44 protein-coding genes, 1 other RNA gene and 1 pseudogene (1 of these 46 running past the window's edge) are annotated in these 57,295 nt (G+C 47.7%); 19 read left to right on the forward strand and 27 right to left on the reverse strand.

Annotated features, from left to right (window positions below; translation table 11 throughout):
• Both prmC and JIE71_RS06565 read right to left on the reverse strand, forming a co-directional pair.
• On the reverse strand, positions 1-794 hold the 5' portion of the coding sequence (gene prmC, locus JIE71_RS06560) for a peptide chain release factor N(5)-glutamine methyltransferase (protein ID WP_199507937.1). It extends 79 nt beyond the left edge of the window; only the first 794 of its 873 coding nucleotides appear in the window; the start codon lies at positions 792-794; its stop codon lies beyond the left edge, outside the window.
• 59 nt (positions 795-853) lie between these two features.
• Entirely contained in the window at positions 854-2,464 is a 1,611-nt protein-coding gene (locus JIE71_RS06565) for an AmpG family muropeptide MFS transporter (RefSeq protein ID WP_199507938.1), read from the reverse strand.
• A 613-nt stretch (positions 2,465-3,077) separates the two neighbouring features.
• On the opposite strand from JIE71_RS06565, the pseudogene JIE71_RS06570 reads away from it, so the two are divergent.
• The 5 genes and pseudogenes from JIE71_RS06570 to JIE71_RS06590 form a co-directional block, all read left to right on the forward strand.
• Positions 3,078-4,157, forward strand: a pseudogene (locus JIE71_RS06570) (peroxidase family protein); the annotation flags it as partial.
• A gap of 494 nt (positions 4,158-4,651) precedes the next feature.
• Positions 4,652-5,581 carry a LysR substrate-binding domain-containing protein gene (locus JIE71_RS06575; RefSeq protein ID WP_199507939.1) on the forward strand — a complete coding sequence of 310 codons (930 nt, stop codon included), beginning with the start codon at positions 4,652-4,654 and terminating at the stop codon, positions 5,579-5,581.
• A gap of 309 nt (positions 5,582-5,890) precedes the next feature.
• On the forward strand, positions 5,891-8,437 hold the full coding sequence (locus tag JIE71_RS06580; protein ID WP_199507940.1) for a membrane-bound PQQ-dependent dehydrogenase, glucose/quinate/shikimate family: 2,547 nt from the start codon (positions 5,891-5,893) through the stop codon (positions 8,435-8,437).
• A 224-nt stretch (positions 8,438-8,661) separates the two neighbouring features.
• Positions 8,662-9,663, forward strand: coding sequence for an LLM class flavin-dependent oxidoreductase (locus tag JIE71_RS06585; RefSeq protein ID WP_199507941.1), 1,002 nt, complete (start codon positions 8,662-8,664; stop codon positions 9,661-9,663).
• 48 nt (positions 9,664-9,711) lie between these two features.
• Positions 9,712-9,852 carry a hypothetical protein gene (locus tag JIE71_RS06590; RefSeq protein WP_199507942.1) on the forward strand — a complete coding sequence of 47 codons (141 nt, stop codon included), beginning with the start codon at positions 9,712-9,714 and terminating at the stop codon, positions 9,850-9,852.
• 87 nt (positions 9,853-9,939) lie between these two features.
• Here JIE71_RS06590 and JIE71_RS06595 read toward each other — a convergent pair whose 3' ends face one another.
• The 6 genes from JIE71_RS06595 to ispF form a co-directional block, all read right to left on the reverse strand.
• Complete coding sequence (locus JIE71_RS06595) at positions 9,940-10,953, reverse strand: ornithine cyclodeaminase family protein (RefSeq protein WP_199507943.1); 1,014 nt, start codon at positions 10,951-10,953, stop codon at positions 9,940-9,942.
• Between the two features lie 160 nt (positions 10,954-11,113).
• Positions 11,114-12,073 carry an AEC family transporter gene (locus tag JIE71_RS06600; RefSeq protein ID WP_199507944.1) on the reverse strand — a complete coding sequence of 320 codons (960 nt, stop codon included), beginning with the start codon at positions 12,071-12,073 and terminating at the stop codon, positions 11,114-11,116.
• A gap of 374 nt (positions 12,074-12,447) precedes the next feature.
• Positions 12,448-14,346 carry a tRNA uridine-5-carboxymethylaminomethyl(34) synthesis enzyme MnmG gene (gene mnmG, locus JIE71_RS06605; RefSeq protein ID WP_199507945.1) on the reverse strand — a complete coding sequence of 633 codons (1,899 nt, stop codon included), beginning with the start codon at positions 14,344-14,346 and terminating at the stop codon, positions 12,448-12,450.
• Between the two features lie 378 nt (positions 14,347-14,724).
• The gene (locus JIE71_RS06610) at positions 14,725-15,261 is read right to left on the reverse strand and encodes a hypothetical protein (RefSeq protein WP_228284571.1); all 537 of its coding nucleotides are present in this window, start codon (positions 15,259-15,261) and stop codon (positions 14,725-14,727) included.
• A gap of 197 nt (positions 15,262-15,458) precedes the next feature.
• Complete coding sequence (gene grxD / locus JIE71_RS06615) at positions 15,459-15,800, reverse strand: Grx4 family monothiol glutaredoxin (protein ID WP_199507946.1); 342 nt, start codon at positions 15,798-15,800, stop codon at positions 15,459-15,461.
• A gap of 216 nt (positions 15,801-16,016) precedes the next feature.
• Positions 16,017-16,511 (reverse strand): 2-C-methyl-D-erythritol 2,4-cyclodiphosphate synthase, encoded by a 495-nt coding sequence (gene ispF / locus JIE71_RS06620; protein WP_199507947.1) that lies wholly within the window; start codon positions 16,509-16,511, stop codon positions 16,017-16,019.
• 133 nt (positions 16,512-16,644) lie between these two features.
• Between ispF and mnmA the strand changes: the two genes are divergently transcribed.
• Both mnmA and purB read left to right on the forward strand, forming a co-directional pair.
• Positions 16,645-17,859 carry a tRNA 2-thiouridine(34) synthase MnmA gene (mnmA, locus tag JIE71_RS06625; protein ID WP_199507948.1) on the forward strand — a complete coding sequence of 405 codons (1,215 nt, stop codon included), beginning with the start codon at positions 16,645-16,647 and terminating at the stop codon, positions 17,857-17,859.
• Positions 17,860-18,147: 288 nt separating this feature from the next.
• The gene (gene purB, locus JIE71_RS06630; RefSeq protein WP_199507949.1) at positions 18,148-19,545 is read left to right on the forward strand and encodes an adenylosuccinate lyase; all 1,398 of its coding nucleotides are present in this window, start codon (positions 18,148-18,150) and stop codon (positions 19,543-19,545) included.
• A 333-nt stretch (positions 19,546-19,878) separates the two neighbouring features.
• On the opposite strand, the gene JIE71_RS06635 is transcribed toward purB, so the two are convergent.
• A complete protein-coding gene (locus tag JIE71_RS06635) occupies positions 19,879-20,064 on the reverse strand; it encodes an NF038104 family lipoprotein (protein WP_199507950.1) in 186 nt (61 codons plus the stop codon).
• 177 nt (positions 20,065-20,241) lie between these two features.
• On the opposite strand from JIE71_RS06635, the gene JIE71_RS06640 reads away from it, so the two are divergent.
• On the forward strand, positions 20,242-21,408 hold the full coding sequence (locus tag JIE71_RS06640; RefSeq protein ID WP_199507951.1) for a cupin domain-containing protein: 1,167 nt from the start codon (positions 20,242-20,244) through the stop codon (positions 21,406-21,408).
• Positions 21,409-21,504: 96 nt separating this feature from the next.
• On the opposite strand, the gene JIE71_RS06645 is transcribed toward JIE71_RS06640, so the two are convergent.
• Entirely contained in the window at positions 21,505-22,926 is a 1,422-nt protein-coding gene (locus JIE71_RS06645; protein ID WP_199507952.1) for an SLC13 family permease, read from the reverse strand.
• A 423-nt stretch (positions 22,927-23,349) separates the two neighbouring features.
• Here JIE71_RS06645 and JIE71_RS06650 point away from each other — a divergent pair, with 423 nt between their 5' ends.
• Entirely contained in the window at positions 23,350-23,532 is a 183-nt protein-coding gene (locus JIE71_RS06650) for a hypothetical protein (RefSeq protein WP_199507953.1), read from the forward strand.
• 146 nt (positions 23,533-23,678) lie between these two features.
• Here the strand turns inward: JIE71_RS06650 and JIE71_RS06655 are convergent, their stop codons facing one another.
• On the reverse strand, positions 23,679-24,365 hold the full coding sequence (locus tag JIE71_RS06655) for a YoaK family protein (RefSeq protein WP_199507954.1): 687 nt from the start codon (positions 24,363-24,365) through the stop codon (positions 23,679-23,681).
• A gap of 168 nt (positions 24,366-24,533) precedes the next feature.
• Positions 24,534-25,352: an enoyl-ACP reductase FabI gene (locus tag JIE71_RS06660; protein ID WP_199507955.1), complete on the reverse strand. Its 819-nt coding sequence runs from the start codon at positions 25,350-25,352 to the stop codon at positions 24,534-24,536.
• Between the two features lie 360 nt (positions 25,353-25,712).
• On the opposite strand from JIE71_RS06660, the gene folE reads away from it, so the two are divergent.
• Positions 25,713-26,309, forward strand: a complete 597-nt coding sequence (folE, locus tag JIE71_RS06665) for a GTP cyclohydrolase I FolE (protein ID WP_199507956.1) — start codon at positions 25,713-25,715, stop codon at positions 26,307-26,309.
• 83 nt (positions 26,310-26,392) lie between these two features.
• Here folE and JIE71_RS06670 read toward each other — a convergent pair whose 3' ends face one another.
• The 12 genes from JIE71_RS06670 to ffs form a co-directional block, all read right to left on the reverse strand.
• Positions 26,393-28,036 carry a dipeptide ABC transporter ATP-binding protein gene (locus tag JIE71_RS06670; protein WP_416232018.1) on the reverse strand — a complete coding sequence of 548 codons (1,644 nt, stop codon included), beginning with the start codon at positions 28,034-28,036 and terminating at the stop codon, positions 26,393-26,395.
• Positions 28,036-29,052, reverse strand: coding sequence for an ABC transporter permease (locus JIE71_RS06675; RefSeq protein WP_199507958.1), 1,017 nt, complete (start codon positions 29,050-29,052; stop codon positions 28,036-28,038). The genes JIE71_RS06670 and JIE71_RS06675 overlap by 1 nt, the downstream gene beginning before the upstream one ends.
• Positions 29,052-30,107 (reverse strand): microcin C ABC transporter permease YejB, encoded by a 1,056-nt coding sequence (locus tag JIE71_RS06680; protein ID WP_199507959.1) that lies wholly within the window; start codon positions 30,105-30,107, stop codon positions 29,052-29,054. Before JIE71_RS06680 ends, JIE71_RS06675 begins: the two co-directional genes overlap by 1 nt.
• A 79-nt stretch (positions 30,108-30,186) precedes the next feature.
• Positions 30,187-30,966, reverse strand: a complete 780-nt coding sequence (gloB, locus tag JIE71_RS06685; protein ID WP_199507960.1) for a hydroxyacylglutathione hydrolase — start codon at positions 30,964-30,966, stop codon at positions 30,187-30,189.
• A gap of 80 nt (positions 30,967-31,046) precedes the next feature.
• Positions 31,047-32,879 carry an extracellular solute-binding protein gene (locus tag JIE71_RS06690; RefSeq protein ID WP_199507961.1) on the reverse strand — a complete coding sequence of 611 codons (1,833 nt, stop codon included), beginning with the start codon at positions 32,877-32,879 and terminating at the stop codon, positions 31,047-31,049.
• 318 nt (positions 32,880-33,197) lie between these two features.
• A complete protein-coding gene (locus JIE71_RS06695; RefSeq protein ID WP_199507962.1) occupies positions 33,198-33,692 on the reverse strand; it encodes a LysM peptidoglycan-binding domain-containing protein in 495 nt (164 codons plus the stop codon).
• 531 nt (positions 33,693-34,223) lie between these two features.
• Positions 34,224-34,988, reverse strand: coding sequence for a LysM peptidoglycan-binding domain-containing protein (locus JIE71_RS06700; protein WP_199507963.1), 765 nt, complete (start codon positions 34,986-34,988; stop codon positions 34,224-34,226).
• 478 nt (positions 34,989-35,466) lie between these two features.
• Positions 35,467-36,576, reverse strand: coding sequence for a 3-phosphoserine/phosphohydroxythreonine transaminase (gene serC, locus JIE71_RS06705; protein WP_199507964.1), 1,110 nt, complete (start codon positions 36,574-36,576; stop codon positions 35,467-35,469).
• 452 nt (positions 36,577-37,028) lie between these two features.
• Positions 37,029-37,907, reverse strand: coding sequence for a DNA polymerase III subunit psi (locus tag JIE71_RS06710; protein WP_199507965.1), 879 nt, complete (start codon positions 37,905-37,907; stop codon positions 37,029-37,031).
• A 69-nt stretch (positions 37,908-37,976) separates the two neighbouring features.
• Positions 37,977-40,544 (reverse strand): M48 family metalloprotease, encoded by a 2,568-nt coding sequence (locus JIE71_RS06715; protein WP_199507966.1) that lies wholly within the window; start codon positions 40,542-40,544, stop codon positions 37,977-37,979.
• 11 nt (positions 40,545-40,555) lie between these two features.
• Entirely contained in the window at positions 40,556-41,164 is a 609-nt protein-coding gene (locus tag JIE71_RS06720) for a LemA family protein (protein ID WP_199507967.1), read from the reverse strand.
• Positions 41,165-41,488: 324 nt separating this feature from the next.
• An RNA gene (gene ffs / locus JIE71_RS06725) (signal recognition particle sRNA small type) lies at positions 41,489-41,585 on the reverse strand.
• Positions 41,586-41,951: 366 nt separating this feature from the next.
• Between ffs and JIE71_RS06730 the strand changes: the two genes are divergently transcribed.
• Positions 41,952-42,686 (forward strand): SIMPL domain-containing protein, encoded by a 735-nt coding sequence (locus tag JIE71_RS06730; RefSeq protein WP_228284572.1) that lies wholly within the window; start codon positions 41,952-41,954, stop codon positions 42,684-42,686.
• 72 nt (positions 42,687-42,758) lie between these two features.
• On the opposite strand, the gene JIE71_RS06735 is transcribed toward JIE71_RS06730, so the two are convergent.
• A complete protein-coding gene (locus tag JIE71_RS06735; protein ID WP_199507968.1) occupies positions 42,759-43,385 on the reverse strand; it encodes a DUF4124 domain-containing protein in 627 nt (208 codons plus the stop codon).
• Between the two features lie 346 nt (positions 43,386-43,731).
• Positions 43,732-45,141: a type I glutamate--ammonia ligase gene (glnA, locus tag JIE71_RS06740; RefSeq protein ID WP_199507969.1), complete on the reverse strand. Its 1,410-nt coding sequence runs from the start codon at positions 45,139-45,141 to the stop codon at positions 43,732-43,734.
• Positions 45,142-45,739: 598 nt separating this feature from the next.
• On the opposite strand from glnA, the gene JIE71_RS06745 reads away from it, so the two are divergent.
• From JIE71_RS06745 to JIE71_RS06760, 4 genes are all read left to right on the forward strand, one after another.
• Positions 45,740-46,363 carry an anthranilate synthase component II gene (locus JIE71_RS06745; protein ID WP_199507983.1) on the forward strand — a complete coding sequence of 208 codons (624 nt, stop codon included), beginning with the start codon at positions 45,740-45,742 and terminating at the stop codon, positions 46,361-46,363.
• Positions 46,364-46,412: 49 nt separating this feature from the next.
• Positions 46,413-47,522 carry an anthranilate phosphoribosyltransferase gene (gene trpD, locus JIE71_RS06750; protein WP_199507970.1) on the forward strand — a complete coding sequence of 370 codons (1,110 nt, stop codon included), beginning with the start codon at positions 46,413-46,415 and terminating at the stop codon, positions 47,520-47,522.
• Between the two features lie 76 nt (positions 47,523-47,598).
• Positions 47,599-48,471: an indole-3-glycerol phosphate synthase TrpC gene (gene trpC / locus JIE71_RS06755; RefSeq protein WP_199507971.1), complete on the forward strand. Its 873-nt coding sequence runs from the start codon at positions 47,599-47,601 to the stop codon at positions 48,469-48,471.
• 89 nt (positions 48,472-48,560) lie between these two features.
• A complete protein-coding gene (locus JIE71_RS06760) occupies positions 48,561-49,295 on the forward strand; it encodes a Smr/MutS family protein (RefSeq protein ID WP_199507972.1) in 735 nt (244 codons plus the stop codon).
• Positions 49,296-49,403: 108 nt separating this feature from the next.
• Here JIE71_RS06760 and JIE71_RS06765 read toward each other — a convergent pair whose 3' ends face one another.
• Positions 49,404-51,293: a mechanosensitive ion channel family protein gene (locus JIE71_RS06765; protein ID WP_228284573.1), complete on the reverse strand. Its 1,890-nt coding sequence runs from the start codon at positions 51,291-51,293 to the stop codon at positions 49,404-49,406.
• Positions 51,294-51,635: 342 nt separating this feature from the next.
• Here JIE71_RS06765 and JIE71_RS06770 point away from each other — a divergent pair, with 342 nt between their 5' ends.
• The 4 genes from JIE71_RS06770 (at position 51,636) to JIE71_RS06785 (ending at position 57,134) form a co-directional block, all read left to right on the forward strand.
• Positions 51,636-53,495: a TonB-dependent receptor gene (locus tag JIE71_RS06770; RefSeq protein ID WP_228284574.1), complete on the forward strand. Its 1,860-nt coding sequence runs from the start codon at positions 51,636-51,638 to the stop codon at positions 53,493-53,495.
• Positions 53,496-53,759: 264 nt separating this feature from the next.
• Positions 53,760-55,184, forward strand: a complete 1,425-nt coding sequence (gene ahcY, locus JIE71_RS06775) for an adenosylhomocysteinase (protein ID WP_199507974.1) — start codon at positions 53,760-53,762, stop codon at positions 55,182-55,184.
• Positions 55,185-55,210: 26 nt separating this feature from the next.
• Positions 55,211-56,062, forward strand: coding sequence for a methylenetetrahydrofolate reductase [NAD(P)H] (gene metF, locus JIE71_RS06780; RefSeq protein WP_416232019.1), 852 nt, complete (start codon positions 55,211-55,213; stop codon positions 56,060-56,062).
• Between the two features lie 220 nt (positions 56,063-56,282).
• Positions 56,283-57,134 (forward strand): 16S rRNA (uracil(1498)-N(3))-methyltransferase, encoded by an 852-nt coding sequence (locus JIE71_RS06785; RefSeq protein WP_199507976.1) that lies wholly within the window; start codon positions 56,283-56,285, stop codon positions 57,132-57,134.
• The last annotated feature ends 161 nt before the right edge of the window (positions 57,135-57,295 follow it).

Genomic DNA, 57,295 nt, shown 5'->3' on the forward strand with positions numbered 1-57,295 from the left:
CGCGCACGCATCAAGTCAGCGACCGCTGCCCCTTGGTCATAGCCGTGCTCAATCGCCAGCAGGCCGCCTGCTCTCAGATGCTGTGGCGCATGAGCAACAATATGCTCGATATCTGCCAAACCATGATTGGGCGCACTCAGCGCGCTGATAGGCTCAGCAATCAACTGCGCCAAATGCTCGTCCGCCTCGTCGATATAAGGCGGATTGGAGACAATCGCCTCAAAGCGCGCCTCAAAATCACCCAGCGCGCTATACCAGCTGCCTTGTGCAAAAGTCACATTAGTGACTTGATTTAATGCGGCGTTTTGCTTAGCGACCGCGAGCGCGCCTTCTGACATATCAACCGCTGTGACTTGCCAGCGGTTGCCTTGCGCTTGCTGTAATTCATAGGCAAGGCTGATGGCGATACAGCCTGAACCTGTACCCAAATCTAACAGACGCGGCGCAGCATTTGCCGTGGGGTGCGCCGCCATCCACGCCAGTACTTGCTCAACCAGCACTTCGGTATCAGGGCGCGGAATCAATGTGTGCTCATTGACCTGAAAATCGAGCGACCAAAACGCCTGCGTGCCCGTCAAATACGCAAGCGGCGTGCCTGCCTGCATCTGTGCCACGCCCTTATCAAAGCACGCTTGCTCATCATTATTTAGCACATAGTCATCATTGGTAATCAAAAACAGCGGTGCTTGTCCTAAGATGTGGAGCAGCCAATCGGTCATCCAAAAGCTTGGGACATGATACGTCTCTGCCCATGCTTTACTTTGGTGTTTAATGTCTTTGACGCTGCTGCTCATGTTTGGTTTCAATCCTTATCAAAAAATTTAGCGCGCTGATCTTTATTGTCCATCGTCACTTACTCACCAGCGCGCGGCGGCTCATCGGTACTGCGCATATTGGGATTATTTGCAATCTCCGCTCCGTCATCATTTTCACCAATGACGATATGTTTATCGACCAAGTAAATTAACAAAAGAATAGGAATGCCGATTGCGAAAGTAAAGATAAAGAAGAACGGATAGCCCATATTGTCCACGATTGAGCCTGAATACCCGCCCAAGACTTTAGGGAATAAAGTCATTAGTGAGGAAAAAATGGCATATTGCACCGCAGTAAAGCGAATCGACGTCAATGCCGATAAAAACGCGATAAAGACCGCACTCGCAAGCCCTGCGGCAAGGTTGTCAAACACCACAGCGATATACATATAGAGCAGACTGCCTGGATGGTAGGTCAGTAGTACGAACAGCAAATTGGTAATACAAGCAAGCACGGCACCAACCATCATTGCCTGCATGATACGTAACCGCTGCGCCAGCAACCCGCCCAAAAAGCCGCCGCCAATCACCATAACAACCCCGAACAGCTTAACAGCATTGGCGATGTCAGTTTTGCTAAAGCCCATATCTTGATAGAAAACATTCGAAATTACGCCTGCCACAATGTCTGAAATACGATACAAACCAATCAGCGCAAGCAGCAATAAGGCTTTTTTGCCATAACGGCGAAAAAAATCTGCAATCGGTGCAACCCACGTCGTAACAGCGACGTCTTTTTTTACCACGCCGACCATGACGGCAGCGTAACCCACCGCAATACCGATCGCCAAACTTACAAACAAGTGAACGACTTCAAGACCAAAAGCAAGCAGAACACCGTCCGTTTCAGGCAGTATGGCACCAAATGCTCTGAAGGTAAGAACAAACGCCGTTACGGCGAGTGCAAACACCGCGACCAAGCGCGCATAATCGCTGGAACTGCGCTCAATACGTACTTGTGTGCTGATTGGCTCACGAATGCACAGGGTCGTCACCACGCCTGCGCCCATAATTGCTGCCATAATATAATAGGTATTGCGCCATGCTTCGTAGCTATAGCTGGCTTCAGTCGAGCCAAAGCCCGCCGCCAAATAAAGCGCCCCTGCCCCCGCGACAATCATACCAATACGATAGCCTGCGCTATAGACGGCGGACAGTACGGTTTGTAATTCAGTTGGGGCAAGCTCGATACGGTAGGCATCAATGACGATATCTTGGGTGGCGGACGAAAAGCCGAGCAATACCGCACCTGCTGCCATATAGGTCAGCGCATCGGCATTGATGGGATTGATACTCGCCATAATGACGATGGCTGCCATAATCAGCAGCTGTGCGACCAGCAGCCACGCACGGCGACGTCCCAGCAGACGCGTCAAAATAGGCACAGGCACGGCGTCAATTAAAGGCGCCCAAATAAATTTAAAAGAATAACCGAGCGCTGCCCAGCTAAATAGGGTGACGACGCTGCGCTCAATTCCCGCCTCGCGCAGCCACAGTGATAAGCTAGAAAAAATCAGCAAGATTGGAATGCCTGCAAAGAATCCCAGCAAGAGCATGATAATAGAACGGCGATCGGCATACGCCGCGAACGCTTCACCCCATGATTTTTTTGGGGTGTCTTTAGATAAAGTGGGCGGGGTGGCAGACATAGCAACTCACTCAATTTTAAACAACAAACAGCCGCGCACCTTGATTACGATAATGAGTCAATACTGCCAATCAGAGCTAGCAATACCTTAATATCGGTAGGCGGCAAAATGCAATTATGGTACTTGAGAACCTTTGCTGTGACCAGTAATTATCGGATTATTTTTTCTTGCTTAGGCTAAATATTGCATCAAACTCATTTAACTACTTTCTAACGTAACATTAAGTATCTAGAGCTTACAGATTGGTTTAATTGTCTGTTATCACTGATAATTACCGGTAATTAGCAAGAGACGTTATTCTTATAATGATTAGTAATTTAAAACCTACTGTCCTTATAAATTGATTATTTAAATGCAAGGAACTGCGCTATTCTCAATCTATAGCATACATTAAGGCGTTCGCTGGTTTTGACCGTCCAGCACCCTCTCTTTCATCAATAAACTATGACCAGCCAAAAGCAAGGAGTAACTCATGTCACACGATGAAAATAAACAAGCACCGACCAAATGCCCACATGCCGCACAAGGTGAGCCACCAGAAACCAACACTGCCTATGACAAAGGCGATGGACACGGCCCAACGATTCATAGTGAAAATGAAGACCACTCACACATACCTGAGCGTCCAAGCATAGGTCGCTGTCCTGTCATCCATCAAGCCCACACCACGCACGCCTCAAGCAGTACCGACTGGTGGGAAAATGCTTTAAACCTCGATATCTTGCACCAGCAGGATAAAAAGACCAATCCGATGGGCGCAGACTTTGATTATGCCGAAGCCTTTAAGTCTTTAGATTTGGAGGCCGTAAAAACAGATTTAAAAGCGCTTATGAAAGACTCACAATCGTGGTGGCCTGCCGATTGGGGACATTACGGTGGCTTGATGATTCGTATGGCGTGGCACTCGGCGGGCACGTATCGCCGTGCTGATGGACGCGGCGGCGCAAATACGGGCAACCAGCGCTTTGCACCGCTTAACAGTTGGCCTGATAACGTCAACCTTGATAAAGCGCGTCGTCTGCTGTGGCCGAAATAGAAGACGAGCCAGAAGGCGCGGACGTCGCGCAGCAAGGCTTCGGCTGGCACAATCCAAAAGGTGCAGGCCGCGCGGGCGATACGGTATCCAGTGGTATCGAAGGCGCATGGACGACCAATCCTGCGCAGTGGGATCACGATTACTTCAAACTGCTGTTCACCTATGATTGGGAATTGACCAAAAGTCCAGCGGGTGCATGGCAATGGGAACCTGTCAATATCCGCGAGGAAGACCGTCCTGTAGATGCACATGATCCGAATGTACGCCGCAACCCTATCATGACTGACGCGGATATGGCGCTCAAAAAAGACCCCACCTATCGCGAAATCGCTGAGAAGTTCCATGCCAATCCTGAATACTTTGAAGAAGTCTTATCGTGGCTCGGACTATCGCGGCGGCGCAAACGGTGCTCGTATTCGCCTTGCCCCGCAAAAAGACTGGATCGGCAACGAGCCTGAGCAGTTGCAGCGTGTATTGAACGCTTTAACACAAATTCAAAGTGACTTTAAGGGCAGCAACGATAAAGACGTGAGCCTAGCGGACTTGATTGTGCTGGCAGGTAATACCGCGATTGAGGCGGCAGCAGAAGCAGCTGGCGTGCCAATAAGCGCACCCTTTACCAGCGGACGCGGGGATGCGACAGCAGACATGACCGATGCTGAGGCCTTATGCGCAAGATGACAATCAAGAGAAATTCGTGCAAGACTTCATTGCGGCATGGACAAAGATGATGAATGCGGATCGATTCGATATTGCTCATAAGGCTTAATATCTTCGTATGAGAACCGCTAGCACGCGCTAACGTTTATTCTATAGACATGACACGCCATTGTCGCCGCTGCGATGGTGGCGTTTTTTGTTTCTTATAATATTGCAAAAACGCTATTAATTACTGATGGTTAGTTGATATTGCAATATGTTCAGTCAAAAAAAGTATAAATAAATCGTTATTTAGTATATACAAGAATAAAAGCGCTATTTTACACTGTGCGCTTACAACGCTCGTTAGCAAATCTATCATAATCGAGCCGTTTCTTTTGAATGAATGCTTTATTCATTTATTAAGCGACTTATCTTTGATAATTTTACGTAACGTGGTCATACAGCGCAGACGCTTTTCGCATCGCGGTTTTTTTAGATTAGGAAGCATTATGGCAATTGATGTGGTCGTCAATCAAAGACACCTACAAATCCAGCTCAAGCAATTAGAGACCGTCTGGCATACGGTGGTCAATGGCTATAACCTTAGCCAAGCTGCAACCGTACTGCACACCAGCCAGTCAAGCTTATCTAAACACATTGCTGCATTGGAAAATCAGCTCAAAACTGAAGTTTTTGTGCGTCAAGGCAAACGCCTGACTGGCCTAACCCCGATGGGCACTGCGCTAATGCCGCATATCGAGTCTATCTTTGCTGAGATTCGCACGATTGAAAATCTTAGCCTTGATTTTAATAACCCCAATACAGGCACGCTGACCATCGCCACCACGCACACTCAAGCGCGTTATGTGCTGCCACAGGTGGTTAAGGCGTTTAAGGCGCGCTTTCCTAAAGTCAATTTGATTTTGCAGCAGGCCGATCCTGAAACCATCGCGCAGATGGTCATTCGCGGACAGGCAGATATCGGTATCGCTACCGAGTCACTGCTCCATAACAGTTATTTGCGCTGCTACCGCTATTACGATTGGGCGCACCGTATTATTGTACCCAACGATCATGAGCTTGCGGGTATGGATAGTATTGATTTGCCGACGCTTGCCAGCTACCCTATCGTGACCTATCACGGCGGCTATACAGGGCGCGGTGCGATTGACAAAACCTTTACGGCGGCAGGTCTAGAGCCTGATATTGTCTTAGCTGCGCTCGATGCAGATGTGATTAGCACCTATGTTGGTTTGGGTCTTGGGATTGGCATTATCGCTGAAATGGCCTTTGAGCCAAGCCATTACCAAAACCTGACTGCCATTCCTGTTGACCACTTTGGTCGCTTTACCAGCTGGATGGCAGTACGTGATGATGCCGAGATTCGTCAATACGGACGTGCATTTATGGAATTATGCCAGCAACAATTTACAAATTAATTGTTACTAACGACTCTTAGTCCTTATCGACATATAAGTCGTTGTTAATGCACAAAAAAATATGACGTGAATACGTTCAAAGCAAGATACCTTAGGCGATTATGAGGCTTAGGATTGTATAGTTCGCGTAGAGTTTCCTGTGCTCGCCCTTGCACGAGTGATAGAATACCTACAGGAACCTTATACAATCCTAACTCTATATATACTTTGTGTGAGTACGAAGACGGTGTTAGACGTCTGATATAGGCTTGTGGTCTGTTCAGTTTTTGCCTACCACCCCGTGCTCTTAGCCATAAGTGGTATCTTCATATGGAAAAATTCGTCGCCATTATTATGGCAATATTCGCAGCCCCCTTATTGTTAGGTGGGGCTTATCTGCTATCGCTCGGTGGCAGTCCTTATTATGTCGTGGCAGGCATCATGATGCTTGGCACGGCTTTTTTGTTATTCAAACGCCATTGGAGCGCGTATGGGCTGTACGCGCTGTTCTTGGTGATTACCGTAGCATGGGCGCTATGGGAATCAGGCTTTTATTGGTGGGCGCTCGCGACTCGCGTTGGCTTCCCCATGATCTTTGGTCTACTGATGCTGTTGCCTTGGGTATTTCGCAAGATGCACGGTGGCGCCGTATCAACCAATGCGCAAACACCAGCGACCCATGCAGGCAAAACCCCGCTATATTATTGGGGCTTATTGGTGACTATTGTGGTCGGTGGTTTATTGTCTTTTGGCAGTATTGCAAACAATGCAACAGACAAGCTTGGGCAGCTTGACTTGAATGCTGACAATGCCGCTAACGACGATGCACTCAATCTCGGCGATCCACTATCTACAGGTGAGCAAACGCCAGATGGTGAATGGAGCGCTTACGGCCGCACCGATTATGGTCAGCGCTACTCGCCACTTGACCAAATCAATACCGAAAACGTCAAAGACCTTGAAGTTGCTTGGCAAATTCAGACAGGCGATGTCAAAGGCCCTAACGATGTGGGTGAAACCACGTATCAGGCAACGCCACTTAAAATTGGTAACGCCTTATTTATGTGTACGCCGCACAACTGGGCATTGGCGCTTGACGCGGATAGCGGTGAACAGCTGTGGAAGTTTAACCCTAAAGTGGGCGAAAACTTGCAGCGCCAGCATCAAACATGCCGTGGCGTCTCTTACTACGCAGGTCAAGGCAATGCGCCTGCGACCGACATCACGCGTGTCAGTGCGACAGCAAATGATACCCAAGCAGCTGCTAACGCTAATACCAGCCCTGCCAGTAACAACACCGCAGGCACCAATCTGGTTGTAGAAAAAATCGAAGGCAACACCTTTGAAGGTGAAAGCACACAATGTGATGCTAAGATTTTTATTCCGTCATCAGATGCCAAGCTCTATGCCCTTGATCCTAAGACGGGCAAACGCTGCCAAGGCTTTGGTGATGATGGCGAGCTGGACCTCATGCACAACATGCCGTTCAAGCAGGCGGGTTACTATTACTCTACGTCACCACCTATCGTGGCAGGCGGCGTGATCATTGTCGCAGGCGCGGTCAATGATAACTACGATATCAACTCGCCCTCAGGTGTCATCCGTGCTTATGATGTCAATACTGGTGAGCTTAAGTGGAACTGGGATTCAGGTGCGCCTGAAGACACCACCCCACTTGATGTCAATGACCCAACCCAAACCTATCGCACCAGCTCGCCCAATTCATGGTCGACGGCCAGTGCCGATGAAGAATTGGGACTTGCATATTTCCCAATGGGCAACCGCGTACCTGATCAATTGGGCAGCTACCGTACCCCAGAAGAAGAAAAATACGCCACCTCTGTCGTCGCACTGGACTTAAAAACAGGTCAAGCGCGCTGGGTACAGCAGTTCGTGCATCATGACCTTTGGGACATGGACACGCCAGCACAGCCAACACTACTGGATCTTGACACCAAAGATGGCAAACAGCCTGCACTGGTTGTACCGACCAAACAAGGCGATGTATATGTGCTTAACCGCGCGACTGGTGAGCCTATCTTGCCGATTAAAGAGCGCCCTGCACCCCAAGGTTACTTGGTCGCAGGTGAACACGCAGCACCAACGCAGCCTTATTCAGCGCTCAGCTTTTCTCCAGATGACTTGACGGAAAAAGACATGTGGGGCGCAAGCTTGATTGACCAAATGATGTGCCGCATTGAGTTTAATAAACTCAACTACGATGGTCGCTACACGCCACCATCAACCAATGGCACGCTGGTTTATCCAGGTAACTTTGGTACCTTTAACTGGGGTAGCCTCGCGGTCGATCCTGAAAATGGCGTCATGTTCGGTATGCCAACATACCTAGCGTTCACTTCGAAGCTGATTCCCAAAGAAAATCTTGGTGATGCTGAGACCAATAAAGGCGAGCATGGCGTAAACGCCAATGAAGGCGCTGATTATGCTGTAGAAATGGGCCCCTTCTTATCGCCACTTGGCGTGCCTTGTCAGCAGCCACCTTGGGGTACAATTGCAGCGGCTGACCTTGCTACTGGCGAGATTGCTTATCAGCGTAAGAATGGTACGGTACAAGACTTATCGCCCATTCCACTCAAGTTCGAATTGGGTGTGCCAGGCATCGGCGGTCCAATCATCACTAAAGGCGGCGTGGCATTCTTGTCGGCAGCGACCGAAAACAACTTCCGCGCTTATGATCTAAAAAATGGTGATGTGCTGTGGAATGTACGTATTCCTGCAGGCGGACAGGCCACGCCAATGACCTACCTCAACTCAAAAGGTGAGCAGATGGTCGTCTTGGTCGCGGGTGGTCACGGTTCAGTCGGTACGAAGATCGGCGATTATGTCATCGCGTACAAGCTAAAAAACCAGCAGTAAAAAATACCAAACGTGTTTCTTCTATAGCGCGCGTTTGGACAGATTGTTAATAAATGATAAGAGCAGATGCCCCGCGCTTCTGCTCTTTTTTATACTTGTTATTTTTTCATTTTACTTAGCCGTGTACGTGACACATGAGATTACTGACCAGTCATTTATCTTGAAAGTACCACGATAAACAATCATATCTATAGCCAAGAAACATACAAACCATTGGATCATTTATGACAACGACTATTCCTTTATCCTTTTTAGACCTTGCTCCTGTTCCTGAAGGCAGCAGCACAGCTGACGGTATTGCACAAACAGTCGATATGGCAAAACAAGCAGAAGCTATCGGCCTCAACCGCTATTGGCTCGCTGAGCATCACAATATGCCAGGTATTGCCAGTGCTGCGACCGCCGTTTTGCTGTCACATATTGGCGCACAGACCGAACGTATCCGTATTGGTTCAGGCGGCGTGATGCTGCCCAATCATGCGCCTTTAGTAGTGGCAGAGCAATTTGGTACATTGCAGGCGCTTTACGGCGACCGTATCGACTTAGGTTTGGGACGCGCTCCTGGTACTGATGGCGCCACCTTTCAGGCATTGCGCCGCCAGCACAAGGACGCCGAGCGTTTTCCGCAAGATGTGCAAGAGCTGCTTCATTATTTGAACGATGATGGCACACACGGACACGTACATGCTTATCCAGGTACTGATTCTAAGATTCCATTATGGATACTGGGTTCATCATTATTCGGTGCGACACTAGCGGCGCATCTGGGCTTACCGTATGCCTTTGCCTCACACTTTGCGCCTGATATGTTGACGCATGCGGTACAGACGTATCGTGAGCAGTTCCAGCCGTCTGCTTATTTGGATAAGCCCTACGTGATGATTGCAGCCAATCTACTGTTGGCTGACGATGAGGAAACAGCGCGCTATCATTTTACCTCCGCACAGCAGAGCTTTGTACATTTACGCCGTGGCGAGACAGGGCAAATCCCGCGTCCAACCAAAGATATGGGCGGTATTTGGAGTGATGCGGAGCGCATGATGGTTGAGCGCGCGTTGTCGGTTTCATTTATTGGTACACCTGAAACAGTACGTCCAAAACTAGAAGCCTTTATCAATACCCACCAACCTGATGAACTGATTGTGACTGCCAACGTACATGACCAAGCCGCTCGTCTGCACTCATTGTCACTCGTACCTCAGTTAAATTTGTTTACTTTACAATAGTCTGGGCGGCTTGCATAATAATAAAAAAACAACGATAGGATAATAATTATGGAAGCCTCCCCTTTTATTGGTTCGACCATCTTTTTTTATATTTTGGCAATCCTCGTCGTGATGATTATCGGCGGTTACTTTACTTATAGAAGTGGCAAACGCAAAAAAATAGAGCAAGACAAAAGAGATGGCTTGTAATTAAAAAGCCCATTTATTCGATAAATATGATCTGAAAAAAAAGCCCGCGCTTTATTAAAGGCACGGGCTTTTTTCTACGCCTTTATTTTATTGAACGCGAGTACCGATATTATTTTTTAATGCCATTTGCGCCACATCGAGCGCTACTGCCGCATCAAAGCGCGCCGCGCCAACAGACTTAAACAGCGTCATGTTTGTTTGCGCTGGCGCAATAGCGCCCGTCACTAATCCTTGCAAGTCGCCTACGATATCCGACCATATCCACGGACAATCCTCTGCCGCATCTGCCTGAATTAAATCACCTGCTTCGTGACGACTGCCTTCGCGGTCATCGACAATCACGTTGCTTTGGGCAATCACCTCATTACTGATTTCTTTCATTGAAGGTTGATACGCGCCGACTGCATTGATATGGACATCAGATTTAATAGACTCGGCATCGAACAGACCTTCGGTTGCGCGGGTGGCGACATTAATAATGTCTGCCTCTTGAATCGCGTCTTCAATCTGCTCGCAAATCTGCATAGAGACGTTCCACTGCGGATAGTCTTTGGCAAATTGCGCCTGAAAGCGCGTCGCACCCTCGGCACTACGATTCCACACATAGACCGTGTCGATATCAGGACGCACGGTCAAGACAGCGTTGAGCTGCTCGTATGCCATACCGCCGCAGCCAACGACCGCCACACTTTTGGCATCTGTTTTTGCTAAGTACTTGGTAGCGACACCTGACAGCGCGGCTGTACGCACTTGTGTGATACAAACGCCATCCATCACCGCCAGCACTTCACCGGTATCATTATTAGAAACCGTAATTATGGCTGTAGTGGTTGGCAGATTGCGGCTGGGATTGTCAGGGCAAATGGTCACAAGCTTGACCACAGCATATTCATTGTCGCCATCGTACAGCGTGGCAGGCATGGACAAATGAGAGCCTGAGCTGTGCGTATCATCGGCGCTAAAGGTAGGAATCACTAAGCGCTCAGGCGATTTGACCCAATCTGGATGTTCCACTTGCTGCTTGAGCAAGCGCTCTATTGCTTCAATTGCTGCTGGCATTGTCAGATGCTCTGTAACTACCGCTTGATTCAGCCACTGCATGTTTGCTTCCTTTGTTATTCGATGTATTGTCCGTTTTTCACCACACTGACTGCCAATGTCTTAGCAAAGCAACAAGGCACGCATCAGCTATCATGCCGTGCTCATGGTGAGATGGCAATGCCAAAGAATGAATTTTGTCGATTTTTATAATTTTTTTGATTTATATCCAGCCCAGTGAGCGTAAAACTGCTGCCCCAATCGCCATACCAAACAGCGAAAACACAGTGGTAAATGCTAAGATATTCGCCGCCAAGATGTCATTACCGCCCATCGCTTTTGCCATAACATAGCTGGCCGCCGCCGCAGGTGACGCGACCATTAAGAACAGCACTGCCAAATGCACGCCACTTAACCCAAACAATAAGCCAACCACCACCGCCACAATAGGCGCGACCACAATGCGACCAATGCTCGATTGCATGGACACGCCAGATAAGTGCAGCATGGACTTGATATTGATACTCGCACCCGCGCAAATCAGCGCTAAAGGTAGCGCCACCCCTGCCAGCAAGTCACCTGTGGTATGAATCACGCCACTGATTGGCGGTAGTGGCAATGCTTTATAAACAAAGGCTGATACCAATGCGATAATCAGCGGATTGGTAAAGATTTTTTTGATGACCATCATGCTGCGACTGACCCACGTATCCTCCGAGCTTTTGGAGATGCGGCTTAAGGTGATTACCGCCAAAATATTAAACAGTATCGTTACCACGCCCATATAGACCGCACCGATACTGAGCCCCGTCGCGCCGTAGGCATTGTCTACCGTTGCCAGACCAATAATCGCCATATTGCTACGGAACACCCCCTGAACGAACACCCCTTGGTCAGCAGGCTCACGCACAAAATATTTGGCGTACAGCTCGGCACCAAAGAACAGCAGCAACGTCACAAGTACGCCAGCGGCAATCAAGGTCACTTGTTTGCCGTAATCGACATCGCTATCGACGACACTAAAAAAGAGCAAACACGGCAAGCAATACGTAAATACAAAGTTGGAGGCTTGATCAATAAAAGTCGGACCGACCGTGCCTTTTTTTTGCATAAATACCCCAAGCGCCATCAAAAATAAATTGGGGAAAACAATGGTTATGGCAAAAATAATGGCTTCGATCATAAGATACTCACACTTGGCAGACAGTTGTAAAAACGATAGATGGCAACATTGCAAGGCACTGCTTACCGACCGAGTAAAAATAACATCAAAGACAAGTACAACCAAGAACTGTAAATACGATGGTAAATAAAAGGAAAAATAAAGAGCAAAATATGGTTGCTTATATTTATAAATAACTACGCGCTTTTATTAAAAGAAAAAGGTATTTATAGCAAAAGTAGCAAAGAACCTATCCTTGGTATATTGATGCTTGAAAGGTAAAAAATGGCAATGGTTGCCCAAAAATAATGACCTGATATCACTTAATATCAGGTCATCAGCAGCGGATAAGATTTAGTATACGACATATTGCCGATTAAAGGGCACGCATAAGTTTAGGAAGTTTGTAGCGCTGCTTTGGCTTTTCTATGCTTTTTAAGGGTCATGGCGAGCAGCTGTACCGCCGCTGGTGTCACACCGCTCACGCGCCCTGCTTGCGCCAAAGTAGCTGGGCGCACATGGCTAAGCTTTTGTACGATTTCATTGGACAGACCAGATACAGCGCTGTAGTCAAAATCAACAGGCAGCGCGGTGTTTTCTAGGCGCTTCATTTGCTCGATATCTTCTTGCTGACGGTCGATATAGCCTGCGTATTTGACAGAGATTTCAATCTGCTCGCCCACGTCGTTTGTCACGTCCGAATCGGTAATGGTGGCAATGTCACTAAAGTTAATCTGCGGACGTTTTAGCAAGTCATAGGCCGTCGATTCTTTTGACAGCACTTCACCTGTGGTGTCGGTCAGCTTTGCGCCCAAGTCATTGCTTGGCGTTGCCCAGAGTGCTTTTAGACGCGCGGACTCATTGTCAATCGCGGTCATTTTGTCTTGATAGGCTTGCCAGCGCGCATCGTCCACCAAGCCAAGCTTGCGCCCAATCTCGGTTAGACGCTGATCGGCATTGTCTTCACGCAATAGCAGACGGTATTCAGCGCGGCTCGTGAACATACGGTACGGCTCGTTGGTGCCGTGGGTGATAAGGTCATCAACGAGTACGCCTAAGTACGCTTGGTCACGGCGCGGCGTCCATGTGTCATAATCAGGGTTATTGGTGGTCACCAGTGCGGCATTTGTCCCCGCCAGCAAGCCTTGAACGCCCGCTTCTTCATAACCTGTCGTACCGTTGATTTGTCCTGCAAAATACAAGCGCTCAATCGACTTGGTCTCAAGCGTGGGCTTGAGGCTTTGCGGGTCAAAATAATCGTACTCAATCGCGTAACCTGGGCGGGTGATGTGTGCGTTTTCAAGCCCTTTCATGCTATGGATAAAGTCAAGCTGCACATCAAACGGCAAGCTGGTCGAGATGCCATTAGGGTACAGCTCGTGTGTGGTCAAGCCTTCAGGCTCAATGAAGATTTGGTGACTGTCTTTATCGGCAAAGCGATGAATTTTGTCTTCAATCGATGGGCAATAACGCGGTCCCACGCCTTCAATTTTGCCTGAGAACATTGGCGAGCGGTCGAGATTGTCACGGATGATGTCGTGCGTACGCGCATTGGTATGCGTGATGTAGCAATTGACCTGCTGCGGGTGCATCTCAGTATTGCCCATATAGCTCATGACAGGCAGCGGCTTATCACCAGGCTGGACAGTCATAACGCTAAAGTCCACGCTACGCGCATCGATACGCGCGGGCGTGCCTGTCTTTAGACGACCGACGGGCAGTTTTAGCTCGCGCAAACGATCCGCCAGTTTAATCGCGGGCTGGTCACCTGCACGACCACCGTGCGAGTTTTCTAGACCGATATGAATCACACCGCCCAAGAACGTGCCTGAGGTCAAGACGACGGTTTCGGTTCTAAAGACGATACCTGTCGAGGTCACCACCGCTACGGCGCGACCGTTTTCGACCAAAATATCATCGGCGGCTTGTTGGAACAAATCAAGGTTCGGCTGATTCTCTAATGTATGGCGAATTGCGGCTTTATAAAGAATACGATCTGCCTGCGCGCGCGTGGCCCGTACCGCCGCGCCCTTGCGGCTGTTCAATACCCGAAACTGAATGCCCGCCTTGTCCGTTGCCAGTGCCATAGCACCACCAAGCGCGTCAATCTCACGCACCAGATGCGATTTACCAATACCGCCAATCGCAGGGTTGCAGCTCATCTGCCCGAGCGTCTCGATATTGTGTGTCAACAGCAGGGTCTGTGCGCCCATACGTGCTGCCGCCAATGCCGCTTCTGTGCCTGCATGACCGCCGCCGATGACCACCACGTCGTAATGTTTTGGGTATTGCATATCTGCCTCACTTGTCTAAGTGATCGACGTGCGCTCCTGCACCATCACTTAACCTGATAAAAAACCAATTGCCGCGCGTCACTACGCAAGCTTGTTTGAAGTAACCGATTATTATAGCAATTTTTGTGCCTGATAAACATAGCCAGCGCAAGGATATCGCTGTTTGTCATGAATAACTGATAGTAGAGCTTAGATAAAATTGACATAGCACAAAACATACGCGCAATTAAATACTATTTTTCTTGCTTGCTGTGACTTCGTCTCCAGAGGCGGCGAAAAACAGTATTTAATCTCGCTGTACCATTTTTAAATTAACTGAGCTATAGGCTAAACAGCATTCACCTAACTATGACTTAATAAACCGTCAAAACAGCTGACTTACTGCACATTTGGATTGCTAAGCGGCACAATCTGCTCTTCTTTGCCATTCATATACGCGCTGCCCAACCCTTCAGGATTGTCTTTGAGATAGTCCTCTAAAATACGCGCGGCTTCCTTATCTCCTGTATAGGTAATTGCTTGCTGAATCTCAGCCACAGGCGGTACAGGCAGATTTTTTAAAAGCGATAAGCGCTGATGATTGTCACCCTCAGCAATCACAATATCCACGAGCTGACGAATATCAATCGGCAGATCGAGCGCACTTTGCGCAATCAAGGTCAGGTGATACGCGCCTGCCGCATCTTGGTCAGTGACGATGCGCGTATGAATGGCGCTATAGGTCTTTTCGGTCGCCCCGCCTGCCACGCTTAGCTTATGAATACATTTAAGCGCCGAATAAGGCTCGTTTTCAGCCAGCTCAATAATCGCTTCGGACGCGCTTTGCATACGCGCACGGCGAGCCGCCAATAGCGCATCTTCTTGATCGTCTTGGGCGGTCGCATCTGGCTGGGTATTGACAGTATCTTGGCTCATAAGTCTCTCTTTTTATTAATGGAATAGGCTAACAAGAAACGCAAACGAAAAATTGCTGTAAAAACAATCATTAAGGCGTTGCGCCTGTCTTATTTGCTTTATATAGGGGCGCAGCTCACGAAAGGCAAGGCAATAAAAAGCCCAAGACACACTCAGGCGGCTTGGGCTTTTTTAGGCGTATCACCGATAAGCGACTATTACGCTGCTGGGCTGTTCGCCTCAATCAGTGGTTTTAGCTCGCCTGATTGGTACATTTGCAAAATGATGTCTGAGCCACCCATCAATTCGCCGTCAATCCATAGCTGCGGGAATGTTGGCCAGTTGCCGATTTGTGGCAAGGTTGCGCGGATTTCTGGGTTTTCTAAGATGTTTACAAACGCAAAAGGACGACCGACTTGGGTCAATACTTCAATCGCTTTGGCAGAAAAACCACACTGTGGGAACTGCGGTGTGCCTTTCATGTATAGCAATACTTTGTTTTCTTTGATTTGGTTGCGAATCATTTGTTCGACGTCGGTGTTTGGCGTGTTGTCGCTCATAAAAGCTCCTTAATGATGGCTTTTGGGTAAAACGTATCAAAATAATGATATAAAAAATGGGTCAAATCGTAAAAGTGGACAGTAATCAACAATAGCTATCACCAAATAACTGTCACCAGTCACGATGACGCGGGCTACGCGTTACATGGGGCGGGTGCGCAGTAATTACAAGCATACGAGGGCAGAAAAGCGCCCTGCGCGTAAAAAAGTGTCCGATTATACCGCTTTTGGTGTTAATAGTACCACGGCGCTTGCCATAATGCCTTCTTGACGACCTGTAAAGCCCAGTTTTTCGCTGGTCGTGGCTTTGACACTGATATTACTGACATCAACTTGTAGGTCGGCGGCAATATTTTCCCGCATCGCTTGATTGTACGGCGCGATTTTTGGGCGCTCACACATGATGGTGATGTCGGCATTGCCGAGCATATAACCTGCTTCTAGTATCTTGCCATACACGTAGCGCAAGAGCACGCGTGAATCAAGCCCTGCATTATTGGCATCGGTATCGGGAAAATGCTGCCCGATATCGCCCATCGCCAGCGCACCGAGCAGCGCATCGGCTAAGGCGTGTAGCACCACATCGCCATCTGAATGCGCAAGTAAGCTGTGGCTGTGCTCGATATGCACGCCCGCCAGCACCACATATTGCTGCTGCTCGCCATTATTATGAAAGGCATGTACATCGATACCTTGACCGATTTTTATCATAAAAGTTCCTCAAATGGTTGGGGCGCAAATCTGACAGCGGCAGTCACTGTACGCGCACCGCCACAGGTTCAACCCGCCTGCATTAGCTGTTATAATAGGTCGCCTATTTTATCATAAGTTGTTGAGCCAGTTTATGTCAGCTATCATCACCGCGCAATCTGTAAGCCCCATCTCTGCCCGCCCTGCCCTTAATCTGTCTGATATCGAGAACCCAAAGCAAACACGCGTCATCGTCGGTATGTCAGGCGGCGTCGACTCTTCGGTCTCTGCTGTGCTATTAAAAGAAGCAGGCTTTGTGGTCGAAGGGCTGTTTATGAAAAACTGGGAAGAAGACGACGGTACCGAATACTGTACCGCGATGGAAGATTTGGCAGACGCGCAAGCGGTGTGCGACAAAATCGGTATTCCACTACATACCGCCAATTTTGCAATGGAATACTGGGATCGCGTCTTTGAGCACTTCTTAGCCGAATACCAAGCAGGACGCACGCCGAACCCTGATATTTTGTGTAATAAAGAAATCAAATTCAAGGCATTTTTGGATTACGCATTGACACTAGGCGCGGATTATATCGCCACAGGTCACTATACCCGCCGTAGTACCAATGAGGCGGATGATGGCATGACCACCGCGCAGCTGCTACGCGGACTTGATACCAATAAAGATCAAAGTTACTTTTTGCATGCGGTCGGCGGGGATAAAATCGCTAAAACCTTATTCCCTGTTGGCGAGCTAGAAAAACCTGAAGTACGCAAGATTGCTGAAGCGCATGACCTAATCACTGCTAAGAAAAAAGACTCTACGGGTATTTGCTTTATCGGTGAGCGCCGCTTTAAAGAATTTTTGCAGCAGTATCTGCCCGCACAAAATGGTGATATCGTTACCGATGACGGTCATGTGATTGGGCAACATGATGGGCTGATGTATTATACGCTCGGTCAGCGCGGTGGTATTGGTATTGGCGGGGTCAAAAATCGCCCTGAAGAGCCGTGGTTTGTGCTTGCCAAAGACCTAGAAAACAATCGCTTAATTGTCGGTCAAGGTCATGACCACCCGATGCTCCAAAGCACCGAGCTGACCGCGTACAAGATGGATTGGGTCGCGTGCCAGCCACCAGCAGCTGTCTTTAGCGAAGAGGGGCTGTATTGTACGGCAAAGACCCGCTATCGCCAGCCTGACCAAGCATGCCGCGTCTTTGCCCTTGATGACACAGGCAGCAATGTGCGAGTGGTCTTTGATGAGCCGCAGCGTGCGGTCACTCCTGGACAGTCGGCAGTATTTTATAGCGGCGCGGTGTGCTTAGGCGGCGGCGTGATTTCTGATATTAATGCACCGCGTGAGATTTAAAACAAATCAGTGTAGTCAAAAATAAATAAAGTCTAACTGCGGGCAGCGACGATTGCCGCAGTTAGCACTTACAATGCTACTTTTAACATCACGATATGCTTCAAAATTTTGTGTTTGTTCTTTTTGTCTTTATTTTGAGTCTATTTTACTCCTACCTACTTATCCTAATAATCCACAGACAAACCTGCAATTGCTGCCTTTTTCGCGTCTTTTTTTGCTATAATTGCGCCGAAAAATCGTACCGTATTCGGCTTTCATTCATTTTTTTGATAATTCAAAGGCAATACCATGACCCCACTTACCGCACTCTCTCCCATTGATGGGCGCTATGCGTCTAAAGCTGACAGCTTGCGTCCTTACTTGTCTGAGTTTGGTCTGATTAAAGCGCGTGTGACTGTTGAAATTCGTTGGTTACAAGCCCTAGCGGACAATGCCGCTATCGGCGAGTTGGCTGCATTTGATGACGAAACTAATGCGTTTTTAAACCGTATTGTTGATGAGTTTAGCGAAGCGGACGCGCAGCAAATCAAAGACATCGAAGCGACCACCAACCATGATGTCAAAGCGGTTGAGTACTTTATTAAAGACCAGTTCCGTGGTCAGCCAGCGTTGGTAGACTCGCTAGAATTTATCCATTTTGCCTGCACCAGTGAAGACATCAACAACCTATCATACGCATTGATGCTCAAAGACAGCCGCACTGTGGTACTACAAAAAATGCAGCAAATCACCGATGCCATCGCTGACCTTGCGACCACGCACGCAGCACAGCCAATGCTGTCACGCACCCACGGTCAAACCGCCAGCCCAACCACATTGGGTAAAGAGATGGCAAACGTCGCTTACCGTCTTGCCCGTCAAGTCAAGCAAAGCGCGGAAGTCGAATTGCTGGGTAAAATCAATGGCGCGGTCGGTAACTACAACGCGCACCTATCTGCCTACCCTGATGTGGATTGGCAAGCGCACGCCGAAGCCTTTGTTACTGAAAGTCTAGGGCTTAGCTTTAACCCATACACCACGCAGATTGAGCCACACGACTACATCGCAGAGCTGTTTGACGCGGTCAAGCGCTTTAACACCATCTTGATTGACTTTAACCGTGACGTTTGGCAATACATCAGCTTGGGCTATTTCAAGCAGCGCCTAAAAGAAGGCGAAGTCGGCTCATCAACCATGCCGCACAAAGTCAACCCAATCGACTTTGAAAACTCAGAAGGCAACCTTGGCGTCGCCAACGCGATGCTGGCACACCTTGGCGAAAAATTGCCCATCTCACGTATGCAGCGCGACCTGTCGGACTCAACCGTACTGCGTAACATCGGTGTGGGCTTGGCGCAAAGCATGATTGCTTATGACGCGTGCCTAAAAGGTATCGGCAAACTCGAAGTCAATCCAGCGCGCCTAAACGCGGACCTCGACGACGCGCAAGAAGTCTTGGCAGAACCAATCCAAACCGTCATGCGCCGCTACCGCGTTGAAAATCCGTATGAGAAACTAAAAGCACTGACCCGTGGTAACGCGATGACGCGTGAAGCGATGCTCGCATTCGTAGAAAGCGATGAGCTGTCAGCGGTCAGCGATGCGGACAAAGCCCGTCTACGCGATATGACGCCAGCAACCTATACAGGTAACGCTGAAGCCCAAGCCAACGCCATCCATGAGTGGCTGGCTAAGCTCAACGGCTAATCGCCAAAGTGTTAGTTATTTATGGTCGGGCGTGAATGTAGTGCGCGTCAATGAGACTAAAAAAGTATAAGTAAACGCAAGACAAAACGGGCATACCTGATTGGGTATGCCCGTTGTGATAAGATGGCTTGAAAATATAGCGTATAAATACAGATAAGGCGTTAGGGCGTGTCTTCAATTCAAACGTCTCTGACTAAATGGGCTAAAAATGGCTAAATCTTTGGCAAACGGTGTCAAATAGCGGGTTAATATCTCGATATTGCCTGCGCTATTTTCCTTGTTTGCCTTTAATTTATCTCATTTTTATCACCATTTTTAAAACGAAGACACGCCCTAGTCTTTGTCGTCGTCCTTATCATCACCGCCTGGGGTGACGGCTTTGGCGACCGCGACGGTGCCTTTGACCAGCCCTTTTCCTGTTTTGTAGGCGATTTTTACAGGGACGGTGACCACTTTATGGACGCAGGCTTGTAAGAACAATGTGCTGACCAGCAGCATGACGACGGATACTTTTTTCATAACGACCCTATAAATAATGAAGTGGCGCAGTAAAGGCGCAGCGCTAGTTATCAATCATAAACCATTGATACGCTTTTCTAAAGTAGCAAATTGCCCCGACCGCCCCTCTTTTTATGCCCTATCTTTATTATTCTTTTGCCATCTGATTTTTTTCTATTCACTTTCTTGGATACGACTATGACGACTTTTCCGCTATGTTTGCCTGAAGGCATCACGCCTGAGATTTTTTTACGTGACTATTGGCAAAAAAAACCACTACTCATTAAGCAAGGCTTGCCCCAGCTGGCAGATATGTTTGAGCCTGAAGACATTTTAGGTCTGGCACTGGATGCAGAAGCCAGCGCGCGGTTGCTTACCGAGCGTCAAGGCGCGGCGAACGGCGTTTGGCAAATGAAAAAAAGTCCGCTTGAGGAGAGCGATTTTGACAACTTGCCAGCCACGTGGACGGTCTTGGTACAAAATATGGAACAGTGGTCGCCTGAACTTGGCGCGTTGTGGCAAGCCTTTGACTACATTCCGCAGTGGCAGCGCGATGATATCATGGTGTCCTACGCCCCAAAAGGCGGCTCGGTCGGCAAGCATTATGACGATTATGATGTGTTTTTGGCGCAAGGCTATGGGCAGCGCCGCTGGCAGCTGGGCAAATATTGCGATGAAACGACCGAGTTTGTCGCAGGTGAGCCCATCCGTGTATTCGATGACATGGGCGAGATTATCTTTGATGGGGTTTTAGAAGCGGGGGATGTGCTGTATGTGCCGCCCAGACTGTCGCATTACGGTGTGGCGCAGGATGACTGCCTGACCTTTTCATTTGGCTGCCGTCGCCCCAATTTGATGCAAATTATCGACAGCTTTGCCGATATAGCGACCAATGACCCCAGCCTATTTGTGCCTATGTTATTACCGCAAAGTACGCAGACATCAGGGGCATTAAGTCAAAGCAGCATTGACGCGATGCAGGCTCAGCTACTAACCATGATGCAATCTGACGCTGGGCAAACACTACTGCGCCAAGCCATCTGCGAAGTTGTGAGTAAGCGTGGCTATGATGTGCTGATACCAGAGGAGATGCTAAGCAGCGACGAGGTAAAAGACGCCCTTGCCGACGGTGCTGTATTGCGTCCTGATTACAGCAGCCGTTTACTGTACACGAAAACTGACACGGATGTGCAGCTGTATGCCAATGGTCAGCGCATTGATGGCTTGGATGATACCGCAGCTATGCTACTTGAGCGCCTTGCCGATGGTGACAGCATTACTGCTAATGATATTACCGCGCTCGACAATGACGCACTCGATGAATGGCTAGAAAATGGCTGGGTTTGGCTAGACACGGGCGAATAACTCGATTTGCTCTATTTTAATTGAGCGCATAAAAAAAACCGATAGCTATTGCGACTATCGGTTTTTTTATTGGATGACCGATTTTTTCAACTTACCTTAGAGCAAGAAGAAATACGCCCACATACCGACGACGACTGTCGAGATGATATTTAACACCAGACCGACTCGCATCATCTCGGCTTGCTTGATGAGACCTGTACCAAACACAATCGCGTTCGGTGGGGTCGCCACAGGCAACATAAAGGCACATGATGCCCCGATACCAATAATCAACACCAAGACTTCACGCGGCAAGCCCATATACTCAGAAATAGCTAAGAATACGGGTACAAGCAGCGCAGCTGACGCTGTGTTTGACGCAAATTCTGTCAAGAAAATAATAAATGCCGAAATAGCAAGCATGACCACCAATAGCGGCGCAGTTGATAACCCATTAGCGACCGTCTCACCGAGCACTAGCGACGCACCAGAGGTTTTTAGGATATTTGACAGAGCAATACCACCACCGAACAGCATGAGCACGCCCCAGTCAGTATTGTCTGACACCTGCTTCCATGACACCAAACCAAAGCTCACAACCGCCACGGCAGCCAAGAGCGCGATGATAGAATCGGTATCTGAAATACCAAATGCTTCGCCAATCTGCTTTGACAGTATCCAGCTGGCCGCTGTTGCAACAAAGACAACAATGGTGACAATACGCGGCTTATTCCATGGAATATGGTCGTCCTCGACCATCTCCATCTTACGATTTAGATTGGGCTTTAATACCACATACATTGCACCAAGCAATACAGGCAACAGCACGAGCATCATGGGGATACCGAACTTCATCCAATCGACAAATGCCACGTCCAACGCCTTAGCGGCAATCGCATTCGGTGGTGAGCCGACAATCGTACCCAAACCACCCAGACTTGCCGAATAGGCAATACCGAGCAGGACAAATACGAACGTGCCACGGTCTTTTTCACGGTCAACTTGAGTCAAGATACCGAGTGCCAAAGGCAGCATCATCGCTGTCGTCGCCGTATTGGATATCCACATGGACAAAAACGCGGTCACGCCAAATATCAGCAGTACTGCGGTACGCAAGTTGCCGCCCGCCATGGATAATATTTTTAAGGCAATTTTTCTATCGAGCTGCTGTACGTGTAGCGCAGCAGCCAGCGCAAAGCCACCAAAAAACAGGTAAATGATCGGGCTAGCAAAACTTTGTAGTCCTGTCTTGGCATCAAAATCAGGGATACCAATCAACGCACCAACCACGACCACAAGTAGTGCAGTAATCGTGACGTGCAAAGCCTCAGTCAACCACAACGTACCGATGAATACCAGCATGGCTAGCCCTTTGTTGGCACTGTCTTCAAAGGGCAGCACCTGATATAGTACGATACTCACAATCGCTGCAATTATCGCTATAATTAATCCTTTTCCCGTACCTTTTGGAAAGGTATCGGTGAATAGATATTCATTACCATCATCTGGCAAATGACTGTCTAATTTTTTTTCTGACATAACATATCCTTATATATTCAGAATGTCTGCACATCCTGTAGATAAACCAACCCCTCCCTTATTATCATTATTCATTGCCACGTTTTACACGACTACGTAGCGTACCCTATAGCGAATCAGGAGCCAAAATTGGTCGCATCATCATATCAGAATTGTATCTAATGAAACACTATTGATGCTTTATACAGATGACTGTTAAAAATAATCTGCGATGGTTGTGGTTCTATGACTGGTTTATTATTATTGAAAGATAAGTTACATAAAACTATAAAAGCCTGCTTTTTTGTCTATATACAACATAACTGGGGTAGCACATACTTAAATGGCTGATATTTAAAGTCAATTTTTAAACCTTTATATCATGAATAATCATTATCATAGAACAGATAAAACATACGACCAAAAACAAACTAGGAGCATCTCATGAGTACGGACAACCAGACAGACCAAACCACCAAAATGGCGCGCAAAGACATCAATCAAGACAACTTAGCAAAAGAAGACCAGCAGCATACGCAAGACTCAGCGCTAGACATGATGCAAGGGATGCATGAGCACGAAGACCATGACGAAGACGACGTCAAAAAGCCTGACGACAGCGAGTAACGATTGGCATCAGATTGTCAATAGCACCTATCGTATGCCATGACAATCAGCACAATAAAGTAGCGGAAAAACAGGGCTTTTTGGGTCTTAGCCGCTGCTTTTTGGTGTCTGATATTTTTTATTTTTAAAACTTTTGTTTAATTATTTTAAGTGGATTCTTTATTGTCCCGCGTCTCTGGTAATCGCTCAGAAGCCAAGCTATAGAGTATGGCTGCCAGCAGCACAATCGAGCTAGGCACCAGCAGCGCTGCATAGCCAATACGCGCATACAAAAATGCGCCCAGTACCGCCCCCGCGCAGAAGCAATACCAAATGATGGTCTGAAATGCCAAGGTTGGTTTACTGATGCGCCGACCTGCCAGCCAATTGCCAATTGCTGCGCCCATATCCGAGGTCAAGCCCGTCAAGTGCGTGGTACGAATGACCGCGCCGCTATAAGTGGCAATCATCGCATTTTGTAGCCCGCACGCCATCGCCGCCGTCAGTTGTCCCAAATAATCGTGCTCTTGATACAGCCAATAGCTGATAAAGAGCAGCGATGCCTCAATGTACAGCGCCCGCCCATAACGCCGCCCAAGCTTTAGTGACGTCTGCCCAATCACAAAACCGCTGATAATCGCGCCTGTCAAAAATGCCAATAGCGATGCGCCGATATACAACAGGCTGCGTGCGTCAACATGTGCGATGGCTGCCGCAAACAGGCTGACATTGCCCGTGACATGCGATACCGACAGCTTGGTAAAGCCCATCAATGCGGCGGTATTCACACAGCCTGCACTAAAGGCAAGTATCGCCCCGCCCCACAATATCCATCTTGGTAACTTTGTAATCATCGTGACCACCTACAGCGATTGGTATGCGCCAAATTGCGTCAAGATTATACCTTATTCTGACTGGGGATTTTTATCCTGATGCGTCGCTTGGTCATCGTCATCCTGTCATATAAAAAAAGGCAACCCTCATGGCTGCCTTTTTTGTTTATCCATACGCGCTTGGCGCAATTACTCTGCGTCTTGCTGCGGCTCTTCCATCATCATCAGCTGTTCACTGATAGCCACGGTGTTAAAGCCTGCATCGACAAACAAAATCTCACCTGTGATGCCTGATGCCCATGGTGATAGCAAGAATAAAGCAGCATTGCCCACTTCCATTTGGCTCACGTTGCGTTGTAGCGGCGCAATTTTTTCGCTGATATCAAGCATCTTACGGAATGACTTAATACCACTTGCCGCAAGTGTACGGATAGGACCTGCTGAGATGGCGTTGACGCGGATGCCTTCGCCGCCCATTGAGGCTGCTAGGTAGCGCACGCTGGCTTCTAGGCTGGCTTTTGCCATACCCATGACGTTGTAGTTTGGCAATACTGAGATGCTGCCTTCATAGGTCAGGGTCAGCATGGAGCCATTACGCTTAGCAAGCAGTTCGCGACCTGCTTTTGCCAGCGCGACAAAGCTGTAGCTTGAGATGTCGTGCGCGATTTGGCTGCCTTCACGCGTGGTGGCATTGGTAAAGTCGCCATCCAACTGATCCATCGGCGCAAAACCAATCGCGTGTACCACGCCATCAATACCATCGCCCCAATGACCAGCGACTTGCTCAAAGCACGCCGCGATAGAGTCGTCTGACGCCACATCACATTCGATAACCATATCTGCTTCGAACTGCTCGGCTGCCATATCCACGCGTTTTTTGATTTTTTCATTGGGGTAAGTCAAGATTAATGACGCGCCTTCGCGGTGCAGGGCTTCTGCAATCGCCCATGCGATAGAGAGTTTACTGGCGATACCAGTAACGACAAAACGTTGTCCTTGAAGTAGCATAACAGCTCCTGATTGACCGATGGCACAGCCTCGGTAAGCGGGTGAAAAATAAAAAAAGAGGTAAATTTAAAATTATCTGTCGTGTAATGTTTGGATGTGCTGCCCCATTATACACAAATTGCGTTAAGTAAACACTCGTAAACTGTCGCGTCTATTATTTGTCGTATCCTGCCCAATCGCTTGATATATCAAGGCATACTGACCCTTTGTAGCCAATGAAGGCGCGTACAGTGGTATGAAGTTGAGCAAATTTCAAGTATAATCGCCCTGTTCCGAAGCTTGCACAATTTTTACAAAAATCCTTTACAACCTAGGATTTATCGCTAAGCTATACCCACATTTTGGATGGCTGCCAAACTTATGAGTAATACCCCAACAATCGCTTCAGATTACCAACAAAGCGTTGAGTCGTATCGTCAGTTGATTGAGTCGACTGGTGAAGACTTAGAGCGTCCAGGCCTACTCGACACGCCAGAGCGCGCTGCCAAGGCCTTTGGCTATCTGACCCAAGGTTATCATCAAAACTTAAGCGACGTGGTCAATGATGCGGTGTTCCCATCAACCAACCGCGAGCTGGTATTGGTACAAAATATTGAATTTTACTCACTTTGTGAGCATCATATGTTGCCCTTTCATGGGGTGGCACACATTGGCTATTTGCCAAACGGTCAGGTTCTGGGCTTGTCAAAATTTGCGCGTATCGTCGATATGTACGCTCGCCGCTTACAGATTCAAGAAAATTTGAGTGAGCAAATAGCTCAAACCATCATGGATATCACAGGCTGCCGCGGCGTAGCTGTGGTGATGGATGCCGCGCACATGTGTATGATGATGCGCGGGGTGAACAAACAGCACTCGACCACCCGTAGCACCGCGATGCTGGGCGAGTTCGTCCATGACGTGCAAGCGCGTAATGAATTTTTGGGTGCCGTACCCAAGCGCCAACCGTCGTTTTAAGCATTTGCTACAACGGTTCAATAAAAGCATAAAGAAAAAGGACACCATAATGCGTGTCCTTTTTTTGTGGCAAGTTGTCTGTTTTATTCATTTTTAGGCGTGCTAGTCGCTTGTAGCAAGGCTTTGGTATAGGCGGCTTGCGGGTCGTTAAACAGCACCTCGGTGCGTCCTGACTCAATCAGCTTGCCGTCTTTTAACACCATAATATGCTGGCACAAAGCGCGCACAACGTGCAAATCATGACTGATGAACACATAGCTGATGTTTTGCTCGGCTTGAATCTTGCGCAGTAGCGCAACCACGGTCACTTGGGTGCTGCTATCGAGCGCCGAGGTCGGCTCATCGAGTATCAGTAATTTGGGCTTCATCACCAGTGCGCGCGCGAGTGCCACCCGCTGGCGCTGTCCGCCTGATAGCTCGTGTGGATAGCGATGACAAAACGCTTCGGGCAGTTGCACGGTTTGTAGTGCCTCAAGCACTGCCCTATGCCGCGTGGGCTTATCCACCCCTTGTACCAACAGGCCTTCTTCAATAATTTGCTCAACCGTCATGCGCGGATTGATACTGGCAAACGGGTCTTGAAACACCATTTGCACAGTAGCTCGAAAGCGGCGCAGCGCCGATTTATTCAGCTGCATGACCGCTTGCTTATCAATATTGACCTCACCTGTGACACTTGCTTGATTGCTCAGCAGACGACACAGCGCCAAGGCAGTGGTGGTCTTGCCCGAACCCGACTCGCCCACGATGCCGAGCGCCTGCCCTGCCTGCAACTGCATATCCAGCGCGTGTACGGCAGTGAACCAATTAGAAACCGTCCCGAACAGGTTTTTTTTGGCAGGGAATTGTACTTGTAAATCATTGGTAGACAATAGCGGCGCGAGACTGCTTGTCTTATCCTCAACACTCAGTGCGCGACCAAAATCTTGCTGAATCAGCGCGCGCGTATAGTCCGCTTGTGGATTGGCAAAAACAGCGTTGGTCGCACCCCACTCAACCACTTGACCTTGACGCAGTACAATCAGCGTGTCGCTATAATCGCGCACCAAATTGAGGTCGTGGCTGATCAGCAGCATCGACATGTTATAGCGCGCTTTTAACGTGTCTAACAGACGCAAAACCTCATGCTGCAAGGTCACATCGAGCGCCGTGGTCGGCTCATCAGCAATCAAAATATCAGGACGCCCCGCCAGCGCCATGGCAATCATGACGCGCTGACGCTGTCCGCCTGACAGCTCGTGTGGATAGCGGCGCAGCTTATCTGCGGCGTCCGTAATGTTCACATCGTTTAATAAAGATAAAGTCTCAGTGCGCCAGTCTTTTTTGGGCACGCCGCGCAGACGCAGGGCTTCAGTGATTTGTTTTTCGACCGTATGTAGCGGATTGAGCGCCGTCATCGGCTCTTGAAACACCATGCCGATATGCCGACCGCGCACCTGTTTTGGTAGCGTGCCAATACCTTTACGCGCAATATCGAGTGCGCCGACCGTAGATAGCGTCGCTGAACCTCGGATACTCAGGTCACTAGGCAATAGCCCCAATAATGCCAAGCTCGACAGTGATTTTCCCGAGCCTGATTCACCGACCAGCGCCAGTGTCTGCCCTTGATATAACTTATAAGACAACCCTGCAACCAATGGCTCAGCACTGCTTGGCGCTTGGATACGCAGTTTTTCTACGGTTAAGACGGCTTCATTTTGCCCAGTATTTTTGTTGATTTGGGTCATCATATCCGCCTTGGGTCAAATGCGTCACGCAGCGCTTCACCAATAAAAATCAGCAAAGACAACACCACGGTTAAGCTCATAAAACCTGATAGTGCCAGCCACGGGGCTTCTAGATTGTCTTTGCCCTGTACCATCAGCTCGCCAAGCGATGGTGAACCTGGCGGCAAGCCATAGCCCAAAAAATCGAGCGCGGTCAGAGCCGTGATGTTTGCGGTTAAGATAAATGGCAACTGCGATAAGCTTGAGGCTAAGGCATTGGGCAAAATATGACGGCGCATAATCTGAAAATCGGACACGCCCAAATTGCGCGCGGCGCGGACATAATCAAAGTTACGCGCGCGCAAAAACTCTGCCCGCACCAAGCCAACCAGCCCCATCCAGCCAAACAACAGCATCATTAAAAACAGCAGCGTCACACTTGGGCTGAACAAACTGACCAAAATAATAATCATAAACAGCTGCGGCAGTCCGCCCCAAACCTCCATAAAGCGCTGACCGATTAAATCCACCCAGCCGCCATAATAGCCTTGTAAAGCACCAACGATAATGCCAATCAGCGACCCTGCCAGCGTCAGCGCGATGCCAAACAACAGCGATATACGCATACCATACAAGATACGCGCCAGCACATCGCGCCCCATATCGTCTGTGCCCAGCCAGTTTTCGCGACTCGGCGGCGCAGGAAAGCTTTCGCCGCGTGCCATATTTGGCGTTTGATCCGCAAAAGGAATCGGTGGCATGACATAACTGCCCTGATCGTTAATCAGTGCCTGCACTACGGGATCTTTATAATTGGCTTCGGTCTCAAACACTCCGCCAAACGTCGTCTCAGGATACGCCTTGACCACAGGAAAATAATACTCGCCCTGATACTGCACCCATAAGGGCTTGTCATTAGCAATCACCTCAGCGACCATACACAGCACAAAAATCAGCGCAAAAATCAGTAAAGACGCCACGCCCAAGCGGTTACGATAAAAGCGCTGTAAACGCGCCTGCCAGATAGGATTGACCATCAGCGCTCCTCAAAATCAATGCGCGGGTCAATCAGATGATAGCTGATGTCACTAATCAGCTGTAGCACCAGTCCCACCAGCGTAAAAATAAACAACGTGCCAAAGATAATCGGATAATCGCGCTGCTGAATCGCCTCAAAGCCTAATAGCCCAAGCCCATCGAGCTTAAAGATAATCTCAATCAAAAAGTTGCTGGCAAAAAATATCCCGACAATCGCCGCTGGAATCCCCGCAATCACAATCAACATGGCGTTACGAAACACGTGCCCATATAAGACTTGCCGTTCGCTCAGCCCTTTAGCGCGGGCGGTCAGTACATACTGCTTGCCAAGCTCCTCCAAAAAGCTAAACTTGGTCAAATACGTGAGCGCCGCAAAGCCGCCTATGGTGCTGGCTAATAACGGCAATGCCAAATGCCAAAAGTAATCTTTAATCTTGCCAAGCAAAGAAAGCTGGTCAAAGTTTTCAGAGGTCAAGCCTTGGAGCGGAAACCAATTAAAGTAGCTGCCCCCTGCAAAAAATACCAGCAAAATCACGCCAAAAACAAACACAGGTATCGCGTGCCCCACTGCCATCAAGAGCGCCGTCAGCTTGTCCACACCTGAGCCATGATGACACGCCTTATAAATCCCCAGCGGAATGGCAATCAAATAAATCAGCAGCGTACTCCATAGCCCAAGCGATATGGACACGGGCATTTTTTCTACGATAAGCTCAGTGACAGACTGCCCCTTAAAAAACGACTCACCAAAATCAAGGGTCGCATAGTTTTTGAGCATCAACCAAAAGCGCTCAGGCGCAGATTTGTCAAAGCCATATTGCGCCTTGATACTCTCGACCATATCTTCAGACAGTCCGCGCGTGCCTTGGTAAGTTTGCTGATTGCTGGTCGCACTTTTTTCCATCGCCTGACCCGCTTGGCCTTGTTCAATCAGTGCAATTTGTTGCTCAACAGGGCCGCCAGGAGCCGCTTGGACAATCACAAAATTCGCCAGCAATATCAAAAACAGCGTTGGTAATATCAACAGCAGCCTTTTTATGACATAACGCCCCATGGCTTTTCACCTTATCTCAGCTCTTTTATCTGTCATGCTCAATCAGCGCGTGGCAAATGAATCTTCTATAAACCGTGTTTTAAAAATTGTCTTTTAACGCACGCAGCGCCGCAAATACGCTGACAGGGCGTGTGTCGTCAAGTTCAGTTTTGGCCTCAACGCCTTCGATGACGCTATCTTCGTCAGTACGCAAAAATACATTAATCACACGCTCATGTGCCACAGTGACAGGCAGTGTCGGTATATGCTGCTCGTTTTTTTGCTGAGCATCTGCCAATGCGTGCTGCATGGCCTCATTATTCGGCTCAATCGTCAGACCAAAGCGCAAATTCGCTGCTGTATATTCGTGCGCAGGATACAACAGCGCATCATCAGGCAGCTCGGCAAGGCGGCTTAAGCTGTTATAAAGTGACTCGGCATTGCCGCCCAAAATACGCCCGCAGCCGCCACTAAATAATGTGTCACCACAAAAGCAATGCTCACGCCCATCAATATCTAAGATATAGCTGACATGATTTTCCGTATGCCCTTCTGTACCCCACACTTGCGCGGTATACCCCCATGCATTGACTGTGCTGCCGTCTTTAATGACTTGGTCGGCATCGACAGGATGCTCGCTGTGCGCGACCACATGAATCATCGGATAGGTTTCTTGTAGCTCCGCCACACCGCCCACGTGGTCATGGTGATGGTGGGTTATCCAAATACCGATAGGCTCTAAATTATTCGCACTCAAATAATCAATGACAGGCGCAGCTTCACCTGGATCAATGACAATGGCTTGTCCGTTGCTATTATTAATCACCAGCCAAATATAATTGTCTTGAAAGGCGCGAACTGGCTGTATCACAATACTCATAATAAAAAATCCTTGCCCGTAGAGATATAGCGCTTACCCTAGCAAACTTCCGCTGGTAGCACACGTTATCAATTTGTATATCAGCGCTTTAAATAATTGTCTACGCGCTGCTCGGCGTCTTTGTCCACCCACCAATAATCAATGCCTAGCGCATTGCTCGGCAAGCGCTCAGGGTGGCGATACTCGTCCCAATACGCCACTCGCGTGACAGGTGTGCCATATAGCGGCACCAAATAATAACCTGCGCGCAGTAATCGGTCGAGTATATGGGTGTATAAAACAATCTCTTCGCGCGTCTTTGCACGGGTCAGCTTGTCAATGACGGCATCAATGGCGGGGTTTTTAATCCCCATTGTGTTTTGACTGCCCGTTTCATCGGCGCTGCTACTGCCCCATGTGCCAATCTGCTCTGCGCCAGGGGATAGGCTTTGTAAAAAATTATCAAATGCCATGTCGTAATCGAAGCGGCGCATACGCTCAATATATTGCGGCGTATCAACCGCCTGTACTTGCGCATCAAAGCCCAAACGCTGTAAGTTACGCACATAAAACAGCGCCACGCGGGTCAACGTGTCTCCCGCAATCAATAGCTGAATACGCGCGCGTTTGCCATCAGGCTGATACAGCTTCATGTCTTGATAATAAAAGCCCGCCTCCAGCAGCAACTTTCGCGCCTCTAACAGCTGCGCACGGTTAAAGCCTGTGCCATCGCTTTTGGGCAGCTGCCATTCTTCTAGCGTCGCTTTGCGCTGAATCGGGTCAAGCTTAGGCAATAGGGGTTTTAAAACAGCCATTTCAGCCGCAGTGGGTTTGCCTTTGGCTTCCAATTCTGAGCCATAAAAATAGCTTTGCAAACGCTCGTATTGATTATGAAATAAGGTCTTGTTCATCCACTCAAAATCATACGCCTTAGTCAATGCCTGTCTGACGCGGATGTCCTGAAACAAAGGCTTGCGCTGATTCATGATGATACCCTGCATGGGTACAGGATTGTGATCGCTGACTTCTTCTTTTTTAATCATACCCGCCTGCATGGCAGGAAACGTATAGCCTGTTGCCCAATTAGCGGCTTTGTTTTCTACCCGAAAGCGGTATTGTCCTGATTTAAAGCCTTCAAAGGCAATCTCATCGCTTTGGTAATACACAAATTGAATTTTGGCAAAGTTATAGCGCCCACGATTGACCATCAAATCTCTACCCCAGTAATTGGGGTCGCGCACATAACTGATGCTACGCCCGACATTGACTTTGTCGAGACGATACGGCCCACTACCCAATAGCGGCGTTAGCATCACCTTGTCAAAGTCAGCCTCGATTGAGCGCTTGGCAAAAACAGGAAACGCGCCCACGGTCAGTAAGATTTCTTTATTATCATCGCCATTGAATACAAACTTTACCCGCTGCGTATCCAGTACTTGTACTTCTTTTATTGCGCCCAGATAGCTCTGTAAAAAAATAGGCCCTTTGGTCAATAGCGCATCAAACGTGGCTTTGACATCCTCAGCAGTAACGGTGCTGCCATCCCAAAACCGCGCCTTGGGATGAATGTGGTAAATAATCCAGCTGGTGTCCTCAGGGTCGTACGTTACCTTGTCGGCGAGCTGCGGATAAATGGTAAACGCTTCATCAAGCGAGCTGGTCATCAGCGTATCGTACATATAATCCGTGCCCGCCATGGGAATGCCCGTGGTCATCCATTTATTGGCACTATTAAACGTGCCGCGCGCTTGTAACGACAGTGTGCCGCCCTTTGGCGCATTTGGGTTGGCATATGGCAGGTGCGGTGCATTGACATAATCGGTGGTGCTGTTTAACGCCAAAGCATTGGTGGTAATAGGCGCCGCCTGCGCCGCTGTAGCAGAGAAAGCCACGCCCAAACCAATGACGCATAAAAAACGCCGCTTATCAGTCATAGGCGACGTTTGTTGATTTTTATCTGTTAAGGCACTTAGATGACGGTCAACCTTTTTGGTAAAAGCTTGACTACTATGTGCAGCATGGCGCTGGCAGCGCGCAATAAAAAGCGTGGGTGTCATCATTGGCGTGCTTACCGTCCCTCAGTCAATACAATCACGGAATAGAGGGTTATCATAACAAACTTCGCTTTTATCGCCTACAGGCTTTGTTTACTTTGTAAACACATTAAAAAAGCTACCAACTCAAGGATACGCTGGCAGCTTTTTTATCTAAAAATCAGTAGTCAAACAAGATATAAACCAAACCGACCTTTGTTATTGTGGCAGCGTTAATTTTTGACCAACGCGCAAGGTCGCGTTTGTTGAGATATTGCTGGCTTCAGCGATGTCTTTATAACTTGTACCATTACGCTTAGCGATACTATGCAATGTATCTCCAGAACGCACGGTGTAGGTTTTTGAATTTTGTGTATCGTGATTTGTTCGCTGATTAACTTTAGCATTTACGTTGGCATGGCTGCTATTCTTTTTGCCTTGTGTACTGGCATTTTTTGCTGCTACCGTCGTTGTGGCATGCTGCGTGCCTTGTGGAATCTTAAGGCTGTTACCAACGTGAATGGTCGCACGGGTATTGATATTATTGGCTTGCGCCAACTCCTGTACGCTTACGTTATGACGCTTAGCAATGCTGCTTAAGCTGTCACCAGAGACTACTTGATATGCACTGGCTTGTGGTGCAGCGTGTGCTGCGCCAAAGCACATTGCCGTTACTACGCCCAATGCACTCAGTGTTTTGGTTAATTTTTTCATAATCGCATCCTCTACAATATCATCATTTCATTATTTGTATATAACGGTTATTTAATAGCGCTGTGTACCGCGCTGTTAAACACTATATATGGCTGACTAGGTATTTCAGTACGTAGGCTGTAGTTGTTATCATAAAGAATGTAGCGTTATACGTCGCCCTTTGCAGTGTCTTACGCAAGCACCCATGAACTTTAAGTTATGTTACGAATGATACGTGTGTTAATTACAAATAAGGCGATTAGCACTTAGGAAGTATGCTGAATCGCCCTATCTGTTTTATATCAACTGTTAGATGTTATTGGATAATGCATTTGTTCTATATATCCAATGCATGCTGTTATGGTCTGTGCTAGGGCGTGTCTTCATTTTAAAAATGGTAATAAAAATGCGATAAATTAAAGGCATACAAGGAAAATAGCGCAGATAATATCGAGATATTGACCCGCTATTTGACACCGTTTGCCAAAGATTTAGCCATTTCTAGCCCATTTAGTCGTAGATGCTTGAATTGAAGACACGCCCTAAGACCTATTAATAAATATCATCATCTATCGTTGCCATCGCTGTTTCTTTGGGTGTAGATACTACCGTTGGCGCTTTTTTGAGACGTAACGTTTGACCGATTTGTAAGGTTGCCGTAGGCTCAATACCGCTGGCACTGGCGATGTCTTGATAAGACAAGCCATAACGATTGGCAATGCTGATTAAGGTATCACCTGCCTGCACCGTATAAGTATCTGGCATTTCACTTGAAGTTACGACCGCCGTTGCCACTGGAGCGCTGGGGGTTGATGCTGGCTCAGACGCTTTTACAGTGCTGCTGGTGACTTTAGGCGTGGGAGTGACTACAGGCGCCGCTGGCATTGGTTTTACCGCTTTGGTGGCATTTTTCGGTAGCGATAACGTATCACCTGCACGAATCATGGTCGTGGCGGTCATGTCATTCGCCTCAGTTAATGCCTCAACAGTGACGCCATAACGCTTAGCAATCGCCATCAAGGTATCGCCTGATTGAATTTGATAGCTGTTGGTTGTTGTTTTTGACGTCTTTTTATTGGCAGTGTTTGCACTGGGAATATTCAGCGTGTCACCGATGACGATGGTGGTTTTTGGCGTGATGTTATTGGCTTTAGCAATCGCGTCTACGCTGACGTTATAGCGCTTAGACAAGGCAATTAGCGTATCTCCTGCGGCAACTTGATGCGCTTGCGGCGCTGCATAAGCAAGACTGATGCTAAGCAACGCGGCACCGCCGATAACCCCACGTAATACGGCTGATGGGCGAATGGTTTTCATAAATAACTCCTATAGTTCTTATATTATTATTCTCGTCATTAGGGCGTGTCCCTAATTCAAGCGTGTATGACTAAATGGGCTAAAAATGGCTAAATCTTTGGCAAACGGTGTCAAATAGCTGGGCAATATCTTAATATTACCTGCGATTTATCTCATTTTTATCACCATTTTTAAAATAGGGACACGCCCTAGACAAAGGATGGACAACAACTCACATCATCATACAGAAGCGGCATTGGGTATCAATAGCGTTGTTGTAGCTAAAAAATAAACAGGCTGCTTCTGTAAATCTTTCTGAGCTTTTATAATAGGCTATTTCTGTGGTTATATGATAAAGGCGTGTTTTTGCTTTACAGGAAGATTTTATTTAGCAAAAACACGCCATGATGCGCACAAGTAGAAACGTCAAAGTGACCTAGCGTCAAGTGCGATGGTACAGACACACCGTAGCGTCTGTCTATATCATTCAACAGCGGCTTTAAGCATGTTTTTTCTCAAAATCTTGCATAAAGTCAACCAGCTGCTGAACCCAATCTAACGGCACAGCATTGTAGATACTTGCTCGCATACCACCAACATCACGGTGGCCTTTTAGATTTAAAAGACCTGCTTTTTCAGACTCCGCCAAAAACACTTTGTCCAAGCTGCTATCAGCCAAAGTAAAGGGCACATTCATGATTGAACGGTGCGCTTTGGCGACAGGGTTGGCGTAAAACGCGCTGTTATCAATGGTGCTGTACAGCAATTCTGCTTTTTGACGATTGATTTTGCCAATTGCATCTACGCCGCCTTGCGCTTCTAGCCAATCAAATACCAACCCTGACAGATACCACGCATAGGTGGCTGGCGTGTTTGACATGGATTCTTTTTCTGCCTGATGCGCATAGTTCATCAGCATTGGACACCATTCGCTGGCATTGTCTAATAGATCATCACGAATAATCACGATGACCAAACCAGCAGGGCCAATATTCTTCTGCGCTCCAGCATAGATCATGCCAAAATCAGACACATTGATACGCTCTGATAGGATACAAGATGACATATCAGCGATAAGCGGCGCATTTACTTTAGGTGTGTCAAAGATTTGTAGACCGTGAATGGTCTCATTGGCACAATAATGAAAATAAGCGGCATCATCGCTGAGATGCCATTCACTTTGCGCAGGCACGTCGGTAAAGTTATTGCCCTTACCTGTCGCCACCTCATTTATACAACCTAAGCCCAGTTTTTCATAACGTTTGGCTTCTTTGACCGCTTTACCTGACCATGCGCCTGTGGTCAGATAGTCGCCCGCTTGGTTGTTCAGCAAATTGAGCGGAATGGCTGAAAACTGCAAGCTTGCGCCGCCTTGTAGGAATAACACCTTGTAATTGCTAGGAATATCCATAAGCGCACGCAACTTGGTTTCGGCTTTTTCCGTAATCGCCATATAGTCTGCGCTACGGTGACTCATCTCCATCACCGACATCCCGCGACCTTGCCAATCTAACAGCTCTGACTGCGCACGAGCCAGCACTTCTGTCGGCATGGTAGCAGGGCCTGCGCAAAAATTGGGGAGACGATGAAAATCATTTTGATGAGTCATGGTAAAAATCCTAATTAGGGATAAAAGCATAAAACCTCTCAATACGCGACCAACGTATTGGTCATAAAAGAGGCATCGTATAAAAAAGAAAGTAGTCAACGCAGTGATAATGATGGCAGTAAAGTACAATCGCCTGTATCACTGAGCATAAAAAATAGCCCTGATATAAGGGCATGGTGCTCAGACAGTATACGGAAATGAAACGTCTACGAGAAGATGTTGATGGCGATTATGACAAATTTTGTCTAGGGTGTGTCATCATTTAGGTAGCGAGGCTTAAAATGAGATAAATCGTAGTCAAACAAGGAAAAATTTGCAGAGAATATCGGTATATTCAGAAGATTTTTGACGCTGTTTGGCAAGATTTATCCCGTTTAAAACCGTTAAATGATTTCATGTGCTCATTGATGACACGCCCTAATTACTCATGCACTATGTTTTAGCGTTGATTATTATGAGAGCGCTTCATTCAAACGCTGCCAAAAGAGTCGTTTTTGTTCAGGATCGTCTAGCATGTCTTTTAACGACGGCAGGGTTTTTAGATTTGGATGCGTGACGCCCTCAGGCAGCGTCGTCAACGCCGCAACCTGTATGTGCTCTTGTCTGCCAAGACGAAAGACATAGCCTGCCACGCTGGCATTCGCCAGCTCAAGCGTATCCATATCAGAGCATAGCGGGAAAGCATTGTTTTGGCACGTGATACGTAGCGCTTGGGTGATATTTTGCCACAGCGCTTTTGTCTCCGCGCTCAGCGCGCGCACGTCGACCATCAGCACCCAGCCTTTATAACAGCCGCCTTCTAAATCAAAAGCCGCTACTTTTTGTTGACTGACGTCAGTCGAGACAGCGGGCATTCGCTGATACGCCGTAGATAGCTCGGCAGGCTGCTCATCAAAATCCGTATGACTACTGTCCGTATCTAAACTGTCAAAATGATAAATGGTGCTAGCGACTGTACTGTCATCAAAGCTGGCAAAGTCATTGCCGCCGTCAAAGTCATCACTCACGCTATCATCGTAATAGCCATCGCTATCATCAAAGGACGCATCGGTTGATGCAAAATCATCCAGTGGGTCATTTGCTGACAGTTCATGAGGTATTTGATTGTTTGCTTGCGGATTATTAGCGTCTTCTGTACTTGCAGTACTTGGCGCTGTTGTAGAGTTAATGCTTAGGCTATTTTTTGCAAAATCAACATCATCAATATCTGCTAATGCAACCACAGGCGCGTGTGGGCGCACCCACTGCGTGATGCCCATCATCTGTAAAATCTGTCGTTGCTGCTTGCGTTGCTGCATCGGCTGTACTGCCGCTGTATCGCCTTGACTCATAGAGTGACTGTGTCCCAAATACCGTTCATATCACGTTTGGCCTTTTTTAAATATCGATCACCAACCGTGTTAAGCCATTAACTGACGCTCGCCTAACCACATCTCTGCCAGACCAACCAGACAATCATACTCGTCTTGGTGAATCATGGTGTCATGCAGCATGATGGTATGCAGCGTGCTGAGCCAGCGCCGATAGTCATTATAGTCTATTTGCTGGTCTTTTGCTGAGCTGGCTGTCTTTGAACATCTCGGCATGGCTTGAATCAAAGCCAAGAGCTGCACGCTATTGAGCTTGGCTGCGGTCAATAATAACCACTGAATATCGTTATCATGCACCGCTGACAAGTCAATATCCATCAGACGTGCATAGCGCCGATAGGCTGTCAATGTACTCGGTAAATAACGTAACGTGCAGGGCAGCGGCGTGTCGTTGGCGAGCCGATACGCGCATAGCACAAGCATCACTTGCGTTGGTTGCGAATACGGCATGAGCAGCGTCTTTGACGGGTCCATTTGTATAAGCAGCGCACGCGGGGCTTGTTGTAGTACTTTAGGATAGGCGCTTGGCTGCTGTAAGATACGCGCCAAAGATTGCCACACGCTATGCAGATGCAGCGCTTGCCATAACGCAATGACATTATTGCTGACAGGCGATAAGCTTGGCACTGCTTCTAATTTTTTTTGGTTTAAGTGCTTATCAATATGCGCACTGACATCAGCGCTGATATGTTGTTCTAATAGTGCGCCAAGTCCGTGATAGTAACGCAGTAGCATGGTTCGCTGGCGCTGCGCTCGCTGATAGCGCTCACTGTCTTGGCTGAGATGGCTTGTCTTTTGCGCACGCTTTAGACCATCAAGGCGCGCTTTAGACAAGTCGACACTGTGCCAATGATGCATTGCCTGATAAATCAGCGCGCTATCCATCGCTCTGTTGAGTGCGGCAATCTCTGCAAACAGTCTTGAATCCATACTATGCGGCAATATTTTGGCGCTTCCGCTGTTAATCGCATCTGGCTGTGATGCACACCATATCTCTGACAATCCGTAAGTCCCCACGCTATCACATGCAATATGCTGGTGACACAGCAAAACCACCTCGACCACGGCTTGCGCACCGAGTGGATGATACAGATAATCGCGCACATACTGCGGTATCTTGACAGATGGCGAATCGGTGGCATGGACTAAAACATGCGCCTTTTGACCCTGCGGCGTATGCTTCCATGGCGTCAACCATGTGCTGTCAAGCGTTGCTGTCGATGCACGTACCAAGCGCCCATTAACCACCTGCTCTGTTGGTGGCGTAAAAATCAGCGGCACTGTATCGCTCTGCTTGGTAGGTTTATCCGTGAGCTTCGTATCCGCCCAGTCTCCTAAACGACGTCTGTCTGCAATCGCTCGGCGATTTGCCTTTTTTTCTGCCTGTGTCTGTGACAACATCTGCCAATAGGCACCGCTGTCTACCGCCTGCATACGAGTATCCAAGCTTGGATGGGTTGCAAGCCATGTATCACCACCAATCCTCATACCGCTACTGGCAAAGAAAAAATGGCTTAAGCCGTGTTGGTGACCGATGTGCGTCAGCTGTGAACCGTAGCCGTCTTGATAAATGGTCGCTAGCGTTTCATATACCGCAGGCGAGCGCGTCAACTGTACACTGGTCGCATCAGCGAGCAATTCACGCTCACGGTTAAAACAATGCTTGAGCCACTGCGCGCACAGCATACCAAAAGCGCCTATGCCTCTTAGCAGCAGTGATGATGTCGCGCTGGATTTGGTATTCTGGATGGATTGCGGACTGTATTGTCGCCAATAATTAACCCACGCGTCATGATTGTTTGTCGTTGGCATGGACGCTGTATGATTACGTGCAGGACTGCTTTGATTGTTTGCCTTTTTAATATCGCTCTGATGCGCCATGGCACTGCGATGATAAAAACGGTGCGCTGCTGTGCGTGTCTCTCCCCAATCGTAAACCAGCTGCAACCCCGCCAGTAGTATCAGTAAACGCACATTAAAGCGCGCATCACCATGCAAAATATGTCCGTATTCGTGTCCAATCAAGCCATAAAGCCCTTGATCGCTCAGCCTATCTAGCGCGCCTTGCGTCACCACCAGTACAGTATCGCGCGTATCATACCCCGCAACAAAGGCATTAATGCCCTGCTCTTGCGGCAACACATACAGTATCGGCATCGGAATACCTGCCGCGATAGCCAGCTGCTGAGCATAGTCGTGATAACGGCGATAGACGGGCGGAAAATCAGCAGCGTCACGTACCTTAATTTGCTGCGGGCTGTAATGCACGTTTTTCGTTTGTGGGGTATGGTCACGATGCGTCCAATCATTTTGGCTGTTATCAATGAACAAACGCACCGCGCCAACCCGCTGCGCTACGGCTCGCCCCCCTGCTCTTAGTTTACGATATTCGATATAACTGCCTAGGCCAAAGCTTGCTACCACCACCAGCGCTGCCAATAGTAGCGACCACAAGGATAACGACTGCGTATAACAATAAATGACGAGTGTCACCACGCCCCACGCGACCAAGACATGCAGTAGCGCTACCCACAAAAAAAGCGCGTAAAAAAGGACACTGCGTCGCCACCGATGGCGCTGCTCAGCAAAAAAGTCCATCAACAGCACACTTAGACGGCTTGGGTATCAAAATCAACCACAGGTACTCGCTGCAATGCTGACTTGTCCTCAAACATTAATGGATTAAGCGCTCTAAAACCAAACATCGTACTGATAATCACGTTTGGGAACACTTCGCGGGCATTGTTATAAAACATCACACTGTCATTATAATGCTGGCGCGCAAAGCCAATGCAGTTTTCGGTATGGGTCAGCTCCGCCATCAGCTTTTGCATCATCGTATCGGCTTTAAGCTCAGGATAGGCTTCAACGACGGCAGAGAATTGACCAAGGGCTTTAGACAGCATGGCTTCCGCCTCTGCAAACAGCTGCATATGGGCTGTAGACTCAGGCTCATGGTTATGCTCATTTTGTAGCGCTTTGGCTTGGTTGCGGGCATTGATAACTGCTGTCAGCGTACGCTCCTCGTGCGTCAAATAACGGCTGGCTGTTTTTACCAGATTGGGAATCAAGTCATGGCGACGCTGCAGTTGCACATCAATTTGAGCAAAGCCATTTTTGGCCTGATTGCGCTGACGTATTAACGTATTAAAAATCACGACGCCATAGCCAAAGCAGCCAACAATGATCGCCAATAGCACCAAAACAAACGCTCGCATCCAACCTCCAAGTCATTCAATGATTGTTTTGAATCTTTAGATAGTTTAGCGCAAGGTGATTCAGAAAGCCTCAGTTTTTCGCACAAAAGTATTGGTGTGTATACATTCAAGTGTCTAAAGAACCGTGCCCACGACATAAGATGTAATTTCTTACCTATGCAACTATGTGTTTTGATAATAAAAACAACCGCATTCAAATAAATATAGCGGCAAGTTTAAATACAAAGACATATCATGCTAAAAAATAGGCACAAAAAAGCCCAGCATGGCAGCTGAGCGGGCAAGTTATATCAGTTAAGGCAAATTTTAGACAAAAAAAAGCGACTCCACCAGCACATCCTCGGCACACACTGCATCTACTACCGTTGCTACCTTCCGGTCCTGGCGGGGTTCGTAGAGAAATGTTGCGAGGCTACCAGCGGAGCCACCAGACACAAAGTATACGGATAAGCCCGACCGATTGCAACCGTTTATGTAAAAAAAGTGTCATAAATGGCCATTCATGCCCATATAGCGTCCCTACACAAATTCGTAATATCCTTTTAACCCTTTTATTTTACGTATTTCTTACAGTCATAGTGCAAGTGCTACTTTTTAGAAATGTATCCAAATATTTCCGAACTCACCGTTCAGTGTAGGATTTTCTACATAAACCAGCAACTTATTGACAAAAGTGACATGGAGTATTTTTTGGAATTTGCTATTTTGTATAGATAACTAATGGTTTGCTGCTTATTAGCACAAACACAATAATTTAATAGTAACTACGATTTATTGAGGAACTGTAATGAACAAAATGAGCCAATTACTAAAAACCGCTTCGCGTCAACCTTTGCTTACCGTATCAGGTACGGCGCTACTTGCAGCGATGACAATGGGCAGCGCACAGGCAGAAACCACAGGCTATAACCAGATTAGCTTTCAAAGCGAAGTCAAATCTGAAGTCGCCAATGATGAAGTACGTGCCAGCCTATATAAGCAAGCACAAGCGACCAATGCCAAAACGCTTGCTACCACATTAAATAACAGCATGAATAAAGCGATGATGATTGCCAAGCGCTACCCCAGCGTCACCGTAACGACAGGTCAGCAGCAAACCTATCCGCGTTATGATAAGAACAACAAAATCACGGGCTGGACAGGTCAAGCCAATGTTGAGCTAAAAAGTACCGATTTTGAAGCCACCAGTCAGCTGATTGCTGAATTGCAATCTGACCTTATGATGAATGGTCTAAACTTTGGCGTCTCTGACAGCAAAAAAGCAGAAGTAGAAAAGAAATTGATGGTCGAAGCATCAAAAGACTTTCAAGCGCAAGCACGTGAGATGACCACAGCTTGGGGCGCTCGTGGTTACCGTATCGTGTCGGTCAATCTAAACAAGGGCACCAACTATCCTGTGCCGATGTACCGCTCTATGGCAAAAGTAGAAATGATGGATGCCTCTGTACCGAGCCAAAACTTTGAATCGGGCAACAGCACCGTATCGGTCACTGCCAATGGTACGATTGAGCTGAGCAAATAAGCCATTCATACCATGTATACTCCATAAAAAAGCAGCCTTAATATAGGCTGCTTTTTTTGTGTTTATTTTTAATTATTGATTTACTGTATCATTGCCTTGCATCTTAATAAGCAGTTTTTGATGCCATGGCAGGCGTTCATACGCCAGAAGTTGCTCGGCAAGTTTAGCGGCTTGCTTTTTTTGCTGCAAAATTAACGTGTTTTGAATCACGTGCACTTTACGCGTAACAGTGGCGCGGACGTCTCCTGTTTCAGTAACGACTTCGGCAGTAATCGTATGCATACCAGGATTTAAGTCTACTGTCGGAATACTTACGCTCAAGCCTTGGGCATGTGCTGTGCCATCTACAGAAATAGTGACTTGGTCACCATTTTTTAGCTGCGGAATTACCTGTAATACAATGTCTATATTTTGCGCAGGGCGTTGATACGCGCGTTCTGTGCTTGGTTCCATAATGGATAACTGATAATTGGTCGTGACTTTTGCATCTGCCTTTCCTGTGGCAGGCAAATTAGGCTCGCCTTTGGTATTTGCGCTCACCGCGGGTCGCTGACGGTCGCTCGTGGTATTGATATTGGTAACACTTACTGACTGCCCTGCCTGTCCGTAACTGTCGGGTTTGTCTGTATAAGTGACTCGACCTGCGTCATCGACCACCTTGTAAATCGGCGCGGCAACCACACTAGTGCTTCCAAGCATACATAACGTACCTAACGCCAAAATTATAGGCTTGCGATACGTGCCATTCATGCGCTTACCGAACAATGTGTGTAATGAGTATATCAAGTTTGTCACCTATCCAATAAAGTTAAAAACTGTTTATAGTTTTGATTATTTTTGGATAAAAATCAATAGACTATCTGCATCAACGGTCATAAATTTCCGATAATAATAGTGCTGACAAATACAATTAAATCAAAGGTTTATGCTATATATAAGGATAGCTTTTTTATAAGGCACAAAAAAACCCCCAGCCAAGTGAACCTAGCTGAGGGTTTTAAAAGCCATACATCAAGTCCAACAAGGCACTTGAATGTGTTTCAGATTAGCAGCTGTAGTATAGGTCAAACTCTACAGGATGCACAGTGACGTTGACGCGCTGTACTTCCTCTTCTTTTAGTGCGATGTAGGCATCTAGCATGTCTTTGGTAAACACATCGCCTTTTAGCAAGAAGTCATGGTCATCTTTTAGGGCTTGTAGCGCCACATCTAGGCTCTCAGCCACGGTTGGGATTTGTGCTTCTTCTTCTGGTGGTAGGTCGTATAGGTTCTTATCCGCTGCATCGCCAGGGTGCATTTTGTTTTGGATACCGTCAAGACCTGCCATCAATAGCGCAGCAAATGACAAGTATGGGTTTGCCGTTGGGTCAGGGAAACGCGCTTCAACACGGATCGCTTTCGGGCTTGATACGTGTGGAATACGAATAGACGCTGAACGGTTACGCGCAGAGTATGCCAATTTAATCGGTGCTTCGTAGTGTGGTACTAGGCGCTTGTAGCTGTTGGTCGATGGGTTGGTAATCGCGTTTAGGGCGCGTGCGTGATGGATGATACCACCGATAAAGTATAGCGCGGTTTCTGACAGACCCGCGTACTCATCGCCTGCAAACGTATTTTGACCATCTTTTGAGATTGAGATGTGTACGTGCATGCCTGAGCCGTTGTCACCAACGATTGGCTTTGGCATAAAGGTTGCGGTTTTACCAAACTGATGCGCAACATTGTGAATCACGTATTTTAGCTGCTGTACTTCGTCTGCTTTACGTACCATAGTGTTGAACGATACGCCGATTTCTGACTGGCAAGACGCCACTTCGTGGTGGTGTACTTCAACGCGGTCTTCACCCATGATTTCTTCTAGGCGCTCACACATGACAGAACGCATGTCTTGTGAGCTGTCGATGGGTGGTACTGGGAAGTAGCCGCCTTTCACGCGTGGACGGTGCGCTTTGTTGCCCCAGTCATAGTTTTCGTTGGTTGACCAAGCCGCTTCTTCAGCGGTAATCTTGTGGCTGACGCCTGACATGTCGATTGACCATTTAACATCATCAAAGATGAAAAATTCTGGCTCAGGACCGAAGAGTGCAGTGTCGCCAATGCCTGTTGATTTTAAGTATTCTTCTGCGCGGCGGGCGATAGAGCGTGGGTCGCGGTCATAGCCTTGTAGCGTTGATGGCTCGATGATGTCACAAGTCACAACAACAGTGGTTGCTTCAAAGAATGGGTCGATAAATGCAGTCTCTGGGTCTGGACGCAAAATCATATCTGAGGCTTCGATACCTTTCCAGCCCGCAATTGACGAGCCGTCAAACATTTTGCCTTCTTCTAGCACTTCTTCATCAATACTTGATGCAGGATAGCTGATATGCTGCTCTTTACCACGAGTATCGGTAAAGCGAAAGTCTACCCATTTGGCATCAGAAGATTCGATAAGCTCTAGTAGTTTGTTTGACATGAATGTCTCCCTCATGGTTGTTATGTTCATTAAATCAGTGGTTCTTCCAATAAGTCACTGCGTCATCATCATAGCAGCTATCTTATGCTGCGGGTAGCCCATTTATAGTTCAATTACAGCGGCAGTTTCATGGCCGTAATAACAAATATAAGTCTACGATATATCTATAGCGACGCCTTATATCAAATGACCTATTGCTACTGCATAATATAATGCAGACGCCATGCCAACTTTTAAAAACCCGCTTTTTTGTGCCAATTTATCGCTAAAAACCATAAATTTATGCATTTTTAATACATTGTTGCTGCTTTTCTTAACCTAAATTATTTTTAATGATGTATCAATTTGGTGCTTTTGATTTATTTTGGTGCATTTTTGACTACTTTGCTTAGTTTTAGGGCGTTAAAAACGCTGTATTGAGAAAGTTGTTAAAACAGTATTAAGAAATTAAATTTTTATAAAAAAGAGGCACTGCACTGCCCGCTTGCTCATGGGACAAATAATGGTAAGATAACTCACCACCCATAGCGCATGGCGGCACATGGCTTATCGCGCTTTATACGGGGGCTTTTTATTGACCCAATCGGCTGAGCAGACCATGATTTTGATGATTGATAATTACGACAGCTTTACGTACAACATCGTACAGTACTTCGGTGAGCTAGAGCAGGATGTGACCGTCTGGCGTAATGATCAAGTCAGCATTAGTGATATTGAGACGCTCGCGCCCGATGTCATTGTTATTGGCCCAGGCCCTTGCGACCCTGACCGTGCAGGGATTTCACTTAAAGTGATTGAAACCTTTCAAGGCGTGATTCCGATTTTGGGCATTTGCTTGGGTCATCAGGCGATTGGGCAAGCGTTCGGCGGTAAGGTGGTGAAGGCAGGTCAAGTGATGCACGGACGCTTATCAAGGGTGTATCACAACGATCAGGGCGTGTTTGCCAATTTGCCCAACCCATCGACCTTTACCCGTTATCACTCGCTGGTGGTGGACAAAGACACGCTGCCAGAGTGCCTTGAGATGACGGCATGGACACAGTATGAAGACGGCAGCATTGAGGAGATTATGGGCTTTCGTCATCGTACGCTCGCGATTGAAGGCGTGCAATTTCATCCTGAGTCGATTTTGAGCGAAGCAGGCTATCATTTGCTCAATAACTTTTTGGCGGCGCATGGACTGGCGCGCTTGAATGACAATGAGTTGCCGCAAGTCGGCTAACACCAAATTTATGATAACAAACACAACTATTTTATAAGAAGAGATGATAATGGCCACAACCAATAAACGCCCTGAAGACATCACCGCCATGAGCGATGAGGAGATTCATAAGCATTTAACCACCGCGCTCGCACGCATGTTTGACCATATTGATTTGACCTTTGATGAGATGCGCACAGTCATGCTGATTATTATGCAAGGGCGCTGTGACAGTGCCTTGATGGGCGCAATATTGACCGCGCTACGCATGAAGGGCGAGTCTATTGAAGAAATTAGCGCAGCGGCAAGTGCCATGCGTGAGTTGGCGGACAAGATTGAACCGCAAAACTGCGCGCACTTGGTCGATATCGTGGGTACAGGCGGTGATGGCGCGAATATCTTTAATGTGTCTACTGCTTCGGCACTGGTTGCGGCAGCCGCTGGCGCGCAGGTTGCTAAACATGGTAACCGCGGCGTCTCGACCAAGTCGGGCAGCTCAGATTTGTTAGAGCAAGCGGGTATCAGCTTGCAGCTCACCCCTGAACAAGCCAAGCTGTGTATCGAAAATGAAGGCATTGGCTTTTTGTTTGCGCCCAATCACCACAGCGCCATGCATCATGCCAATCCAATTCGCCGTGCACTCAAATCACGCACCATCTTCAATATTTTAGGCCCCTTGACCAATCCTGCCAGCGTGCCTAACTTGGTGATTGGTGTGTTTACTGATGAGCTGTGCGAGCCACTGGCAAAAGTCATGCGCAATCTGGGCGCACAGCATGTGATGGTGGTCGGCTCAAAAGATGGCTTGGATGAGATTAGCCTTGCCACCTCGACCACGGTTGCCGAGCTAAAAGACGGTGAAGTGTCCGTCTATCAAATCACCCCTGAAGAGGTGGGCATTGAGTCGCAAACCTTGATTGGCTTAGATGTCGCCTCGCCCAGTGAGAGCTTGGCACTGATACGCGCCGCACTTAGTGGTGACGACACAGATACCCGCTCGGTACTCAAAGCGCGTGATATGATTGCGTTAAATGCAGGCGCGGCAATCTACACCTCAGGCGTGGCGAGCAGCTATCGTGAGGGCGTGGAGAAAGCCAAAGCGGCCATTCATAACGGCAGCGCGCTTGCCAAAATGGAGTCGCTGGCTGCTTATTCACAGTCACTTGCCAGCGCGCAGTAAGTTTGCTCGTTAGCCATTACTTTTTTAGCCGTCATTATTGAGCGGTTGTTTTTACACATTATTATCTGGATACCTGATGACCACTTCTTCTCAAACTGCTGATATCCCTTCTGTATTGCAGCGCATCGTACGCACCAAGCAAGACGAAGTTGCTCAGGCGCGTAGCGAGCTGCCGCTAGAGGCGCTCGCCGAGCAAGCAAAAAACGACAATACGCCAAGACGCGGTTTTGCTAAGGCATTACGCAGCGCTGATATCGGTATCATCGCTGAAGTCAAAAAAGCCTCGCCGTCAAAAGGCATTATCAATCATAACTTTGAGCCTGCGCTGTTTGCTGAGCAATATCAAGCGGCGGGCGCAAGCTGTTTGTCGGTATTGACTGACCGCGATTATTTCCAAGGCGATGATGCCTATTTACAGGCGGCGCGCGCAGCAACCACCCTGCCCGTTTTGCGTAAAGACTTTATGATTGATGCGTATCAGATTTATCAATCTTACGTGCTGGGCGCGGATTGTATTTTACTGATTATGGCGTGTCTTGATGGTGCCACCGTACATGAATTGCACGCGCTTAGCATTCAGCTGGGCATGGATGTATTGATTGAAATCCATACCGAAGAAGAGCTGCAACGCGCCCTAACCCTGCCGCGCTCAACGCACAATATCTACGGCATCAATAACCGTAACTTAAATACCTTTGAGGTCGATTTGCAAAACACCTTGGCATTAAAGGCGCAGCTGATTGCCGCTTTATCTGCAAATACGTCTGCTGATGACAGCGCTGAAAAACCGCTTATCGTGACCGAAAGTGGCATTCATAGTGCCGCCGACATTGAGCTGATGCTGGGGCAGGATATTCGCCACTTTTTGATTGGCGAGCAGTTTATGAAAACTGAGCATCCTGGGCAGGCGTTACAATCCCTACTTGCGAGCGTGAACACAAGGGCGTAAAGTGTAGCTCATTATCCTCAGCATGAAGCCCCGAGCTGTTTTGGGGCTTTTCTTTTTTCATTTATCGATACAGTAATACACATATTGTTATGGCAAACTCTCTATTTTCAAAAGAAATGCAAGACCAGCTCAAAGAGCTAAAAGGACAACTGACCAAAGGTCGTGACACCACAGACGCGAACGGCGATGGGCAAAAGCCAACCGAGCCTGTCTCTTTACCTACCCAAAAACAAGTCAAAAAAACCGTTAAGCAGCTCGATAGCGAGCACATTGATGACGATAAAGTTTTGTTTATGCAAGCCATGCACGGCGTCAAGCAGCTCAAAGACAAAAACACACGCACGCCAACGGCAGCGGACAAGAGCATAGCCGTAGACGCGACAACGCTATCGAAGCGTGCCGCGGCGCAAGGTGCGGACACAGGCGGTCTGGACGCGGGGCTGTCAGACATGAAAGCGCTACTGAACCCTGTCGCTAGCGAAGCCTATCTGTCATTTAAACAGCCGACACTACAAAACAAAGTCTTTACGCAATTAAAGCAAGGCAAGCTACGCTGGTATGATGCGGTCGATATCCACGGCTGCACCATTGAAGAGGCGCGCGAAGCCATGACCACTTTGCTGGTCCAAGCCAAAAACAACAATGAAACGGTCGTTAAAATCGTACACGGTAAAGGCAGCGAAGCCATTTTGAAAACCTGCGTCAACGGCTGGTTACGTCAGTTGCCTGAAGTCTTGGCATTTTGTTCAGCGCCACCAAAAGATGGCGGTAATGGTGCGGTCTTGGTACTGCTTAAAAAAACCAAAGACGACGATAAGCGTTAATCGAAGACTTTAACTTTGTCGCTATTTGAGTAACAACAGCGACAGACCAGACAGACACAAAAAAGGCTGCACAATGCAGCCTTTTTTATTGCGTATGATTTAAACCACTCAATAACCGAGCTTCTTTTTCATACGCCGAAAGTGGTATTTTGCCACGCGGGCGATTTTGGGCGTCTCTGCAGCATCTTTCACTCTAGCATCTTCTGTGGTCGTTTCAGTATTAGCACCAGTATCGCTGTCTTCTTTATTCAATGCAATCGCGTCATTGTCAGCAGTGTCTTCTGCTGTATTTTCTAGTTTTGGCAGATTGGCAGGCGCTTGTGGGGGTTCAGAGTCGTCATCTTCGCCTGTCAGCTCATTTTGATTGACAATCAACTGCTGTGTGGGCAAGGCGTGCTCAACGTCATACTTGTCGACTTCGTTTAAAATATCGACAAACAGTAGATTTTGCTTGTCATAAAACTCAATAATGCCTGTGGCATTGACATAGGCTTGCAGCTGAATGACGTAACAGTCTTGACGCAGCTCATTGATATTGACCTGATTCCACTCTTGGTTGGTCAGCTCATGCTTGTCTATAAAGGTATTTAAATCTTTCACCAGACGAAAGACTTCGTCGATTTTCGCCGTACGCTTTAGATAAATATTATTTAAAAAGCGGAACATATCACGCGCAGCATAGTTTTCGATATGCATTGAGGAAAAGTCACCATTTGGAATGGTAACAATAGTGCGGCTCAGTGTGCGCACCCGTGACGAGCGAATGCCGATGTCCACAACTGTGCCTTCATACGCACCAAATTTACAATAGTCACCCACGCGCACAGGCGAGTCTGCGACCACCACCACACTACCGACCAAGTTCTCAATGGTCTTTTGCGCACCCAGTGCTAATGCCAAACCACCGACACCCAGCGCTGCAATACCTGTGGTTAAATCAAAGCCCAAATTGCCAAAAATGACAATAGTGGCGAAAATCAGCAGCAGCGCTTTGACGATTTTCCGCAATAAACCCAATATTGATACGCGCTCAATATGATTGCGCTTATAACTCATAGCCTCAGCGCGACTAAAGATAGCATCGATGACCCGTAAAAGTAACCATGTCATCGCAAGCCACGACGCAATCTCAGTAAAGCGATTGACAGGTTCACGCAAGGTCACTGATACGCCTGCGTATACCATCACTTCAGAGAGCATCAGCGCCATAATGACGACAGATAATGGCAAAATCACCTTTCTGGTCAATGGCAAATTTAACCCGCGCACGCGTGGATACGCCAGCTTAAGCAAATGATACAGCAGCCAAACCAGCACATAGGTCAGCACAAAGCTACTGATGGTCAACACCACCGCTGCCACAAGATCCGTCAGCTGATAGCCAAACAGTTTTTTGTCTTGCAGTGTCTCTGAGGTATAGCGCGCAACCAAGGTGGGCTCGGTGTTTTCTACCACTTCTGCTAATGGCTTGAGCGTCTCGTTAGAGAATTGCCAATACTGCGCACCCGTCTTAGACGTCACACGCTCTAAGAGTAGCGGGATGTTTTGATCACCGATACGAATATCACCCACGCGCTCTTGGCTTGGTGGCAGCTGATCGGTCAAATTGCCTTCAGCAACATTACTAAGCTGCAAATCGGTTTGAAACCGTCCGCCAGCATCCAGTGCCTGTTTAAACTGACGAATAACGGTTGCAGGATTATCAGATTTAGATAAGTTTAAATAATTGCTTGCCAGCAAATAGTCGTTGTCACTCAGCGCGCTGATAAAGCCTTGTACCGTCTGACGCGGCGTATCACGACCGAATGGGTCAGGCACTGCAGCTTCAGTACTGCTCTCTGCGGCACTGCTGTCATTAATACCGAGCACACTGCCTTCTGCCGACCAAGCCATGACTGGCAGTACCGTACACAGTAGCATGACCAGCCAGCGTGTCTTTTTTCCTATAGCGGCCCATGCATGACCACGGCTTTTGTTATTTTTGCCCTTATTATCCAAACCCCACCTCTTTATGATGTTCTTATCTTATGCAGCATCTTAAGGCAATCTATTAAAAAGCAAAACCCTATATAATGACGCTAAACTTTAGTTCTGGTACAGCATATCTATCATACAAGCGGTCTTATTGAAGCATACTCAATGTAACCTGAATAAACATTAGTAAAAAATTGGTTTATAAACGTGTAATATTTTTAGATAATGTGTCCAGCCAGACACCTTTATATATTAGTTTGTCTGTCAATTCATTTTGCTTTGTTTATCTGAGAATCTTTTATGATGCTATCGCCTTCATCTTCGTCCGCTTACCTCCGTTTATGTGTGCTTAGCGCGCTTAGCGTTATGGCTGTGCAAGCCAACGCCGCTACTACCGATATTGACGAAAGCAATCAACCGACTGCTAAGCTTGATACCATCGTCGTGACCGCCAGCCGTACGCCCACTAAGGTCGAAAACACCATCGCGCAAACCCGCGTCATTGATGAAGAAGAACTTAAGCGTTATCAGGGTCAGACTGTGGTCGATGTATTAAAGAATCAGCCTGGTATTAATATCACACAAAGTGGCGGCATGGGCACAGCCAGTAATTTTTATATGCGCGGCTTTGATAGCAAGCAGGTCTTGGTGATTATCGATGGGATACGTTATGGCTCTATCTCTTTAGGTAGTCCATCTCTGAACTTGTTGGCCGCAGACCAAATCGACCGCATCGAAGTTTTGTATGGTTCGTCAGGCTCTAGCATCTACGGCTCTGACGCTATGGGCGGAGTTATCCAGATTTTTACCAAAGGCAATAACGTAGAGCAATCCAATGTTTCTACAACTGTGGGTTATGGTAGTAACAATCACTACCAAGTCGGCATCACAGGTCAGCTGAAAAATGATACGTCATCCTTGAGCTTGGGTGTCAGTCGTAACGAAACAGATGGCTTTAACGCCATTGCCAATAGCAGCTCGGCTGACTATAACACTGACGATGATGGCTTTAAATCTACCAATGCCAGTCTAGCATTGCAGCATAAGCTATCAGACTCGCTAAGCGCGGGAATAAGTGCCTTATATACCGACTCTACCACTGATATTGACTCAGCAGGCAACGTCTTTCCAAATGCCTATTCAGACCAAAAAAACGGCAGTGCCAATGCTTATCTTCAATACAAAACGCCTTTAACAATCAGCAAACTTAGCTATGGTCAAAGTATTGACAAATCGACTACTCATGACGCCAATTCTATTGATTATCAAAAAGGCAGTCAGTACGACACCACGCAAGAGCAAGCACGTTTAGAGACCAGTATCAACGCGCAACCTGGTACTGTGATTATTGGCGCAGAATGGTTGTCACAACAGCTAGACGCCTCAGATGTTTTAGATTTTTCAGGTTATCCTGATCCAGCTGTGCAAACCCCTTATAACCCTGAGGACAGAACGGTCAAAAGTGCCTTTGTTGGTTATCAACTGGCAGACACTTATTATGATGTGCAAGCCAACTACCGCGTGGATGACAACTCGCAGTATGGTCGTGAAAGCACCTACAATCTAGGAGCGGCGATACGCCCGTTGGCTGGCATGCGAATCGGTGCCAACTATGCGACCGGATTTCGCGCACCAACCTTTAATGATTTATACTGGCCTGGTTTTAGCAACCCCAACCTAAAACCCGAAAGAACAGAGAACACTGAAGTATTTGTTGAATACGTAAATGATGCCCAAACGTCACGATTGACAGGCTATTACACCGATGCAGAAGACCTGATTTCTAGTGCAGCAAATATCAGTGAAGCGAAAATCAAGGGGTTGAGCCTGACCTCCGACTGGAATATGAATGCCTTTATATTTGGTCTCGGTTATGACTACTTGGATGCCAAAGACAAAACGGCAAATAGCGCAAGCTATAATCAACAGCTTGCCTATCGTCCTAAAAACAGCGGCATGGTTTATGTAGGCTATCAGCAACCGATGTTCGATGTTCGCCTCGAAGCCAAACATACCGATGATAGGTTGACAGCGGAAAACAATAAACTTGATAGCTATACCCTGCTTAATTTGAGCGGCGCGGTTTATATCACTCCTAATCTTCGTGCCAACTTGCGAGTAGACAATATTACTGATGAGGATTATACCCTCGCCAGCCAATTCGGTAATGAATACGCCACAGAAGGAACCAGCTACTTCGGCTCACTTACCTACGATTGGTACTAATACTGACACGAAACTTAAATTGTAAACAAATCAAGGTCACCCAACGGTGGCCTTTTTTTATGACGACAACACTTACGATTTTCCGCAGCCAATAGGTGACAATCACAGACTCATCCATTACAATAACCGCGCCGAGGGGTGTTGCGTCATAAAGCATGTTTTTATGTTAGGCTCGGTAGCAAAAGGGGGTTGATACTCCTCACTGCAAAACAACGGCACCTGCGTTTTTATTCTTTTTATCATACCCAGCGATAGGAGCATATTATGGACGCAGTGTCGACTACCTCATCTGCCCATACCATCGACCCTTCTTTTACCGATTATAAAGTTGCGGACATCAGCCTTGCCGACTACGGTCGCCGCGAGATTACCCTTGCCGAAGCCGAAATGCCAGCCCTTATGGGTCTGCGTCGTCGCTATCAAGACGAGCAGCCATTACAAGGCGCAAAAATCCTTGGCTGTATCCACATGACCATCCAAACAGCCGTACTGATAGAGACCCTAGTGGCGCTCGGTGCTGACGTACGCTGGACCTCATGCAACATCTTCTCAACCCAAGACCACGCAGCAGCAGCCATTGCAGCAGCAGGTATCCCTGTATTTGCGTGGAAAGGCGAAACTGAAGAAGAGTACGAGTGGTGCTTGCGCCAGCAATTGCATGTAGGCGGCGAAGCCTCAGGCGAGCTGTGGGATGCCAACCTTATCCTAGATGACGGCGGCGATTTGACCGCACTGATTCACAACGACTACGCGCAAATGCTCGATACCATCCATGGTATCTCAGAAGAGACCACCACGGGTGTGCATCGTCTGATTGACATGTACAAAAAAGGCACGCTAAAAGTCCCTGCCATCAATGTCAACGATGCGGTGACTAAGTCAAAAAATGACAATAAATACGGCTGCCGCCACAGTCTAAACGACGCTATCAAGCGCGCAACCGACATGTTCCTAGCAGGTCGTCGCGCTCTGGTTATCGGTTATGGCGATGTGGGTAAAGGCTCAGCGCAAAGCCTACGTCAAGAAGGCATGATTGTTCGCGTATCAGAAGTCGATCCTATCTGTGCGATGCAGGCGTGTATGGACGGCTACGAAGTCCTATCACCATACATCGACGGTGACAACACAGGCGGCGCAGAAGGCATCAATACCCGTCTGTTAGAAGACACCGATTTGATTGTGACCACCACAGGTAACTATCACGTGTGCGACAAACACATGCTGGCAGCCCTAAAATCAGGCGCTGTGGTCTGTAACATCGGTCACTTTGACACTGAGATTGACACTCAGTTTATGCGTGACAACTGGCGCTGGTCTGAAATCAAACCACAAGTACACCAAGTGTACCGCTCAGATGATGACAATGATTACCTCATCTTGCTTGCCGAAGGTCGCCTAGTGAACTTAGGTAATGCCACAGGTCATCCATCACGCGTGATGGACGGCTCATTTGCTAACCAAGTCTTGGCACAAATGTACCTATATGAGCATAAATTTGCCGAATTACCCGTTGACGAGCGCTTTGACAATCTGTACGTTAAAGTGTTGCCGAAAAAGCTAGACGAAGAAGTCGCCGCAGCCATGGTTGCAGGTTTTAACGGCACATTAACCAAATTGACTCAAGAGCAGGCCGACTACCTTGGTGTGGCGGTTGAAGGACCCTTTAAGCCTGATGAGTACAAGTACTAAATAACCAGCACAACACAAGGAGTGTTATCGTGAGTAAACCTGCTTTTTCTTTTGAGTTTTTCCCCGCAAAGACAGATCAAGGACACGAAAAGCTATTAAACACTTACGATGAGCTCAATCAGCTAAATCCTGCTTACTTTTCAGTCACTTACGGTGCGGGTGGCTCTACCCGCAGCCGTACCTTGAACATTGTTGAGGCGTTGTGCGCGCGCGGAGACACTGAAATTGCGCCGCATTTATCCTGCATCGGTGATGATAAGGAGCAGATTAGTGAGCTTTTGGCGCATTATAAAAACTTGGGCATTAAGCGCTTAGTCGCCCTCCGCGGTGATTTACCCTCAGGTCAGGTCGGTATGGGACAACTTCCCTTTGCCCTTGATTTGGTTAAGTTTATTCGCGAAGAGACTGGCGACTACTTTCATATCGAAGTAGCGGCCTATCCTGAGATGCACCCACAAGCGCGCAACTTTGCTTTTGATATTGACAACTTGGTCAATAAATATCAGGCAGGCGCAAATGCGGCGATTACCCAGTTTTTTTATAATGCTGACAGTTATTTGTATTTGCGTGACGCCATTGAGCAGCGCGGTGTCGATACCGAGGCTCAGCCGCTTATCGCAGGTATTATGCCTATTACCAATTCTAGCAATATTCTGCGTTTTGCGGACAGCTGCGGGGCAGATATTCCGCGCTATGTACGTAAGCAGCTTTATGATTTTGGTGATGACCGTAAAGCGATTCGTGAGTTTGGCTTTGAAGTCGTGCATCGCTTGTGCTCGCGTTTAGTTAGCGAAGGCGTGCCTGCACTGCATTTTTATACGATGAATAAAGTTGAGCCGAATAAGCGCTTGGTACAGGCACTGGGCTTGGCAGACTAAGCCCATGGTCATGGTGATGTTATAGACAAGCTGGCATCTTAAGCGATGCCAGTTTTTTTTGTTTATTGATAAAAAAGATGATGGCAGTCACCTTCATGGCCTGTAAGTTATTTCAGCAGTTGTCCGTATATTTTATTTAATTGCCGTCTTTGTTTGATTTTTACTAACAAATGCTCAGTATTTTTGCTATTCTTTTTTTATTATATATCTTGGAGAGCTTGTGCGACGTTTTTTTTATGCCCCTGAAGCGAGCAGTAGCGCAGACACTTTTGCCCCACTCGCCAGCCATGCACTTGGTGATACTTTGTCCTTGACGGAGAATGTACAGCACCATTGGTGCCGTGTTTTGCGCGCTAATGTGGGCGATACGGGGGTATTGTTTGATGGTTTCGGCGGTGAATATGTGGTCGAACTAGAGACGATTAGTAAAAAAAGTGCGACCGTGCGTCTCTTAGAGGCGTTTGATATCCAGCGTACCGCGCCAATGCTGACCAAAATTGCGCTGGTAATGAGTCGCGGCGACCGTATGGATTATGCTATCCAAAAAGCCACAGAGCTTGGCGCATCTGCCATCCAACTTTTAAGCAGTCATCATGGCGAGGTCACATTAAAGCCTGCCCAAGTTGAAAAAAAACTGCTGCATTGGCAGCAAGTCGCCATCTCAGCTTGCGAGCAATGCGGCCTAAACCGCCCGCCTTTAATTATTGCCCCCATGCCTATCAATGCGTGGTTGACGGCTGAAGCAGATGCGCCACTTTTGGTCAGTGAGATTATCGCACCCTTGGCGCAATCCCCATATTATAAGCAGCTGCTACGCCCTGCTGATATGCGTATCGTATTGAGCGTACCCGCCGCAGGCATGCCTACCATGCCACCTACCCTAAAGACCATTTTACAAAAAGATATGCCATATATTGAGCTATTGATTGGCCCAGAGGGCGGATTGAGCATGGATGAAATTATACACGCACAAAGTGTTGGCTTTGAGGCTTGGCAGATTGGTACACGGGTATTGCGTACTGAGACTGCGCCTGTCGTGGCTTTGGCAAGTTTGCAAAGTTTATTGCTATAAGCTTATCCAAACTAGGTGTTTATTAGGGCGTGTTGACCATTCGACCATGGCACTGACAGCGACTATTTTTTAGGCGATTCGAGGTTAAAAATAATAAGTTTAGTCATTCTAAGCGCTTATTTTTAACGATGAAGCGGCAAAAAAGAGTCCTGTCCCTGCGG

Origin of the sequence: Psychrobacter sp. bablab_jr014 (assembly GCF_016464015.1) — a bacterium.
Classification (GTDB): domain Bacteria; phylum Pseudomonadota; class Gammaproteobacteria; order Pseudomonadales; family Moraxellaceae; genus Psychrobacter.

Coding starts and splice junctions, on each gene's coding strand:
- serC (WP_199507964.1), bottom strand. CDS start 36,576: ATGACTCATCAAAATGATTTTCATCGTCTCCCCAATTTTTGCGCAGGC.
- ahcY (WP_199507974.1), top strand. CDS start 53,760: ATGGACGCAGTGTCGACTACCTCATCTGCCCATACCATCGACCCTTCT.
- JIE71_RS06600 (WP_199507944.1), bottom strand. CDS start 12,073: ATGATCGAAGCCATTATTTTTGCCATAACCATTGTTTTCCCCAATTTA.
- JIE71_RS06565 (WP_199507938.1), bottom strand. CDS start 2,464: ATGTCTGCCACCCCGCCCACTTTATCTAAAGACACCCCAAAAAAATCA.
- mnmA (WP_199507948.1), top strand. CDS start 16,645: ATGTCAGCTATCATCACCGCGCAATCTGTAAGCCCCATCTCTGCCCGC.
- JIE71_RS06655 (WP_199507954.1), bottom strand. CDS start 24,365: ATGATTACAAAGTTACCAAGATGGATATTGTGGGGCGGGGCGATACTT.
- glnA (WP_199507969.1), bottom strand. CDS start 45,141: ATGTCAAACAAACTACTAGAGCTTATCGAATCTTCTGATGCCAAATGG.
- JIE71_RS06710 (WP_199507965.1), bottom strand. CDS start 37,907: ATGAGTCAAGGCGATACAGCGGCAGTACAGCCGATGCAGCAACGCAAG.
- grxD (WP_199507946.1), bottom strand. CDS start 15,800: ATGAGCGACAACACGCCAAACACCGACGTCGAACAAATGATTCGCAAC.
- JIE71_RS06590 (WP_199507942.1), top strand. CDS start 9,712: ATGGAAGCCTCCCCTTTTATTGGTTCGACCATCTTTTTTTATATTTTG.
- JIE71_RS06645 (WP_199507952.1), bottom strand. CDS start 22,926: ATGTCAGAAAAAAAATTAGACAGTCATTTGCCAGATGATGGTAATGAA.
- JIE71_RS06575 (WP_199507939.1), top strand. CDS start 4,652: ATGGCAATTGATGTGGTCGTCAATCAAAGACACCTACAAATCCAGCTC.
- gloB (WP_199507960.1), bottom strand. CDS start 30,966: ATGAGTATTGTGATACAGCCAGTTCGCGCCTTTCAAGACAATTATATT.
- JIE71_RS06660 (WP_199507955.1), bottom strand. CDS start 25,352: ATGCTACTTCAAGGACAACGTTTTGTCGTTACTGGTATCGCCAGTAAA.
- JIE71_RS06735 (WP_199507968.1), bottom strand. CDS start 43,385: ATGCTTGGAAGCACTAGTGTGGTTGCCGCGCCGATTTACAAGGTGGTC.
- JIE71_RS06595 (WP_199507943.1), bottom strand. CDS start 10,953: ATGCAGTGGCTGAATCAAGCGGTAGTTACAGAGCATCTGACAATGCCA.
- folE (WP_199507956.1), top strand. CDS start 25,713: ATGAGTAATACCCCAACAATCGCTTCAGATTACCAACAAAGCGTTGAG.
- JIE71_RS06745 (WP_199507983.1), top strand. CDS start 45,740: ATGATTTTGATGATTGATAATTACGACAGCTTTACGTACAACATCGTA.
- JIE71_RS06650 (WP_199507953.1), top strand. CDS start 23,350: ATGAGTACGGACAACCAGACAGACCAAACCACCAAAATGGCGCGCAAA.
- purB (WP_199507949.1), top strand. CDS start 18,148: ATGACCCCACTTACCGCACTCTCTCCCATTGATGGGCGCTATGCGTCT.
- JIE71_RS06695 (WP_199507962.1), bottom strand. CDS start 33,692: ATGAAAAAATTAACCAAAACACTGAGTGCATTGGGCGTAGTAACGGCA.
- JIE71_RS06675 (WP_199507958.1), bottom strand. CDS start 29,052: ATGGTCAATCCTATCTGGCAGGCGCGTTTACAGCGCTTTTATCGTAAC.
- JIE71_RS06760 (WP_199507972.1), top strand. CDS start 48,561: ATGGCAAACTCTCTATTTTCAAAAGAAATGCAAGACCAGCTCAAAGAG.
- JIE71_RS06680 (WP_199507959.1), bottom strand. CDS start 30,107: ATGGGGCGTTATGTCATAAAAAGGCTGCTGTTGATATTACCAACGCTG.
- ispF (WP_199507947.1), bottom strand. CDS start 16,511: ATGATAAAAATCGGTCAAGGTATCGATGTACATGCCTTTCATAATAAT.
- JIE71_RS06690 (WP_199507961.1), bottom strand. CDS start 32,879: ATGACTGATAAGCGGCGTTTTTTATGCGTCATTGGTTTGGGCGTGGCT.
- JIE71_RS06700 (WP_199507963.1), bottom strand. CDS start 34,988: ATGAAAACCATTCGCCCATCAGCCGTATTACGTGGGGTTATCGGCGGT.
- JIE71_RS06640 (WP_199507951.1), top strand. CDS start 20,242: ATGACGACTTTTCCGCTATGTTTGCCTGAAGGCATCACGCCTGAGATT.
- JIE71_RS06610 (WP_228284571.1), bottom strand. CDS start 15,261: ATGAGCCAAGATACTGTCAATACCCAGCCAGATGCGACCGCCCAAGAC.
- JIE71_RS06730 (WP_228284572.1), top strand. CDS start 41,952: ATGAACAAAATGAGCCAATTACTAAAAACCGCTTCGCGTCAACCTTTG.
- JIE71_RS06720 (WP_199507967.1), bottom strand. CDS start 41,164: ATGCGAGCGTTTGTTTTGGTGCTATTGGCGATCATTGTTGGCTGCTTT.
- mnmG (WP_199507945.1), bottom strand. CDS start 14,346: ATGCAATACCCAAAACATTACGACGTGGTGGTCATCGGCGGCGGTCAT.
- JIE71_RS06770 (WP_228284574.1), top strand. CDS start 51,636: ATGGCTGTGCAAGCCAACGCCGCTACTACCGATATTGACGAAAGCAAT.
- JIE71_RS06670 (WP_416232018.1), bottom strand. CDS start 28,036: ATGACCCAAATCAACAAAAATACTGGGCAAAATGAAGCCGTCTTAACC.
- JIE71_RS06585 (WP_199507941.1), top strand. CDS start 8,662: ATGACAACGACTATTCCTTTATCCTTTTTAGACCTTGCTCCTGTTCCT.
- JIE71_RS06635 (WP_199507950.1), bottom strand. CDS start 20,064: ATGAAAAAAGTATCCGTCGTCATGCTGCTGGTCAGCACATTGTTCTTA.
- JIE71_RS06580 (WP_199507940.1), top strand. CDS start 5,891: ATGGAAAAATTCGTCGCCATTATTATGGCAATATTCGCAGCCCCCTTA.
- JIE71_RS06715 (WP_199507966.1), bottom strand. CDS start 40,544: ATGGACTTTTTTGCTGAGCAGCGCCATCGGTGGCGACGCAGTGTCCTT.
- trpC (WP_199507971.1), top strand. CDS start 47,599: ATGACCACTTCTTCTCAAACTGCTGATATCCCTTCTGTATTGCAGCGC.
- trpD (WP_199507970.1), top strand. CDS start 46,413: ATGGCCACAACCAATAAACGCCCTGAAGACATCACCGCCATGAGCGAT.